The organism is Bacillus sp. EB106-04-02-XG92, from assembly GCF_058791995.1.
The window spans coordinates 366,587-424,257 of the sequence record NZ_JBYTEA010000004.1; the positions used below are offsets into that span (position 1 = coordinate 366,587).

The 57,671-nt window shown below is 33.0% G+C and carries 56 protein-coding genes and 4 pseudogenes (2 of these 60 running past the window's edge); 14 read left to right on the forward strand and 46 right to left on the reverse strand.

The annotated features are described in order from the left end of the window. Positions 1-706 carry the 5' portion of an undecaprenyl-diphosphate phosphatase gene (locus tag AC3WVA_RS13365; protein ID WP_098520665.1) on the reverse strand. It extends 74 nt beyond the left edge of the window, so the window shows 706 of its 780 coding nt (coding positions 1-706); it begins with the start codon at positions 704-706; its stop codon lies beyond the left edge, outside the window. A 130-nt stretch (positions 707-836) separates the two neighbouring features. Here AC3WVA_RS13365 and AC3WVA_RS13370 point away from each other — a divergent pair, with 130 nt between their 5' ends. Further along, positions 837-1,043 carry a hypothetical protein gene (locus tag AC3WVA_RS13370; protein ID WP_098520666.1) on the forward strand — a complete coding sequence of 69 codons (207 nt, stop codon included), beginning with the start codon at positions 837-839 and terminating at the stop codon, positions 1,041-1,043. A gap of 50 nt (positions 1,044-1,093) precedes the next feature. Here AC3WVA_RS13370 and AC3WVA_RS13375 read toward each other — a convergent pair whose 3' ends face one another. From AC3WVA_RS13375 to AC3WVA_RS13390, 4 genes are all read right to left on the reverse strand, one after another. Then, positions 1,094-1,474 (reverse strand): nucleotide excision repair endonuclease, encoded by a 381-nt coding sequence (locus AC3WVA_RS13375; protein WP_001048941.1) that lies wholly within the window; start codon positions 1,472-1,474, stop codon positions 1,094-1,096. 77 nt (positions 1,475-1,551) lie between these two features. Beyond that, entirely contained in the window at positions 1,552-2,115 is a 564-nt protein-coding gene (locus AC3WVA_RS13380; RefSeq protein ID WP_098520667.1) for a GNAT family N-acetyltransferase, read from the reverse strand. Positions 2,116-2,154: 39 nt separating this feature from the next. After that, positions 2,155-2,727, reverse strand: a complete 573-nt coding sequence (locus tag AC3WVA_RS13385; RefSeq protein WP_098520668.1) for a YybS family protein — start codon at positions 2,725-2,727, stop codon at positions 2,155-2,157. 74 nt (positions 2,728-2,801) lie between these two features. Further along, a complete protein-coding gene (locus tag AC3WVA_RS13390; RefSeq protein WP_492321993.1) occupies positions 2,802-4,232 on the reverse strand; it encodes a PQQ-dependent sugar dehydrogenase in 1,431 nt (476 codons plus the stop codon). Positions 4,233-4,435: 203 nt separating this feature from the next. Here AC3WVA_RS13390 and AC3WVA_RS13395 point away from each other — a divergent pair, with 203 nt between their 5' ends. Both AC3WVA_RS13395 and AC3WVA_RS13400 read left to right on the forward strand, forming a co-directional pair. After that, positions 4,436-4,693, forward strand: coding sequence for a hypothetical protein (locus tag AC3WVA_RS13395; RefSeq protein WP_098344411.1), 258 nt, complete (start codon positions 4,436-4,438; stop codon positions 4,691-4,693). Between the two features lie 48 nt (positions 4,694-4,741). Then, positions 4,742-5,191, forward strand: a complete 450-nt coding sequence (locus tag AC3WVA_RS13400) for an NUDIX hydrolase (RefSeq protein ID WP_195756383.1) — start codon at positions 4,742-4,744, stop codon at positions 5,189-5,191. 42 nt (positions 5,192-5,233) lie between these two features. Here AC3WVA_RS13400 and AC3WVA_RS13405 read toward each other — a convergent pair whose 3' ends face one another. The 6 genes from AC3WVA_RS13405 to AC3WVA_RS13430 form a co-directional block, all read right to left on the reverse strand. Further along, positions 5,234-6,349, reverse strand: coding sequence for an NAD(P)/FAD-dependent oxidoreductase (locus AC3WVA_RS13405; RefSeq protein WP_098344461.1), 1,116 nt, complete (start codon positions 6,347-6,349; stop codon positions 5,234-5,236). Positions 6,350-6,475: 126 nt separating this feature from the next. Further along, positions 6,476-7,129, reverse strand: a complete 654-nt coding sequence (locus AC3WVA_RS13410; protein ID WP_492321994.1) for a YdeI/OmpD-associated family protein — start codon at positions 7,127-7,129, stop codon at positions 6,476-6,478. A 138-nt stretch (positions 7,130-7,267) separates the two neighbouring features. Continuing rightward, positions 7,268-8,035 (reverse strand): arylamine N-acetyltransferase family protein, encoded by a 768-nt coding sequence (locus AC3WVA_RS13415; RefSeq protein ID WP_098520672.1) that lies wholly within the window; start codon positions 8,033-8,035, stop codon positions 7,268-7,270. Positions 8,036-8,173: 138 nt separating this feature from the next. Then, complete coding sequence (locus AC3WVA_RS13420; protein ID WP_048525772.1) at positions 8,174-8,677, reverse strand: MepB family protein; 504 nt, start codon at positions 8,675-8,677, stop codon at positions 8,174-8,176. 103 nt (positions 8,678-8,780) lie between these two features. Continuing rightward, positions 8,781-9,152 (reverse strand): DUF4180 domain-containing protein, encoded by a 372-nt coding sequence (locus AC3WVA_RS13425; protein ID WP_048525774.1) that lies wholly within the window; start codon positions 9,150-9,152, stop codon positions 8,781-8,783. A gap of 114 nt (positions 9,153-9,266) precedes the next feature. Then, entirely contained in the window at positions 9,267-9,959 is a 693-nt protein-coding gene (locus AC3WVA_RS13430; RefSeq protein ID WP_098880877.1) for an HAD family hydrolase, read from the reverse strand. A gap of 246 nt (positions 9,960-10,205) precedes the next feature. Between AC3WVA_RS13430 and AC3WVA_RS13435 the strand changes: the two genes are divergently transcribed. Further along, positions 10,206-10,742, forward strand: a complete 537-nt coding sequence (locus AC3WVA_RS13435; RefSeq protein WP_098344406.1) for a DinB family protein — start codon at positions 10,206-10,208, stop codon at positions 10,740-10,742. 148 nt (positions 10,743-10,890) lie between these two features. Next, positions 10,891-11,073 carry a hypothetical protein gene (locus AC3WVA_RS13440; protein WP_048525779.1) on the forward strand — a complete coding sequence of 61 codons (183 nt, stop codon included), beginning with the start codon at positions 10,891-10,893 and terminating at the stop codon, positions 11,071-11,073. A gap of 165 nt (positions 11,074-11,238) precedes the next feature. On the opposite strand, the gene AC3WVA_RS13445 is transcribed toward AC3WVA_RS13440, so the two are convergent. The 3 genes and pseudogenes from AC3WVA_RS13445 to AC3WVA_RS13455 all read right to left on the reverse strand — a co-directional run. Continuing rightward, the gene (locus AC3WVA_RS13445) at positions 11,239-12,249 is read right to left on the reverse strand and encodes an aminoglycoside phosphotransferase family protein (RefSeq protein ID WP_098344405.1); all 1,011 of its coding nucleotides are present in this window, start codon (positions 12,247-12,249) and stop codon (positions 11,239-11,241) included. A gap of 296 nt (positions 12,250-12,545) precedes the next feature. Then, complete coding sequence (locus AC3WVA_RS13450) at positions 12,546-13,145, reverse strand: undecaprenyl-diphosphatase (protein ID WP_492321995.1); 600 nt, start codon at positions 13,143-13,145, stop codon at positions 12,546-12,548. Positions 13,146-13,650: 505 nt separating this feature from the next. Continuing rightward, positions 13,651-13,806: pseudogene (locus tag AC3WVA_RS13455) on the reverse strand (ABC transporter permease); the annotation flags it as partial. Between the two features lie 264 nt (positions 13,807-14,070). Here AC3WVA_RS13455 and AC3WVA_RS13460 point away from each other — a divergent pair. Then, a complete protein-coding gene (locus AC3WVA_RS13460; RefSeq protein WP_098880873.1) occupies positions 14,071-15,027 on the forward strand; it encodes an alpha/beta hydrolase in 957 nt (318 codons plus the stop codon). A 116-nt stretch (positions 15,028-15,143) separates the two neighbouring features. Here the strand turns inward: AC3WVA_RS13460 and AC3WVA_RS13465 are convergent, their stop codons facing one another. The 6 genes from AC3WVA_RS13465 to AC3WVA_RS13490 form a co-directional block, all read right to left on the reverse strand. After that, on the reverse strand, positions 15,144-16,598 hold the full coding sequence (locus tag AC3WVA_RS13465) for an aromatic-L-amino-acid decarboxylase (protein ID WP_048525789.1): 1,455 nt from the start codon (positions 16,596-16,598) through the stop codon (positions 15,144-15,146). Between the two features lie 55 nt (positions 16,599-16,653). Continuing rightward, on the reverse strand, positions 16,654-23,664 hold the full coding sequence (locus tag AC3WVA_RS13470; protein WP_142342000.1) for a non-ribosomal peptide synthetase: 7,011 nt from the start codon (positions 23,662-23,664) through the stop codon (positions 16,654-16,656). Between the two features lie 32 nt (positions 23,665-23,696). Further along, positions 23,697-24,674, reverse strand: coding sequence for a SagB/ThcOx family dehydrogenase (locus tag AC3WVA_RS13475; protein ID WP_071759335.1), 978 nt, complete (start codon positions 24,672-24,674; stop codon positions 23,697-23,699). 817 nt (positions 24,675-25,491) lie between these two features. Next, the gene (gene pulA, locus AC3WVA_RS13480) at positions 25,492-28,062 is read right to left on the reverse strand and encodes a type I pullulanase (protein ID WP_098880871.1); all 2,571 of its coding nucleotides are present in this window, start codon (positions 28,060-28,062) and stop codon (positions 25,492-25,494) included. A gap of 483 nt (positions 28,063-28,545) precedes the next feature. Next, positions 28,546-30,249: a M4 family metallopeptidase gene (locus AC3WVA_RS13485; protein WP_098344398.1), complete on the reverse strand. Its 1,704-nt coding sequence runs from the start codon at positions 30,247-30,249 to the stop codon at positions 28,546-28,548. 300 nt (positions 30,250-30,549) lie between these two features. Beyond that, the gene (locus AC3WVA_RS13490) at positions 30,550-31,029 is read right to left on the reverse strand and encodes an AraC family transcriptional regulator (RefSeq protein WP_492321996.1); all 480 of its coding nucleotides are present in this window, start codon (positions 31,027-31,029) and stop codon (positions 30,550-30,552) included. Between the two features lie 221 nt (positions 31,030-31,250). Between AC3WVA_RS13490 and AC3WVA_RS13495 the strand changes: the two genes are divergently transcribed. Together AC3WVA_RS13495 and secY are read left to right on the forward strand one after the other, a co-directional pair. Further along, the gene (locus AC3WVA_RS13495) at positions 31,251-31,718 is read left to right on the forward strand and encodes a VOC family protein (RefSeq protein ID WP_098880869.1); all 468 of its coding nucleotides are present in this window, start codon (positions 31,251-31,253) and stop codon (positions 31,716-31,718) included. Positions 31,719-32,073: 355 nt separating this feature from the next. Next, a complete protein-coding gene (secY, locus tag AC3WVA_RS13500) occupies positions 32,074-33,378 on the forward strand; it encodes a preprotein translocase subunit SecY (RefSeq protein WP_048525803.1) in 1,305 nt (434 codons plus the stop codon). Positions 33,379-33,424: 46 nt separating this feature from the next. Here secY and AC3WVA_RS13505 read toward each other — a convergent pair whose 3' ends face one another. Further along, a complete protein-coding gene (locus AC3WVA_RS13505; protein WP_098344396.1) occupies positions 33,425-34,342 on the reverse strand; it encodes a DMT family transporter in 918 nt (305 codons plus the stop codon). A gap of 146 nt (positions 34,343-34,488) precedes the next feature. Between AC3WVA_RS13505 and pdxR the strand changes: the two genes are divergently transcribed. Continuing rightward, a complete protein-coding gene (gene pdxR, locus AC3WVA_RS13510; protein WP_098880868.1) occupies positions 34,489-35,922 on the forward strand; it encodes a MocR-like pyridoxine biosynthesis transcription factor PdxR in 1,434 nt (477 codons plus the stop codon). 169 nt (positions 35,923-36,091) lie between these two features. Here pdxR and AC3WVA_RS13515 read toward each other — a convergent pair. Next, positions 36,092-36,226: pseudogene (locus tag AC3WVA_RS13515) on the reverse strand (NADP-dependent oxidoreductase); the annotation flags it as partial. 196 nt (positions 36,227-36,422) lie between these two features. On the opposite strand from AC3WVA_RS13515, the gene mleBCA reads away from it, so the two are divergent. Next, entirely contained in the window at positions 36,423-37,277 is an 855-nt protein-coding gene (mleBCA, locus tag AC3WVA_RS13520; RefSeq protein ID WP_098344394.1) for a BCA family alpha/beta fold macrolide esterase, read from the forward strand. Between the two features lie 115 nt (positions 37,278-37,392). Here mleBCA and AC3WVA_RS13525 read toward each other — a convergent pair whose 3' ends face one another. Both AC3WVA_RS13525 and AC3WVA_RS13530 read right to left on the reverse strand, forming a co-directional pair. Further along, a complete protein-coding gene (locus AC3WVA_RS13525; protein WP_061679806.1) occupies positions 37,393-37,728 on the reverse strand; it encodes a hypothetical protein in 336 nt (111 codons plus the stop codon). An 11-nt stretch (positions 37,729-37,739) separates the two neighbouring features. Continuing rightward, entirely contained in the window at positions 37,740-38,909 is a 1,170-nt protein-coding gene (locus AC3WVA_RS13530) for a ParM/StbA family protein (protein ID WP_071759329.1), read from the reverse strand. 209 nt (positions 38,910-39,118) lie between these two features. Here AC3WVA_RS13530 and AC3WVA_RS13535 point away from each other — a divergent pair, with 209 nt between their 5' ends. Further along, positions 39,119-39,520, forward strand: coding sequence for a hypothetical protein (locus AC3WVA_RS13535; protein WP_098880867.1), 402 nt, complete (start codon positions 39,119-39,121; stop codon positions 39,518-39,520). Between the two features lie 210 nt (positions 39,521-39,730). On the opposite strand, the gene AC3WVA_RS13540 is transcribed toward AC3WVA_RS13535, so the two are convergent. The 8 genes from AC3WVA_RS13540 to sleB form a co-directional block, all read right to left on the reverse strand. After that, complete coding sequence (locus AC3WVA_RS13540; RefSeq protein WP_048525817.1) at positions 39,731-40,312, reverse strand: SMI1/KNR4 family protein; 582 nt, start codon at positions 40,310-40,312, stop codon at positions 39,731-39,733. Positions 40,313-40,403: 91 nt separating this feature from the next. Further along, a complete protein-coding gene (locus AC3WVA_RS13545) occupies positions 40,404-40,832 on the reverse strand; it encodes a hypothetical protein (protein ID WP_098344391.1) in 429 nt (142 codons plus the stop codon). Positions 40,833-40,921: 89 nt separating this feature from the next. Further along, the gene (locus tag AC3WVA_RS13550; RefSeq protein ID WP_098880866.1) at positions 40,922-41,458 is read right to left on the reverse strand and encodes a DUF1697 domain-containing protein; all 537 of its coding nucleotides are present in this window, start codon (positions 41,456-41,458) and stop codon (positions 40,922-40,924) included. Between the two features lie 80 nt (positions 41,459-41,538). After that, positions 41,539-42,036, reverse strand: a complete 498-nt coding sequence (locus AC3WVA_RS13555) for a GNAT family N-acetyltransferase (RefSeq protein ID WP_048525822.1) — start codon at positions 42,034-42,036, stop codon at positions 41,539-41,541. 24 nt (positions 42,037-42,060) lie between these two features. Beyond that, on the reverse strand, positions 42,061-42,417 hold the full coding sequence (locus tag AC3WVA_RS13560) for a hypothetical protein (protein ID WP_098344389.1): 357 nt from the start codon (positions 42,415-42,417) through the stop codon (positions 42,061-42,063). 112 nt (positions 42,418-42,529) lie between these two features. Beyond that, positions 42,530-43,126 carry a YhcN/YlaJ family sporulation lipoprotein gene (locus AC3WVA_RS13565; protein WP_098344388.1) on the reverse strand — a complete coding sequence of 199 codons (597 nt, stop codon included), beginning with the start codon at positions 43,124-43,126 and terminating at the stop codon, positions 42,530-42,532. A gap of 26 nt (positions 43,127-43,152) precedes the next feature. Continuing rightward, entirely contained in the window at positions 43,153-44,493 is a 1,341-nt protein-coding gene (ypeB, locus tag AC3WVA_RS13570; protein WP_098344387.1) for a germination protein YpeB, read from the reverse strand. Between the two features lie 15 nt (positions 44,494-44,508). Continuing rightward, the gene (sleB, locus tag AC3WVA_RS13575) at positions 44,509-45,270 is read right to left on the reverse strand and encodes a spore cortex-lytic enzyme (RefSeq protein WP_048525831.1); all 762 of its coding nucleotides are present in this window, start codon (positions 45,268-45,270) and stop codon (positions 44,509-44,511) included. 144 nt (positions 45,271-45,414) lie between these two features. Between sleB and AC3WVA_RS13580 the strand changes: the two genes are divergently transcribed. Further along, on the forward strand, positions 45,415-45,747 hold the full coding sequence (locus AC3WVA_RS13580; RefSeq protein ID WP_098344386.1) for a DUF3889 domain-containing protein: 333 nt from the start codon (positions 45,415-45,417) through the stop codon (positions 45,745-45,747). A gap of 97 nt (positions 45,748-45,844) precedes the next feature. Here the strand turns inward: AC3WVA_RS13580 and AC3WVA_RS13585 are convergent, their stop codons facing one another. The 4 genes from AC3WVA_RS13585 to kynU all read right to left on the reverse strand — a co-directional run bounded on the left by AC3WVA_RS13585 (position 45,845) and on the right by kynU (position 49,671). Continuing rightward, complete coding sequence (locus AC3WVA_RS13585) at positions 45,845-46,762, reverse strand: serine hydrolase domain-containing protein (RefSeq protein WP_098344385.1); 918 nt, start codon at positions 46,760-46,762, stop codon at positions 45,845-45,847. Between the two features lie 119 nt (positions 46,763-46,881). After that, positions 46,882-47,721: a tryptophan 2,3-dioxygenase gene (gene kynA / locus AC3WVA_RS13590; RefSeq protein ID WP_048554739.1), complete on the reverse strand. Its 840-nt coding sequence runs from the start codon at positions 47,719-47,721 to the stop codon at positions 46,882-46,884. A gap of 31 nt (positions 47,722-47,752) precedes the next feature. Further along, on the reverse strand, positions 47,753-48,382 hold the full coding sequence (gene kynB, locus AC3WVA_RS13595) for an arylformamidase (protein WP_098880864.1): 630 nt from the start codon (positions 48,380-48,382) through the stop codon (positions 47,753-47,755). 2 nt (positions 48,383-48,384) lie between these two features. Continuing rightward, a complete protein-coding gene (gene kynU, locus AC3WVA_RS13600; RefSeq protein WP_098344383.1) occupies positions 48,385-49,671 on the reverse strand; it encodes a kynureninase in 1,287 nt (428 codons plus the stop codon). 159 nt (positions 49,672-49,830) lie between these two features. Here kynU and AC3WVA_RS13605 point away from each other — a divergent pair, with 159 nt between their 5' ends. Further along, a complete protein-coding gene (locus AC3WVA_RS13605) occupies positions 49,831-50,442 on the forward strand; it encodes a TetR/AcrR family transcriptional regulator (protein ID WP_098880863.1) in 612 nt (203 codons plus the stop codon). Between the two features lie 35 nt (positions 50,443-50,477). On the opposite strand, the pseudogene AC3WVA_RS13610 reads toward AC3WVA_RS13605, so the two are convergent. Further along, positions 50,478-50,904: pseudogene (locus AC3WVA_RS13610) on the reverse strand (NUDIX domain-containing protein). A gap of 96 nt (positions 50,905-51,000) precedes the next feature. Between AC3WVA_RS13610 and AC3WVA_RS13615 the strand changes: the two are divergent. Further along, positions 51,001-51,770, forward strand: a pseudogene (locus AC3WVA_RS13615) (arylamine N-acetyltransferase). 60 nt (positions 51,771-51,830) lie between these two features. On the opposite strand, the gene AC3WVA_RS13620 reads toward AC3WVA_RS13615, so the two are convergent. From AC3WVA_RS13620 to AC3WVA_RS13660, 9 genes are all read right to left on the reverse strand, one after another. Then, the gene (locus tag AC3WVA_RS13620; protein ID WP_098344380.1) at positions 51,831-52,289 is read right to left on the reverse strand and encodes an SRPBCC domain-containing protein; all 459 of its coding nucleotides are present in this window, start codon (positions 52,287-52,289) and stop codon (positions 51,831-51,833) included. 125 nt (positions 52,290-52,414) lie between these two features. Continuing rightward, on the reverse strand, positions 52,415-52,654 hold the full coding sequence (locus tag AC3WVA_RS13625) for a DUF3953 domain-containing protein (protein ID WP_098344379.1): 240 nt from the start codon (positions 52,652-52,654) through the stop codon (positions 52,415-52,417). Positions 52,655-52,786: 132 nt separating this feature from the next. After that, positions 52,787-53,044: a DUF3977 family protein gene (locus AC3WVA_RS13630; protein ID WP_098344378.1), complete on the reverse strand. Its 258-nt coding sequence runs from the start codon at positions 53,042-53,044 to the stop codon at positions 52,787-52,789. Between the two features lie 112 nt (positions 53,045-53,156). Next, a complete protein-coding gene (locus tag AC3WVA_RS13635) occupies positions 53,157-55,007 on the reverse strand; it encodes a sigma-54-dependent Fis family transcriptional regulator (RefSeq protein ID WP_098880862.1) in 1,851 nt (616 codons plus the stop codon). 123 nt (positions 55,008-55,130) lie between these two features. Then, on the reverse strand, positions 55,131-55,304 hold the full coding sequence (locus tag AC3WVA_RS13640) for a hypothetical protein (protein WP_098344376.1): 174 nt from the start codon (positions 55,302-55,304) through the stop codon (positions 55,131-55,133). Between the two features lie 17 nt (positions 55,305-55,321). Further along, positions 55,322-55,660, reverse strand: coding sequence for an NIPSNAP family protein (locus AC3WVA_RS13645; RefSeq protein WP_098344375.1), 339 nt, complete (start codon positions 55,658-55,660; stop codon positions 55,322-55,324). A gap of 27 nt (positions 55,661-55,687) precedes the next feature. Further along, positions 55,688-56,230, reverse strand: coding sequence for a GNAT family N-acetyltransferase (locus AC3WVA_RS13650; protein WP_098344374.1), 543 nt, complete (start codon positions 56,228-56,230; stop codon positions 55,688-55,690). Between the two features lie 12 nt (positions 56,231-56,242). Beyond that, positions 56,243-57,013 carry a DeoR/GlpR family DNA-binding transcription regulator gene (locus AC3WVA_RS13655; RefSeq protein ID WP_098344373.1) on the reverse strand — a complete coding sequence of 257 codons (771 nt, stop codon included), beginning with the start codon at positions 57,011-57,013 and terminating at the stop codon, positions 56,243-56,245. A 284-nt stretch (positions 57,014-57,297) separates the two neighbouring features. Further along, positions 57,298-57,671 carry the final stretch of an acyltransferase family protein gene (locus AC3WVA_RS13660; protein ID WP_098344372.1) on the reverse strand. It continues 796 nt past the right edge of the window, so 374 of the gene's 1,170 nt are visible here — the last part of the coding sequence; its start codon lies beyond the right edge, outside the window; the stop codon is at positions 57,298-57,300.

Below are 57,671 nucleotides of genomic sequence, written 5' to 3' on the forward strand. Positions count from 1 at the left end.
AAGAGTGCCGTTTTAAGTATTGAATCATCCATGAAACAGCTATGTAACCGAAAAATGCTGCTGATAACGTCCCGACAATTAAAGATGTATTAGAAATAGATTCTGCTTTTCCTTGAAAAACATCTGCAAACTGCAAAATAATTGCTCCTACTATAGCTGGTGTTGATAATAAAAAAGAAAAGTAAGCAGCAGTTTCGCGGTCTAACTTCCTCCATAATGCAGCGACGATTGTCATACCAGAACGAGAAATTGCCGGAAAAATAGCAGCCGCTTGAAAGGAACCGATAATAAATGCATCTTTATATGTAATGTCGTCCATTTTTTTACGACCATTCTTTTGTTTATCCGCCATATAGAGAAAGAATCCTGTCACTAAAAACTCCCAACCAATCGTAATACCTGTTTTTGAAATATCCTCAAAGAAGTCTTTAAATAATAAACCGATTACGACTGCAGGTATCGTCCCGACAATAAGTAGTAGCATGAGTTTTGAAAATGGATTATTAATTAAATATAAAAATTCTTTCTTGTAATAAATAAACACTGCAAGTAAAGTTCCAATATGAAGCATCGTATCTAAAAATAATCCCGCTTCATCTAATTGGAACAAATGCCTTCCTAAATAAAGATGACCTGTACTACTTATCGGTAAAAACTCTGTTAAACCTTGTATGATCCCTAATATAAAAGCTTCTAACCAATTCATGATGGTCCCCTTTCTTGTTTGCTTGTACCAATATATGAAGGTTAATTTTTCGATATGAAAAAAACTATATTTCTCTATGAATTCACTTTCATTTTATGGATATATATGTAAAAATAGTGAGGGGGTTATTATGTGGCAACATACGAAATTCGGCAATGTATTACTATGGATAGGACCTATCCTTGTGTTTATAGGGTTATGTATGACAAATGTTATTTCTGATATTCCTATCTTTGAAGGAAAACATAAAACGATTGGAATTGTACTTATATGTATAGGGGTATGCTGTTTTATTGTGGCTAATCATTTAAAAATAGGAAAAAAATATGAGGACTAAATTTAAATAAAAAACAATCCCAGTCTATGTACTGGGATTGTTTTTTGTACTTATTTATAGAATACTTTATCAACGTTATATTTTGCTTTATATTCATTAATGATATATGTTTCGTAAATTTCTCTTTCTGTTGGATCTTCTACGATACATGCATCAATGCGGTATACTTCATCACGATGATTTTTAATTGGTGAAACATTGTCTTCAAAATGCTTCTTAATACGTTGTCTAATTTTACGAGCTTTACCTACGAAAAGAAGTTCGTCATTAATATTGTAAAACATAAAAATGCCGCCTTTATCTCTAGGGAACAAGTGGAAATCAATAAAACCATTAATTGGAGTGATTATTGGCTCGTCTCCTTTAATAACTTGTTTACGTTCAGTAATTGAAACATCAGCTTCAGGAATATTAATTTTAATCAAGTTCATTCACGTCCTCTTTTATTATAAAGATAAATAATAGCATACATATGTAAGAAAAGCTACGTTCAGAGGCATATTTCATTTTATAATTCAAATATTATAGGAGTATCATGTAAACTCTTCTTCCAAATCATATGATCACTTGATTCTCCCCAATAATCCTTCAGTACATAACTAGGTTCTCCAAACTTCTTCGCCCATATACTTTGCGCTTTTTTGTATCCACTATCTAAACAGTATTCTGTTATCCCTCTGCTAAGTAACGTAATATACATTGCGTTTAGCAATACATTGCCTATGCCATTTCGTTGATATTCAGGTAATACAAATACTGTTCCTATTTCATGTAAATCTTTAAGAACACCACCTGTACAACTATGAATCAATGTACTTGCTGGACCGATTTCAATTGTTCCAATGATTTTATCGTTACTTGTATCAATTGCTAATAAAAAGTAACGACTTTCTCCGTTACTCTCCACATCATTTTCCAAATACTGTTTTTTCGTATGTATTTCATTTTCTATGTCATCCAATAATTGTGATAACCCCTCATTTTTAAATGTATGAGTAATAACAAGACGAAAAAACAAATTTAATTCATCTACATCATCTTTATTTGGTCTTCTAATTTTAACGTTATACACGAATTAAATCTCCAATCTTTGAAAATATATGAGAAATTGTTAAGTCCATACTTTATATACTCTATTCAACATTATTCTACAAAAGCCTGCATAAATCCAACAGTATAGAAAGCTCATAATAAATATCGAAAATATAATTTTTATCTCCAAAGTTGTATGAACGGTAGGACCTAATACAGGAAAGCGAAAAATATCAAGAACGATCATAATACCTATAAGTAGACATATCGCTGAAAAGGCAACCACCAAAATCCTCCTCTTGAATTGTATAAAGGATACTCCTAACGCTATACCTAATAAACCAGTAGTAAAGGGAAAAACAATGAGTTCACTTGGCTCAATAATAAATAACAGGAAAATAGTTAAAATATAAGAGAATATTCCCTCGCGAATAGAATAACAAATAGCTAGAAAGATTGGTAGCGTCGCAAATGGACTAATAAATAACCCAATACCGGGAATTAAGTTGCCTGCAGATTGAAAAATAGCAGCAAGTGAACCGAGTAATGCTGTAATCACTAACCTCTTTGCTGGCGTCATCTTTCTATTATGAACAAAATTGGTATCATACGCGATCATCGGTTGATACCAATAGTTTCTAAAGTGATTCATCAAAATCCCCCTAAAGATATCTAATTATACAGTGGACGATTATATAATGAATAATTCCGAGAGTGTCTATCATGTTAAGGAACGATTTCAAAAATAGTACCTTTGTTAAAATCAGTTACTTTCATAGAACCGTAAACTCCTAAATATAATCTAGTTTGATCCAAATTTGTTCCTAAACTCATATAATAAGCTTCCTGCTCACCGAAATCATAATGTGTTTCAATAATATGAAAGTCAGTATGTTTACCGTGCGTACCAGCTCTAGAATAAGCTAACGCACCTTTTACTGAAGACTGCGATTTTTCTTTTTTAGCAAGATCAGTAAACACAATACTACCAGTCAAACTAGAAATGGCAGTTCCCATATACGGCTGAACTCCAGTAAGGGAAGTTCCTTCAAATTTATCTGGTCTGGAATCTTTATGATAATAACTAATTAGAGACTGTATACGCTGCACTGATGTTTCTATAGTTTCATTATAATAAGCCATTATTCTCTCATCTAAAGTTGGATTCTCAGAACAGTGCCTTATAAAAGAAGTTGGTAATTCTCCTTCCCATCCTCTCCACCCAAAATTAATAAATCCATATTGATCAAGTGTACCTCTCATTAAATGAGTTTGAACGATTTCGGTAACTGGTATTGGTTTATATAGAACAAAAGAAAAAATAGACTCTACAATATCTTGTCCGACGTTACCGGCATATTTGATATGTTGATTATGAAACCTTTGAAATGAAATACCTGTAATATTACGAACGCCTTTTGCAATGACTGTAAGTGTTTCTTGTATAGATAAAGGAAGTTCATTAAAGCGTGTAACTACTGGAGGATTGGTTATGAATGTATCTCTACTTACATCGATTTCAATTATTTTACCCGCTATTTCTAAATCATCCTGGCTTAAATTAAACGGATCATAGCCAGAACCACCATCTCCATTTGTAAAAACAAGATTTCCAGTCTCAGGTGAAAAGTTTAAGCTGTTTACGCCGTTATGATTAAAAAATGGCCTTCTTATATTAAGTAAAGTTCTTCTTTTTTGAGGTTTACCGTTTGATTGTAAAATCCATTCTTCAATTGTATCGATATGATCATATTGAGTATCTCTATTTGTCCACTTTAAGTTTAAAGTTTTCTCGTCACAAGGATTCGGTTTAAATTGTTTTGAAAGCGCTCCTGGCCCTTGAGTCCCGGCTACTGAATAATGAAGATAAAATAAGGCATTGTGATTAAATTGCGGATGAAACGCTAGTCCTAGTAAGCCGCGTTCATCATACCCGCTACTAGAAACGCCTTCTTCAAATGTACCTAATTTAATAATTCGGTGACGTATATTTAAAAATGTCTTTATAGCATCGTCTCCTATGTAAAAAACCTCTCCTAATTGAGTTGCGATAAATAGCCTTTCGGTCGTTTCACCTGGAAGTATAGCTGTTTTTATTACAGTCGGTAAATTTAAGTTATGAACGATGGGCCGTAAACGAACCTTAATTTTTGTCAATTAACTTCCCCCCTTTTTTATTTCTTTTATATAGAAGAATATGATTAGAGTAGTTCAATTAGTATCAAAACTATAGACATGAAGTTGTAATATCTCTGTTCGTACAAGTCTGTTTTCTGTTTAACATCAATTAACTTATATACCTTTTTATTACATTTTTTTGGTATAATAAAAGTATAGAATAAAAATTAGGGGGACAATCCATGGCAATCCTACTACAAATCATCGTACCACTTACATGTGCAATATACTTATTTATCCTCTATCGCAATGGAACATATGGATCAACTTCATTCCTCTTAGCAGTCATGATAGGAATTTTCGGTTTAGAGAATATCTTTCAATATGCTAGTTTAACAGATCATGCTGTATATCCGTATTGGGGAAGTTTGAAGGCTGTAATCTTTATTTTATCCGTGGCGTTTATATTCAAAAGAACACCCACTCCATATAATAATTAACAATTATTCATATTTATTTAAAGTTTATTTTCAGGAAGAGGTTATACAATGAGAGCGCCATATCAAGTATTAATATTTCCTTATATAATAACTGAAGATACTATTCAATACGCTATTTTTAACCGAAGTGATTATGGTTATTGGCAAGGAATTGCTGGTGGTGGAGAAGATGGTGAGACTCCTATTGAATCAGCAAAACGGGAAGCGTTTGAAGAAGCTGGTATTTTAAGAGAATTTCCTTATATAGAATTAGATTCTGTGTCTTCACTACCAGTAGAAGATGTAGTTGGAGAATTTCTTTGGGGAGATGATGTTTATGTAATAAAAGAATTTTCTTTTGGAGTTCAAGTTTCTACAAAAAACATTTCATTATCCAAAGAACACTCCAATTATAAATGGTTATGCTTTGAGGAAGCAGTAACGCTTTTAAAGTGGGATAGTAGCAAAACAGCATTATGGGAATTAAATAAAAGGTTATTAAAGCAATTAAAGAGTTAGCTATAAATAAAAAAGATTAGGAGCGAATCCTAATCTTTTTTATTATTCAATTGCACCCGCAACGTCATAATCGTTTAAATCTAATTCAATTGTTTGACCAAGTGCTAGTTTAGCTAATTCTGATCCTAAATATGGGCCGGCAGTTAAACCTGAAGCACCTAATCCGTTCGCAACGAGAATACCTTCAAAGTTAGGAAGTGGCCCAATTACAGGTAAGAATCCTGGCGTAAATGGTCTAAATCCAACTCTCGTTTCAAGCATAGTACCATTTTCTAAACCAGGTGCAACTGTTAATGCTTTATGGAATACTTCATGTAAACCACCTGCTGTTACACGATGATCGAAGCCAGTTTCGTTTTCGTGGGTAGCTCCAATTACGACATGACCATCGTCAAATGTTAAAATGTATTGATCGTTTGGTGGCATAACAACTGGCATATGGCCTGTTGCTGTATTTTCCGTTTGCAGGTGAACAATTTGTCCTTTTTGGAACGTAACTAAGAAATTAACACCTAATGGATTCAATATTTCATTCGCCCATGCGCCTGCAGTTACAATTACCTTTTCCGCTACCATTGTTTCGTCATTTACTTTAACTCCAGTAATAAGATTACCTTCACTGACTAATTCTGCATCACCTTTAATAAAAGTTGCACCATGTTTTTTCGCAGCACTTATTAATGCATTACGCAATGATCTTCCGTTTACTCGTGCAGCGCCACTAATATGAACAGAACTGTATTCTTCTGATAATGCCGGGAATAATTTTTTCGTTTCTTCAGCAGATAAACGTGTAATTTCTCCAATCTCTGGTGCATCTTCACGTCGTTTATAAGCTCGTTCTTCCATTTTATCTAACTTTTTCTCATCAGTATGTAAACTAATTGCACCTACACGCTTATATCCTGTATCTGTTTCACCGTCTTCTTCTAATTGCTGAATTAAAGAAGAATAATAACGCGCACCGCCTTTAGCGATTTTATACCACGCTTTATTACGACGCTGTGAAAGCCAAGGACATACAATACCAGCTGCTGCATCAGTTGCTTGACCTAATTGTTGGCGATCCACGATAGTAACGTTCGCACCTGCTTTAGCTAGATGATAAGCAGTAGACGCTCCTAAAATACCAGCTCCAACTACAATATACGATTTCATTTCAAACACCTTTTCTCTTTTGCTAATTATTTAAATATAAGAACATACTTTAGTATACTGAAAGGAATCCTTTTTTCAATGTGCTAAGCATAATTAATTGTTGCATCATTGTGAATTTCCTAATCGTTATTTTTTATTCTTACGAAATAGTTCAATTGTTTTATAGCCTTGTGAAAGGATTTCAATCATTTTCTCAAGACGTTTATCGCGTGTTTTTTCTTGTTTTACAGAAAATAAATTACGTGCCCAATCTTTTTGATATCCAGGTGTTAAACTTTGATAAAACGTAAGTTCATTTGGATGATTAGCCAATAATGCTTCAACATCTTTAATACGATCTGCATAATCAGCGACACATTGACTCATAGCAGGCGTTTTCTTCTCTTTTTTCTTTTCACGCTTTAAGCCTACAACAGTAAAGACGTCGTCCATACTTACCATTCGTGCAAATTTAATATCACTCTGTCCTACATACCCATCTTCGCCAACGCTTAATGCAGGAAACATTTCATCACTGTGAATAAACGTACTGTAACGAGAATTACCTTTTTTCGGATACGCGAAGAATATGTAGCCTTTTTCAATTAGTAATTCTTCATTACTAATAATAAAATTCGTTTGTTTCACCATTTCATCAAGTGTTTCTACAAAAATAAAAATGGCATCATGATCTTTGGAAAATGCAGTTTCTTTCCCTGTAAAAATGTCATAATCACTTGGTTCATTAATCACGACCATATTTGTATACTTATTAAGTTTCAATTTATCAATAATTGACATAAAAATCTTCCTTTACATTCAAAATTCATTGTTCATACCGTTCTAGTGTATTATATCTGTTAAGAAAATCAAACTTTAATAGTAGTTTTAAAATAAAATAGCCGATTCTGTATAAGAACCGGCTAGCTATTGGTTACATCACAACTCAATAGCAAATAAAGTATATAAAAACTCCCTATATTGATCTTCTGTAATTACACGTTTCGTTTTTTCCTCACGAATCATTTCAGTTAAACTAGTATTCGTTAAAGAGACATGGCCATAGTCCGTCAATTTCACCGCAATTGGTCCCTTATTAAAAACAGATTTCTCATCTTCTATTACTCTTTTTTGAACATCGTTCACTACTACTTCATCAATGATACGATTATAAAAAGCATGACAAACTTTCCAATCTCCATTCGTATCTTTTCTTTCTAAAATGTAATTTCCTTTACTTGTGTCTCGTTTTCTCACTCGATACGAACCATTTTTAGAGGAAACAGATTCTCCAGTAAAAGGTACGGGGGTTAAAGGTACTAATGAAGCAATACCTACATCAATTAAGTATCGTTTGTTATCATAATTTAAAATAATCGTTATATGCCCATCCTCAAGTGCCCATGCGTTTATATCATTTTTATATACGGTTCCAAGGGCAAGTTGTACATCATAACCACATTCTTTTAAAAAGTAGTAAAAAAGAGTATTTAATTCATAACAAAGTCCGCCGCGGGATGTAGTTAAAATTTTATTCTGTAAATTTTCCATAGTAATTGTATTCGCATTACGTGTTATCACATCTAAATTCTCAAATGGTATAGTGTGTGCAAATGCAAAGAGAATTGTATTTAATTCTTCAAACTTCACTTCAGTACGGTTTGCAAGATTCAATCTTGTAAAAAGCTTATGTTGTAGACCTGTCATAGTCAGCACCCCTTAACATGTATAAGTTAAAATAGTATATGCTGATTGTAAATTTGATGGGGTACTGAAACAATGTACATTTCGTTTAACTGTACCGGTACAAAAAGTCCAACTCACAAGATTACATAAGAAAAGAAGCTACAAATACAAATTTAATAATTTATCTATAGGTAAATTATTAGGATCACTTAAATCAACAAAATATTGAAGTTGCCACATTTGGCTCTTTTTCGCTTGATTGCTAACAGGAGTATCCCAAAGTGGATAAATTCTCATAGCCATCTTGCCTTTTTGACTTTGTGTTTTCAATATTTTTTCTTTAAGAATAATTTCTTTAGGGAAAATAAATTGTCCTAGTTTATTATCATCAATACAAGTGATAACTAATAAGTCAGGAGCAGCGTCATAAGAAAAAGCTTGATTTTGCATATTGTCATCTTTCTCCCAAAAAGAAACAAATTGCCCAATTTTATTAGGGGTAATTTTTGATATTCTAAAACGAATGCTTTTATGATTTAAGTAAAATAAACATCCCGCATATTCTGCGTTTTGTTGTTCTTCTTTTAGATTCGTGATTATTAATTCGTTAGGTTTGTAAATTATATTGTTTAAATTTACGATTACATCATTAAATTTGTTCAAGTAAAATCCCCCTTTATTCACCTCTTAGTTTATCACAAACATCAGTTCTTATATGTTGTAAATAATAAGCGACGTGAAAAAAAGAGATTTTACTGGGGTATTATTAAAACTTCAATGTACTTAGTTTTTCAATTGCCTGTTGTTCAGTTGCTAAGAAAAAAATGTCTTTTCCTTTATTACATTCATAAATAAAATCCTTTAAGCTTTTACTAGTATACATAGAGAAATCTCCAATGATAGCAATCTTAACCTTGTAGTTTATATACTTTTGAAGAATATCGCCCGCAAGACGTGTCTTTAGATCAAAGAAGTCTTTGCTTATTAAAGATTTTGGGATAATAATATGTTTCGCATCTACCTCATATTGAACTGTTGCCATAGTATCTAATGCAGACTGAACATCCGATATTAATACCTTATCGTTTCTAATGACCGCAATATTGATTCCATCGATTACTACTTTCTTTATCTCCATAGTCCCACCTCTTTATAATGTACACAGTATGAGTAAAATTGTTTTACAAAACTTCGTATTAATCATAGATAGTTTCTCTTTTTTATATTTTTGAATATATATATGAAATTGCTTTTACTTGTTATAAAAATATTGTGGAGTAACATAACTTAACAAACTATCCAAAGTGTTAATCTCGGCATATGGTTGTATTTGGGTAGTATTCTTGATTTTCTGAGGGTTAAACCACACACCTTTTATATTTACATTTTGAGGACCAGCAATATCCTTTTGTAAGTCATCCCCAACAAATAAAGTATTTTCCGGCTGTGCATTTAGCTTATTTAATGCTAGTTCGAATATACGTTTATCAGGTTTACTAAATCCCACTTCTTCAGAAATAATGATTGTTTCAAAATACCTATTTAAATTCGTGTTAAATATTTTAGCTTTTTGCCTCTGAGTTGAGCCATTTGTTATAATGCCAACTTTAAATTGCTTCTTTATTTGATTTAAGAAATGAATAGTATTTTGGTCTATTGAAAAACATTTAGGGAAATTTTCATTCCAAAAATCTTGGATGTAATTGTGTGGCAATCTATATTTCGGCGCGAATTCATCAAATAATGATTCTAAAACTATCGTTTTATCGCTAATACCGTATTCCCTTTTATCGTATTCTTTGAATGTCTGTAACATAGTGTTTTTAACTGTATCACTAACATCCTCATAACACTTTTCTAAAACTAATAAAAAAAAGTTATCTACTGCCTTATCCCTATCAAGTAACGTATCATCTAAATCAAATAGCATCGCTTTATAACTCATTAAATAATTTCACAACCTTTCGTTATTTCCTAGATATTATCAAAAGTAATCAAAAAACTCGTAATAGAACGATATTCGAAGAGTTAAATCAAAAATCCTTTTTCTGTTTGTTAATTGATGTGAAAGTACACTATTTCGACTAAGGTAATAGATGAATTTTTTAATTGTAATTTCGAACTTTCAGATTAATTCAAAACTCTTTTGTGATAATCTGTACTTAAAGATTAAAAACAAAGGAGGATTCGTATGCAAATAAGACCAAAGTCAAGTGAATATAACCCATATTATGCAACGTATATTAACTTGATATCAGACGGAAATATCATACATATTCTAGAACAACAGATACAGGACACGAACTGTTTATTAAAGGAGATTTCTGATAGTGAGGGACTTTTCCGATATGCTCCTAGTAAATGGAGTATAAAAGAAGTAATTGGTCATATAGCGGACACAGAACGTATTACGGCGTATCGATTGCTATCTATCGCTCGAGGAGAGACAGCAGAACTTCCAGGCTATAACGATGATATGTATGTTCTTAAAGCTGATTTCAACAAGCAATCTATGCAAGATCTTCTTGAGAATTTAATGATTGTTCGCCAATCTACCGTACATTTACTTAAAAGTTTAGATAAAGACGCTTGGTTACAAAGAGGAAATGCGAACAAATCTGCAGTTACAGTTCGTGCATTAGCATACATCATTGCTGGTCATGAGCTTCATCATCTACAAATTATAAAAGAACGTTATCTTGGTTCTAATGCATATCCAGTAAGTTAATAATTGAAGAAAAAAAGCCCTATTTATGTAGGACTTTTTTTTCGATATTTATAAAATCCACCACATAAGATGCAAACTAGCCCTTATACATAATTTTCTTCAGACTGATATACTATAAACACTATAGTTCTAGAAAGGTGATGATATTATGTATGAACAACAAAATAATAGGGATAGAGATCAAAAAATGATGTTTTCAATGCAGGGAGTTCCCACAAAAAAAGTTAACATGAATCAATTACCAAAATGGATTAGAATTTTCGGTTATTGTGCGTTTGGTTGGTTGATACTATTTAGTTTAATTATGACTGTAGGTTTAATTCTGCAATAACAATACTTATAAAATGTTTACGGGAAATTATTTAGATTATACGTCTAAGTAATAAAATAGTTTATTACCTAGACGTACTATCTATTCCTTTTCGTCTTCATGGGTAACCTCAAATCCTTCATTGTTTTATTAAAGTCACGATTGCGTAATAAGGGGATTTCTATTTTACTCAATAATACTTGCTACTGAATTCGTGTACGATTCTACCCATTCATAAAATGGAAGTTCATTATCCCAGGTGACCATATGCATTGCTTTTGCACAACCCCAATCTAGAAGTCTTTGATGAAGCATATGTACTTTAATACGTTTTTTTATATCCTCTTTCCCTTCTAAATTTCTACAATACAAATTAACTAAATGTTTTGCGATATTGCCTTCATTGTTATCTATATAGTATGTAATCATCTTTATTAGATCAGAAACGGGATCTGCAAAATATGAATTTGTAAAATCAAAAACACCACCTAATTCCCATCCATTATCACCTAAATATATTAAGAAGTTTCCAGGCTTAAAATCACCCATTACAAAAGTTGGAGTAGATAAATTCTCAAAAGCCCCCTTGGAATCGTCTAATAAAGCTTTCACCCATTTGAAATCCTTATCCGTAATTTTCGAGTATTTTTTGGCATCCTCTAACCAAAATAGTATTCTATTGAAAAGCCATTGTGTGTATGAATTTTTAAAGGGAAGTATCTCAAGTTTGTCCGTATTAAGTTCACCAAATTCGCTGACTTTCCAATTATGTAATTCAAATAATGTTTTAACAATTAATTCGGCTATTTTAAACTTGTCATTTAATTTGAGAGTAGCTTTCAAATATTTTGAGTTTAGATGTTCGCCTTGAAGACAAGGCATGAGTGAATAACTCCAACCAAAAATTTCATCCGAATCATCAATTATATATGGCATAGGGACAATAACGTTTGTTCTTTTATGGATATTTTCTACAAAGAACTTTTCCTCAACCAATTGACCAGCATAAAGTGGGTTTCCTTTAAAAACATACTCGCCTTCTGTTGACGAGACAAACATAGTTTGGCCCATCGCTCCATTTGCTGTTTTTTTCGATGAAATGAGTTTACCCAAATTAAATTTATTGAGCATCGATTGTAATTGATCATCATTTATTATTCCTAATTTATTGGATGCAAAGATTATTTCGGCAGTCATATGAAGCCCACCAACTCCTCTTTATCTTTAAATAAACTTCCATATAATAATGATTTCATTAACCATTTAAAAATCCCCTTTAGCAGAATAAAGATTAGCTAATTGTTCATTTCTATTAACTTTCTGTATAAGATGCGCTAGACACATTTGTAATTGTACAAATTTGATTTACAGTCATGTTTAAATCAAATAAGATATTATGTTACTTGGACGTACACCAACTCCTTATCACCGTTGTGGATATAAATAAGTTGCATCTTGCGGAAAATCGTAATGAGGATGAGACAGGAGTATACTCACAATCCCTTTGATTTGTTTTTGGATAATAAAACATGTTTTTCTACTCTTTCATATAGAGTAAGTAATTTCTTGATAAAAGAAAATTTCGGTACTAACCAATAAGTAAACACTGCTGAAACACATCCTATTAAAGCCCCTATAGCAATATCAAATGGATAATGAACCCCTACCCAAATACGAGAGATCGCTACACAAAATGCAAGTATAAGCCATAACCATCCAGTTTTTTTACGAACAAGCCAAAACGAAAAGCAAATTGAAAAAAAGAGAATTGTATGGTCACTAGGAAATGAATTATCTACAGCATGGTCGACAAGTTTATTCACATCAGGCAATACTGCAAACGGTTGATAATTCAGATGAAATTTCCCCACTATTTTTCCAATCGCCTCAGCAATTACAAAAGCAACTATCGCTTGAATAATCATCATCCTACTTTTTCTAGGTCCAGTAAACCAATAAGCTAAAATAATTAAAGCTAAAATATATACCATATACTCTGCCAAAAATATCATGGTTGAGTTTAGGAATGAATATTGTTTACCTAAATCATTAATTGCTCGAAAACTATCAATATTGAATTGAGAAAAAGACATTTTCAAACCCCTCCTTTATAATAAGGTATTTAACTAATTGCCATATACCTTCATTACATGAATAGTTTTGATTATTGTACTAATCTAAAAATACAAACCTTCTTGTACGCTTATAATTTTATTATGGGAAAAAAGGTTTAAATGGGACTTAACTACTTCTTAACTATGTGAGTGTACTGTTTTCTTCCTCTAACATGACGTTTTCACTTAAAAAATAGGCGGCATACCTTCGTAAATTTCGACTAACGTTTATAAACACGAGTTGAGAAGACGTCATCTTCCTGCCCCTCCCACGTTTTTTAAAATTTCATAAAAATAAGTATCACCATGAGCATGACATCTCCTTCTTCTTTTTCACTATAATAAAAAAAGAAAAAGGAAAACATCGAACTTTCTTACAAACATTCGGGCATTCTTACAGTTTTGTCATTTTTCATGTTTACTGAAGAATCTAAAGCGGCGTTTAATCCTGATACTTATTATACTGGTAAGAGCCCTTATACAGCGGTGTATGGTGTTTTACAGGAACATGCACAGTTTCGTAAATACCGATAATTTCAACTTCAAGGGTTTCCTTCTTATCCTCTGATTGCACTTTAACTTTGTCTCCTACTTTCAAATTGTTTAATTCCGCTAATCTTTTTTCCATTAAAATGTCATTAAAATAAAAAAGATCATCACTTGGTTTAGTTAGAAAACTAAGTGTACATAAGTACAACGACACGAAAAACACTTTGTTTCTAAATCCACTACTTATATTATTAGTTGCGTGAAATTCCTTCTTGAGAAAGGTTTTAATTTCTGAATATTCTGTTGACTACGATAACATATTCAATTTACAATTTAATTGTGGTGTTCTTTCACAATTAAACTACTTAGAATACACTTCATTTATTTGAAAACAATTACAAATAGAGGTGCTAAAATGAAAAATAGAGTAAATCCAGAATTATTACAAGGGTTAGAGATGTTTCCGGATCTCGATTTACGCCCGGAAAACTTGCAATCAATCAGAGAAGGAATAGCTCAAATGAGACCACCTACCGTTGTTGATGACTCTCTTTCTTTAACAGATAAAGTCATTGTTGGGCCTGATGATAATCCGTTACCATTACGAATTTATCGTCCAAAATCAAATCATGAATCTTTACCTGTCTTATTATGGATACATGGTGGAGGTTATATCTTAGGGTCTATAGATGATAACGATGATACTTGTATGAGGTTTGCAAAAGAAGCTAGCTGTGTGGTCGTGTCTGTAGACTACCGCTTAGCACCTGAACACCCTTACCCAGCACCAATTGAGGATTGTTATGCAGCTTTAAAATGGATTGCTGATAATGCAAAGTCATTAAACATTGATTCGAATCGAATTGGGGTTGCAGGAGTAAGCGCTGGCGGTGGACTAACAGCAGCATTATCATTATTAGCCCGAGATCGAAAATATCCTTCAATTTGTTTACAAATGCCACTATATCCAATGATTGATGACAGAAATGATACACCTTCAGCGAATGAAATTAAAGAGGGATTTGTTTGGAACCAAAAGGCAAATGAAGCTGGTTGGAAAATGTATTTAGGAGAAATGTATGGAACGGATCAAATCCCTGCCTATGCAGCACCTTCTCGAGCTGAAGATTATAGTGACTTACCGTATACTTACACATTTGTTGGTCAATTAGATCCATTCCGCAGCGAAACATTAACCTATGTAAGCAAACTAGCACAAGCTGGTGTTGATGTGGAGTTTCATTTATATCCAAATGCCTATCACTGGTTTGAAGGGTTAAATCCAAATGCCGATGTATCTATTTATGCTGTGAACGAAATCGTACAAGCAATAAAGACTGGTTTCAAACGAGTATCCAAGGTTGAGGCTTAATATCTTTACAAGAGAAACACTCATAAATAGCATACATTCGTGAGTGTTATTATCTATTAGCAATAGCCGATTCTTATTTAGAATCGGCTATTGCTATGTAAAATCCACCTAATATATCAAGGCTGAGAAACAGATATAAGATGTTTAGACGAAGTGTTTATTTCCTCTGCTACTGCTTTTATGTTCATCATAATTTGAAGCATTTCTTCTATTGTTGTCCTTGGATTGATAGAGCAAAGTCGAATTACTACTTTTTCTTTTAATTTAGTCGTACTTAGCATAGCAAATCCTCTTTGATTAATTTCTTCCACCAATTTTTTGTTTATTTCATGAATTGTATCTGTAGATGTTAGCTCACATGGAATATAACGAAAAGTAACAATTCCTAATTGGGCAGGTGTTACTACTTCCCAATCTTTTTCTTTCCTTAAAAACTTTTCAACTTGTTCAGCTAGCATAATGCCATGATCAATTGCCTCACGAAAAGCTGTAACTCCGAATGCTTTAAAAGAAAGCCATACCTTTAATGCTCTAAATCTACGAGAAAGTTCAATTCCACGCTCCCCAAAATTCACTTTTTCTTCTATATTGGTTTCCGTATCCCTAATATACTCTGGGATCATTCGAAACGTCTCACTTAAATATTGACTATTTCGAATGAGTACACAACCAACATCATAAGGCTGAAAAAGCCATTTATGCGGATCTAACGTCAAAGAATCAACACGATGAATTCCTCGTAACAACTCTCTTCCTTTTTCGCTGAGAATTGCTGCAGCCCCATAAGCCCCATCCGCGTGTAGCCATATATCTTCATCACCACATACATCAGCCAATTCATCGAGGGAGTCCACCGCTCCGCAATTCGTTGTCCCTGCATTCGCAATAACACAGAATGGTTTTTTACCTTTTAATCGATCTTCTTTTATTTTCTTTCTTAAAGTACTAACTGAAATTTTTAAATCTTCATCTGTCTCAATTCGGCAAATTTGATGCTGTTTAAAACCTAATACTTTAAGTGCTCGATCTACAGAAAAATGAGTTTGATTAGAAAAATAAACAATCGCATTTTCTATGTCATTATTCAACTTAATCTGTCTCGCTACAGTAAGTGCAGTCAAATTAGCCATGGAACCGCCACTGACAAATAGCCCTTCAGCTGAATCAGGGAATCCTAGCATTGATTTTAACCAGTTAATTGTCGTTAATTCAATTTGTTCAGCACCTGCACCTACTATCCAAGCTGTAGGAAATACATTAAACCCACTTGCTAAAAAATCTGCTAATACACCAACATAATTATTAGGACCTGGCACAAAAGCCATAAAATGAGGATGATCCACATGAGTAATTTGATTAAACACATTGTTATTAAGAAAATGAAGTAACTCATTTGGATTAGATCCTTTTTCTGGAATCGTTTCAATTAGCTTGTCTCTAAAAATATTACTATCAATTGTTTCCGAAACTGGTTTACTTTTTAAATGATTCATATGATCAACAATCAAGTCAACCGCTTGATATCCTAACTGACGCATCTCTTCGGTTGATAACTGCAAGTTTTTTGTCATATAGTTTACTCCTATTCTATTTAAAAAGGCGAGTTCTTGCTCGCCTTTTCATTTTTTATAATTTGTAATCACCGATTGCTTGTATTGGATTTTGAAGAATCATATTGATTAACTGATGCATGTGATTCAATATTTCTTGTATTTTTGCTTCTTCATATACGGTTTGATCATATCCAAACTTTATTGTAAGTTTCTCTTCAGGGAAGCACATAATTCCATACTTTACATGCGGTTCATCAACAACTTCGTAATCTGTGATAGCAAAATTTCTGTTTTCATTTGAAGAGAAGATAGCTTGGTTAGTTGGATAGTTTTCAAAAACCCAAAGATGGTCAGTTAACTGATTTTTTAATTCACTTTGCTTTTGTATATCAACAAATGAATAGTATGCATACTCATTACATTTCAATGTTTCTAGTTGTACTTTTTGCAGGAAATCTACAAAAGTTTGCGTTTCGGTCCATGCTAGTCGGATAGGTAAAACATTTGTGAACAGACCGAACATATTTTCAATTCCTTCTACTTCAGGAGGTCTGATTGATACGAGATTAGGTAATACTACTTCTCTCGTTCCATTGTATTTGCCAAGCAATATTCCCCATACAGCTAGTAATGCCGTATTCATAGTTATATTGTTTTTAGTTACAAATGTCTGTAACTGACTAGTTAAATCCTTATCTAATGTTAAATCCATAAAAGTGAAGTTTAACCCTTCACTTTTAGTTGGCACTTTCCTTTTAGGAATACTAGTTTTTCGATTGTATCCTGCTAAATAATCTCGCCAAAAATGACGTGCTTTCTTATAATCTTGTGCTAAAGTCCAATTTATGAATGTTTCAAAAGGTTTTACCATAGGTAACTCCGCCGTAGTTCCGGCATTTTTTGTTTCATAGAGCTGGAATAATTCGTCTATTAAAATGCTGACGCTCCAACCATCACATAATAGATGATGCGAACTCCAAACCACCTTATGCTCGTTATTACCTAGTTGGAATATACAGAGACGGTTCATGAGTTCATCATTTTTGAATCCTTGACTTAAATTTTCACTCATCCACTGGTCTAGGAATTCTTGCTGTTCTTGTTTCGTCATCTTAATCAAGTTTTTTATCTCTGAAATCATTTGAACATCATGTAGAACTGCTTGCCAAGGTTTTGCTTGTTCATCTTGCACAATTATCGTTCTTAAAGAATCATGACGATTAACTAATTGTTGGAAACACTGAATAAAGAGATCAATATCCAGTTCCCCCTCAAGTGACCAAATTATTTGTTCAAAATATGCATTTGTATCAGGTTCAGTCGCGGCATGTTCATAAATAACCTCCTGGAAAGGTGCTAATGGGTAAATACGTTCTATTTTTATATCCGGCATTTTTTCTTGTATTTTGGTAAGTGTATGTTGATTAAGTTGCTTATCTTTAACATTTAGTAATGTAGCTTTATTATCGTTCATGTTGTTTACATCATTTATTTGTGAACTTGAAAGATGGTCTAGCTTTTTAACAAATTGAACCATGTCTCCTAATATAGGAAATGAAAATAGATTTTTTGGCTCTAGCTCAAATCCTTGTCTATACAGTCTAACGGACACTTGAATTGCTTTTATCGAATCTCCACCTAAGGCAAAGAAATGATCATTTACCCCAACTCGATCTACTTTGAGTACTTCTTGCCAAACACTAGTTAATATTTTTTCCATTTCAGTTTTTGGAGCAATAAATACTTCATTTTTTTGTTTCTCTGGAGTAGGGAGCGCTTTTCTATCTAATTTCCCGTTTGGAGTCAAGGGTAATTGTCCCAAATAAACAAAATAAGAAGGAATCATGTAATCTGGCAAGTGATCTCGCAAATGCTTTCGTAGTTCTGTTGTACTAATATTTTGCTCAGTTACCACATATGCAACTAAAAATTTTATTCCATTCTCATCTGTTTGATCAATTACGACAGCATGTTCGACTTGTTTGTAAGTTAGAAGACAATGGGCAATTTCTTCTAACTCTACTCGATATCCTTGAATTTTCACTTGATAATCTTGGCGGCCTAAAAATTCAATATATCCCTCAGGATGCATTTTCCCACAATCTCCTGTCTTGTATAAAAGACCAAAATCAGGATGTGATACAAATGCGTCATTCGTTTTCTGTTCATCATTTAAATATCCTTTAGCAAGGCCCACTCCCCCAATATATAAATCCCCAATTACACCAACAGGGCACATTTTCTTTTCATAGTTCAACACATAATACGTTTGATTTGCCAAAGGCATCCCATATGGAATACTATTCCAATGTGATTCCACCTGTTTGACCGGATAATAAATTGACCAAATCGATGCTTCTGTTGCTCCTCCTAGTGAAACTACTTCCGCAATCGGAAAATGTCGTTTTATTTTTTCTGGTAAAGAAAGTGGAATCCAATCTCCACTATGTAAAACTAAACGCAAAGAAGAATGTTCAAAATGAGAACCTACTTGATCCAATGCCAAATCCATGATTGCAGGCACTGTATTCCAAATTGTAATTCCTCTACGCTCGACGGTACGGATTAATTCTTGCATGTCTCTTGGATCACGAATCATTACTAACATCGCACCTGTGCTTAACGTTCCGAAAATATCGTATACAGATAGGTCAAAACACATGGAAGAGATACCAATAATACGATCATCTTCATTTAACTGATATTTTTGATTAATGTCTTGAATGGTATTTGCAACCGCTTGATGAGTAATAATTACTCCTTTTGGTTTCCCTGTACTTCCTGAAGTGTATATAATATAGGCAAGATCTTCTGGACCAGCAATAGCGGGCATATCTTCTGTTGTATATAATGACAAATGTTTTTCTTCATAAAGACTAGGTTCTAATAAAAGTTTGCATGAGCTATTTTTTAAAATATATGTTTGGCGATCTAAAGGATGATCGGGATCAATCGGAACATAAGCGGCACCTGCTTTTAAAATACCTATCATATTAGCAATTGTGTCAACTCGTCTTTTTGCTAAAAGACCCACTTTGTCACCTTGACCAATGCCTTGCTCTTTTAAGAAATGCGCAATTTGATTGGAGCGTTTATGAAGTTCCGAGTATGTTAACCATTCTTGCTCAAATACCACTGCTACTTCATCCGGTGTACGTTTTACTTGGTCTGTAAATAATTGATACAGAGTAGTTAAAGGTATTTTTTCTGTTGTTTCATTGTATTGCTCAATTAAAGTTTGATCCGATTCTTTCATCTGCAAAGATGTTACGTCGCTTTGTTTCACCAATTGTTCCAATAAGTCAATAAATTGGGAAAACATTGCTTCTATTACATCAACATCAAACAACTCTTCAACATAGTTCCAGCTAATTAATAACTCTCCATTTTTTTCAATTACTACATTATCCAAATACACTTGTGGAGTCCGAGCATGAATATGGCGAAGAGAACCAAGCTGTTCCCAAGCAAACGCACCCGCACCTGCTAGCATCGAAGTGAAAACAATTGGCATAACTGCTTTTGGCGTCATTTGGTGGTATCGAGTAAAATCTCGAATAAAGTTAACTCCATCGTAATGACGGTGTTCAAGGCCATCTAATAAAGTAGATTGCGTTTCTTTTACTCTAGTAAAGAAAGATTGCTCTGGTTTTACATCAACATCCAACAAAATAAGAGATGTGAAATCTCCCACAATCTGTTCTACTTCTTCATGAACAGGATAACGGTTAAATACAGTCAAATTAATTGCCAATTTACGTTGATTACTCCAATATGCCAACACATCACCATATATTGTACAAAGCAGAGCGGAAGGAGTTACTTCTTTCTCTTGTGCTAACTTTCGTAGCTTTGTCCACTTTTCATTGTCCAGGATCTTAGTAAGTGATTGGAATTTAGGAGTAGCAATCTCTGCCGGATCCTTTTTTAACAGCAAAGAAGGTGCAAATGGAAAGTCAGGAAGCTTACTTGTCCAATAATCTTTTGCTGTTTTATATTCTTCGCTTTGTTCCATTTCATCATAGATAAACATGTAATCTTGAAAATCAAAAGATAGAGATTCTAATTTTTGATTTGGTTTATAATAATAATGTAACAAATCCTGTCCAACTATGTTCATGCTTGCTCCGTCCATTAATAAGGCATCGTATCGAAAACATAATAAATACGTTTCTTCTTTTAAAAGAAAGGCTTTTAATTCAAACAAAGGCCATTGCCCCAAAGGGAATACATGGTTAGTCATTCGAGAACGTTCTTCTTGTAAGCGAGCATTTTGATTCCTATCATCTAAGTCTATGAGACTAACTATTTCAATCTCGTAATCAGGAACGCTTTGTAATATTTGCTGTTCTCCCTCTGGTAAAATTACAGCTCGCAACATTGGATGACGATGAATTACCTTTTGAAAACTTTTTGAAAGACGATTAATATCCAATTTTGTTTCATATTCAAAATATGTTTGAGGTGAAATACCACTTAATTCAAACTGTGAATTCCTCCCTAACATGTACGCTGTCTGAACCTCTGTTAATGGAAATGACTTAGACAAATCTTTAACATGAGTTGGTCTATTTTCAAAGTTTTTCTCTTTATGCTCTACCTCTACACAAGAACTAAGTTGAGCAATCGTAGGATGCTTAAAAAAATCTGTTGTACTTATTTTTAAGCATTCTTTTCTTAATAAATTAATTACCTGAAGCGCTTTAATCGATTCTCCTTTTAAAGCAAAAAAATTATCTTGAATACCGATTCCCTCAATCTCCATAACTTTTTCCCATGCATGCACCAATTTTTGTTCAATTTCATTGCGCGGGGCAACGTATGGAATTGATACATAATCCGTTTGTGTTATATCTAATAATTTTTTCCTATCTACTTTCCCATTTGGATTCAGCGGAATCTCTTCCACCTGAATCATTTTTTCAGGAATCATAAACTCAGGTAATTTATCACTTAAATATTTTCTGATTTCATCAAAAGAGACCTTATTATCGGATACATAGTACGCAGCCAATAATTTCCTATTTCCGTATACTTGATCAACAACAATAGCTTGGTTTATTTCTGGATGTTCCCTTAACTGACTTTCGATTTCTCTTAATTCAATCCGATATCCCCGAATTTTTACTTGATGATCAATTCGACCTAGATATTCAAGTTCTCCATTAGGCAACCAACGAACGAGATCACCCGTATGATACATCATTTCTCCTGCCGTAAAAGGACTCGGTACAAACTTTTCATCTGTCAGTTTAGATTTCCCAAGATACCCTCGTGCTACCGCTACTCCAGCAATGCAGAGTTCACCGGGAATTCCAAATGGTTTTAATTGGCCATACTTATTCAATATATAGGAATGATAATTCGGATTTGGTTTGCCGATCGTAACTTCTTTGGAAGTGCTCAAGTCTTTTACTGTTGCGCAAATGGTTGTTTCTGTGGGACCATAAATATTTAAAATTGTTGCTTCACTGATACAACGAATTTTTTCAACCAAATCAATGGAAAATGCTTCTCCTGCTAACAAAATAGATTTTAAATCTTTCAGAAAATTCGCCCCTTCTGGATCACTTAAAATCACTTCCATTCGCGATGGCGTTGATTCCCATAAATCCACCTTATGTACTTTAACCAAATGAGCCAATTCTTTTGTTGCAAACTGGTCCTCTGTAGCAATGACTACTTTCGAGCCTTGTGTTAAAGGAAGACATATTTCTAACAAGGAAATATCAAAAGAAACACTAGCAAGAAACAAGAATGATTGATTATCTTTTACTTTTTCTCTCATTGCACTTAAAAAATGAACAAGAGATTTCTGTTCCACCATTACTCCTTTTGGATTTCCTGTTGATCCTGATGTGTAAATGACATAAGCCAAATCATTAGGATCGCCTTTCCGAATCAAATTACTTTCTTCACCTTGGAAGAGATGTTCCTCATCAAGATACAGCACTTCACCAGCAAATTGCGGTAAATCTGCTTCCGTTCGCTTACTCAATAAACATTTTGCTTGACTATCTTGTAACATATATTCAATTCGTTCATTTGGATAGTTAGGATCAATTGGTAAATATGCTGCACCTGCTTTAAAAATGCCCATCATGCCAATGATCATTTCTAATGACCGGTCTACCATAACCCCAATAATACTTTCATTGGATACACCTTTACTTTGAAGAATAGAAGCCAATTGATTTGCTTTCTGATTCAATTCTTTATATGTTAAATATTGATCATTACAAACAACAGCGATTTGATCTGGGGTTTTTAACACTTGTTCTTCAAACAAATCTTGAAATGTTAGAGACAAGTCTATGCTTGTCTGACTGTTATTCCATCCCTCTAACAACTCTTTTTCTTCTTCTGCAATAATACAAATATCTTTCACTGCCAAATTCGGATTTTTTAATACTTGCTTTAAAATATAAAGATACGAATTTGCAAACTGTTGCAAAGAAGAAAACGAATGAGATTTGAAAGAAATTTGGAATTCAAATTCATTATGTATTTCATTCCATTTTCTTCTTATCCAAACCGCTAAATTATTTTCTGCATATTCTTCTATCAAATCTTTATTATGTAACCCTTCCATCCCAATAACAATTTGAAAAGGAGTTAAAGGATGTTCCACTAATAATTCAGAGAGTGGATACCCCTGATTGTCATACCCGAATAAAGTCGTTTCTTCAATCTGATTCACTACTTGTTTAAAGCTATGATGCGGATAGATTTCACTTCCTATAGGAATCCATTTATTAAGATTCTCGCTTTGTTCAAGATTTTTTTCGATTACAGGAATACCAATCGTAATTCTTCCTTGATCTGTATAGTGTGCCAAACAAATCCTTAACGCGGCCTGTAACCAGCTAAATAATAATAAATCTTGAGACTTACTTTCTTTTTGTATACCTTTACTCAACTCTACATTCATTATGATTTGAACGTGCTCACAAGAATTTTCTGTATTTAATTGGTAATTACTATTAAATACAGAAAAATCAAGAACCTCGGAAGATAATTGCTCCTTCCAAAACGCTCCTACCCCTTTATTTCCATGAATAGAACTTCGATCTTTAATGTGCATGTTTATCTTTATCCCCCTAATATTCATTTCTTCTATTCGTTAATTTTCAGGCCAACTTCAAGCCCATGGAGAAATACTTGATGGTTATCCAAACATAAAAATTGCTGAATCTCTTCAATTTTCATATGACCAACTGAACAAACGCCTAAATTTAATGTCTCAGCAACCATATTTAAGGTAGCAGTGATAATGCCTGATTCAATACAAGCAAATAAATATCCATCTGAACCGTATTTCGGGATGGAAGCGTTCGCATTATAAACCAAATAAACTGAGAAAGCAGATTGAGTAAATAAATCCTGGTTAATTAATTCATGATCACTTTTGATTACTTGATCAATGTTATTTACAATCACAAGACTATTTTTTGATGGGTTATAATAATAAAACCCACCTTTTATACCTTCTATACGTTTTGGTTTTATATAAACAAAGATATCAATGGGATAGAGCCCGCCTGCACTTGCGTAATGATAGTATATTTTTTCTTTCCTAACCTGTTTTAAAGTTGATATGAATTGGGAAAATTCTAAAAAACTAATGTGTTTTTCCATATCAAATTGACGACAAGACCTACGTTCCTTGATTATAGTAGGTACCTCATCTGTTGTTTCAAGTTGAATTTCAGTTGACCGTGCAGCAACGTGCATGCGATTTAATTGTTCATTCATATACTTATCTAACTCTTCTTTAGAAAAGCGAATCTGGTCGCTATATGGATTTGTAAAAATCTTTTCTTGTGTAGAAAATACTTCTCTTGGGTGTAATATGTTACTTACTAACACACGATTTTTTATCATAAGCTCTATTGTTTTTTGTGTCTCTTCTATATTTCCTAACGAAAAGCGCTCTACTAGTTCACTAATTTTTACACCTTTTTGAGCCATAAAATAAAACTCAGGAAAACACTCAGACAGAATGCCTGTAAATCTCATTTCCCCTATCAAAACTTCATTATGCAACTTCTCCCAATGTTTAATAGGAGACCAGTAATAAATTTGCTCGCTCATATAACCCTCCATAAACGTTTAACTTATTTTTGAAATGCAATTTTTAAATCTACAAAAAATATTTTTTAGATGCTGCTCCTTGTCTCATAGTGATTATAAATACATGAACTTCAACGAAACTTGAAAATAATGAAATAACTTTTTCTCCATTAAAATTTTTTATTTCATCATAAAAAATGATTTTTTATTAGATATTTCACATCCTTTCCCATAGTAATCCTATAAGGTATAAACCATTTAGAACATTGAGAATACTCACGCATTTCCGATGTGAAATTATTGTAATGGATTGGAGAGCGGTTGAATATAGTTATTAAATCAAATAATGTTGAGAAAGTTTTATTTATTATATCGATAAAATTTTCTGATGCGATTTATTACAAATAGGTTAAGAAAAGAGTTTTAAATTTTTCTTTAAAAGTTAGTGTAAAAATATAACATACTATTACATACAAGTGAGTTACTTACATATCGTATTTAAAATAAAGAAAAGACACCTTGAATGGTGTCTTTTCTTTATTTTAATTCGATATACTTTTTACGCCTTTGCTATCTTTAAACGAGTTGTAGGAATTAATACAACTCGAACCTCTAGTCCGTTATATGTTCGAATATGTAATAAAAATTATAGAAATTAAGAATGTATTTCAGATAATTTTATAAGTAAACGCAAAGACATCTTCTCCCCCACTGTTACAATAACAATAATCTCTTGTCTATTTCTTGTATTAAATTGTAATATAATTACAGTATGTGAAATTATATTACATTAACTTTAAAAGCGAAGTGAAAACAACTTTCACTTCGCTTTTGGTATTTATTTAATCGGTTTCTCTGTTTTTAAAACTAATGAACTTAACGCAGGAACTTTAATTTTATTATCATGGACAACATAAAGTGTTTTACTACCTGCCTGTTTACCGTCTACTAACACTTTCCAAGGACCTTTCGATGGAAGTGTTATGTCAACGGATTCCCTATTTGCATTATGGGCCACCATAAAGTATTCGTTTTTATTTCCATTGCTCTTTCCATCTATTGAATAAGCCACAACATTTTTTGGAACATCAATAAATGATACTTGTTTATTAATTTGTTCTGCAGATGTCATTCGAAAAGCTGAGTACTTTTTGCGTAATTCTATTAAGCCCTTCATATAATCTACTTCATTATTAAATGCTGCACGGCGCAACCAGTCCATTTGGTTAATTGAATCCGGAGATTTGTAACTGTTATGATCACCATATTTCGTACGCATAAACTCTTGTCCTGCATGTAAGAATGGAATACCTTGTGATGTTAATAAAATCGAAGAAGACAATTTGTGCATTTGTTTTCTCACTTCTTCACTGTCATCTGGATTAGTCAACTCAAGTTTGTCCCATAATGTATGATTATCATGTGCTTCCACATAAGTTAATACCTGCTCCGGATCTTTATAAGTAGACGAATTTGTATCGTAGTTAATGCCTGCCGTAATGCCTTTTTTAATACGGTCTTCCATGTTTTCCTTTCCATTTACAAAGCCATTTTCTTTCTCCTCAAATACACTACCTTTTAATCCATCACGTATATTATCGTTAAAATGAGCAATCCCTTTCATTTTCTCAGCATTTTTTTGATTTGCTTTCAACTCAGCTGCAAGAGGTGTATTTAAATCCCAGCCTTCTCCATGCAATATAATAGAAGGATCAATTTGATTAACAGCTTTACGTATTTCATTCATCGTTTCATAATCATGAATGCCCATTAAATCAAAGCGGAATCCATCTAAGTTATATTCTTTCGCCCAATATGTGACCGAATCCACCATAAATTTTCTCATCATTTTTCGTTCTGAAGCTGTATCATTTCCTACTCCAGTTCCATTTGCAAATGTTCCATCTTCATTGTAACGGTAATAATAGCCTGGAACTAACTTATGAAAATTAGATTCAGCAGCATTGTACATATGGTTATATACTACATCCATTACAACACGAAGATTATTATCATGCAGCGTTTGAATCATTTGCTTTAATTCGGTTATTCGAACAGTTGGCTCATATGGATTTGTAGAATAGGATCCCTCTGGAACGTTGAAATTTTTCGGGTCATATCCCCAGTTATATTGTGGTTCTTTTAAATTCTCTTCATTTACTGATGCATAATCGAATATCGGTAACAACTGTACATGCGTAATACCAAGATCTTTCATATGATTAAGTCCTGTTTTCACACCTTCAGGCCCTCTTGTTCCTGTTTCTGTTACCCCTAAATACTTTCCTTTCTGTTTAATACCACTTTCGGGCTGAATAGAAAGATCACGTACATGTAATTCATAAATAATAGCATCTTCCGGATTTTTAAATTTTGGCTTTTTGTTTGCTTTCCATTTTTTCGGATTTGTTTCTTCTAAATCAACAACTGCCCCTTTATCTCCATTTACAGAAGCAGCACGTGCATACGGATCAACTGCTTCTGTCCACTTATCCCCAATTTTCACCTTATACGTATAAAGGAGGCCTTTTTGGTTCCCTCTAAGTTCTGCTTTCCAAGTTCCTTTTTCACCTTGTTGCATGTTTATTTCAGTACCTATTTTATCGTTCCATTTTTTATATGTAACTAACTTCGCTTCACTCGCAGTAGGAGCCCATAAACGGAACTTCGTATGTTGTGGCGTATATATATTACCTAAATCGTTACCACCATAGTAAAATGAATGATCAAATTCCTCACTACGAATGACTTTACCGATTTCAGTATTCGCATCATCTGCGTTTTCGATTTTAACTTTGTATGTCTGTTTTAAATCAATTTTCTGCTCCGTAATTATTTTAACCTTATTCGTAACATTCCCACTGTTTCTATCATAAGGACTAATATCCTTAATTTTAATGCCTTCAATTTCAATATTCCGTTCCTTAATATGAAACGGGACATTAGTCGTTACAGTAATTTCATTGAAACTATCAATAGATGCTTTTTGAATTGATAGTTCCGCAGAAGGCTTAGAGTTATATACTTTATCATCACCAGAAAGAATCCATACTTCAGCACGACCGTCCTTTATATTTTCAATCCAACGATCGCCACCATCTTTTTCCCACTCATTCGTACGAATGATAAATCCTACACGATTATAGTCACCATCTAAATTAATTTTTGCGTACTTTCCAAATTCATCTTCACCAGTAAATTCATATGAGTTACCATTCGCATTTTCTCCCCATATCCAAAGGTTCCAGTCTTTTGTATTCCCAGACTGTTCTTTGTAATGAATGATAACTTCAGTTGTTTTCGAATTTGAAACTGCCTTTACACTTTGAAAAGAGAAAACAGATGATAACATTACGAATATAGTAAGTAATAAAACTGATTTGTTAATTAATCTTTTTATCATTTGCACCACATACACCCTTTCTTTAAATAGTTAGCACAATTTATTATGCTCGTACTAAAATATACAACTTAAATTAATCTAGAAACCTCTTTTACTTCACCCCCATATTGACTATTTTCCCATATGGATTTCAATGATCTTTTGCAACGAAAACGTTTGCATTAATGTTTAAAAAAATAGATTTGATCATGTTTTCATATATTTGTAATTACTAAAAGATCAGGGAAATCATTATAAAGCAATCGCTTGTTATCGCTTTCATTCTATAGTACTTCCCATCAAGAGGTCAATATATTATTAATTTTCAGTTTTTAAACATTAATCCTTATATATTTATCGCAACTTATTGAAGATAGACAGCTTTATTATCGCTTACTAAGTTTATTTTCACTCATACATTGCTGCATAAAAAACAGCTACTATCTTTAAAATGAAAGTAGCTGTTTTTTCATAATGTAATAATATATGAATGAAAACTATATTTCTAACTTACTTAATTTTTGCTGCATCAAATGCTTTTTGAACTGCTTGAACTTCAGCTGTATTTGCTCCATATTTATTTGTTGCCACTCGAATACATGCTGATCTCAATTCTTTGAAATTAGAAGTCATATTTAACTCATCTGTATTTGCATAATAGAAGATATCAAACATTTTATCTTCACCAATCCCTTTAACAGTTACTCCGTTATGAGTTCCACCTTTTGCAATGAGATACGCAACTTTATTAATAATGCTTGAATTAAAATGAACCCCACCTTGATCCCATCCATTAAAATCATTAAATTCACTGTAATCATCAGGATAAGGTACTCCTAGTGAAGATGGAACAGAAGCCGGATTTTCCATATCACGGAAAACAGATCCAGTTTGTTCTCCCATCGTCCAGTTAAAGCTTCCATTATTTACGTATTTCTCAATAGATGTTCCCATAATATCAGATAGCGCCTCATTAATCGCACCAGATTCACCGTAATATTCAAGATTAGATTCGCTAGAAGTAACAGCATGTGTAAATTCATGGCCAGCTACGTCATACGCTTTGACGATTGGATCTCCATATACAAGCATACTTCCATTATTTGCGCTTAATGCATTCTGCCAATTTTTCGGGTCATTCGTATCTCCAGAATCCCAAGCATGTACAACTGAAACCACCTTTTGCCCCTTATTATCAAAGCTATTACGCTTGTATTTATCTTTATAAAAATCAAATACTTTTGTTGCTAAGTAATGAGCACTTACTGCTTTTGGATCGTTAAATGTTGTCGAAGTACTAGTTGCCAATGTACCAGGATAATAGCTTTCCTCTTTAGTAATGTCTCTATAATTTACATCATATGTTTCAATTCCTTGCCCTCTTGTATAATCGGCAAGAGCATATTTGCCATTACTTTGTTTAGAGATACCAAATGTACGTGATATACCTAAATCATCTTTTCCTGTTCCAGTTAATGATGTAAGATTGCTGTTTTTACTTTTCTTTAATGCTCCAACTAGTTTTTCACTTGCTTTTAAGTTAGATTCTTGTACCATATTTTTTAACATATCACCATTTTGTGCATTTATTAAATAAGTTCCGGAAACATAGTTTGGTGTTGCAGCTTCAAATGTAACCTGGTATGCATTGCTAGCTTGTCCATTATTTTCATCAACAAAAATAACTTCTTTAACTTCTGGCTCAGAAATAAAGTTGATATCGTTTCCGTACTTCGTATAAATATATTGTGTTGCTTCATCTTTTGATAGATTGATAGGTTTTTTCAATTCTTCTTGTTTTAAATTTTGCGCGCTATCACCTGAAACACTTTTAATAACACCGTTATTATCTACGTGTGCAGTTAATTGATGGCCATATATTTCTTTTCCTTCGTATGTTTGCTGAATACGTACAAGTGTAGTCCCATCATATGAACCACGTTTTTGAAGAACTTTATAATCTACTCCTGTTTCTCCATTGACTTGCTTTGGAGAAAGAGCTTGTTCTGTTTTCTCCTTCAGAGCATCTTTTACTACATTCTCTGGTGCCTTTTGTGACGGTTGTGTAAGTTCACCGGAACGGAACGATTCTTCCTGAATTTGGACTTGCAGTTGATCTGTTTCCTCTGCATGACCTACTCCGTATGGTGCTACAGCTGTTAAAGCTAAACCTGTTGTTAAAGCTACCTTAGTTAACGTCTTTTTGTTTTTCATTTTTTCACCTCGTATAATTTTTGAAATAGAAAGCTTGTACAAAGTATACTTGCTGTTTCTGTCGAAAAAAAGGGAAAATACACAATTTATGTAACATTATGCAAAATTACATAATATAAGGACGATGATATAAATAAAGAACAACTCATATAAGCGCATTAATTTCAATAAAAAAAGAGCTCCCTAAGGTGCTCTTTACATACGATTATAAATCATAAATGCATTGTGTCATTTATTAGTATATGCTCGTCTCATTTAATTGTTTACTTGGTGAATACCGCTTATAATTTATACTACTTATTATTTGTTCTTTTTTATCGGAACAAATAAATCAACCTTTAATTTTCCTTTTAGGTCTTCTGCAACATTGTTCATACAAAACTCTAAATTATCCCTATCATAATCTGAACTATACTCACTATTTGGCAACCACATTACGTACATATATTGATACACTTCACTTAATTTATGAGGTTCATCATAGAACTGATATAGAGCGTATTGACCCCCATCTACACATTTAAATTGCACATCCTGATGCGGTTCTTTTTCAAAGTTTTCAGGTACGGTAACGCACGCATCGTGTCGGCACTTATGACTTGCAACAAATTCAGGATTATCTAATGAAATTCCGATAAATGATTGCTCTGGTGGATGTAGATTATTTTCATTTGCCCATTGTAGTAACTTTTCCCAATGATCTTGTGGTTCAAAGTAACTACCAGTTCGTCTTATATATGCTACTTCTAGTGGTGGTAATTTTTTTATAACAACTTTCATTTACATCTTCTCCCCTATAAATATGTACACTGTTTATTTAGCTTTCTTTAATATTTATTCCTTCTTAAATAAAAAGAATTCTCTAATCACATAAATTTCAATTGAAATATAATTGATTACTACTACTAAAGTAGTATGTACATTCATACTTTTATTTGATTTTAAATTCTTTTTAAATCGATATATTAATTGTAAGAAAATAAAAAGGTGGAGGGTTTTAATTGATTAAAGGAATATACGAAGCGCATTTACCAGTGAGTAATTTACAAAAATCTATCGAATTTTATGAAAAACTAGGATTGAAGTTAGCCTGGAGTGATGAATCAACAGCATTCTTTTGGATTGAGGAAGGGAAAAGTTGGCTAGGATTATGGGCGGGCTCTGAATACGAAACAAAATATCATCCTTCTTTACGTCATATTGCATTTAGAGTCTCATATGAGGATTTAAAAGAATCATTAAATTGGTTACACTCGCTTCAAATTAAAGCTGTTCCGTTTGGGAGTAATGAATCTATTGAACCCTTTGTCCGTCCACATCAAGGTAATGCATCTGTTTATTTTATTGATCCAGATGGTAATAGCTTAGAACTTATTTGTCATATTGTTGTACCTAATGCACTAAAACATATAACTGATAAATTATCCTTTAAAGATTGGGAGACACTATTAGCTGACACATTTGAATGAATATTAACTATAAATCATAATGGATCACCCTTATTTTATAACATGTATAACAATCCCGACTAATAATGTCCTATCAATTTATCATTAAATAAATGTAAAAAATGCCCCCATTCATTCATTTTTCATGCGTATGTATGTACATTTGTTAATTTATTCGATATATTATGTGTATTGAATGATTACGAAAAGCTTATTGGTCGCTTATACAACACCTTATATTTTTATATCCGTGAAAACTACAAAATGTATGTAAATCCATTTGTCAAATGAATTTAATGCGGAAGGAGGTTTGTGGTTACTTCATCGGGATATAATAATCAGTTTTTTAACTGATACAAATATAGGAGGCGACATAATGTTTCGTACGATTTCAAATTTCATGAGAGTAGCTGAGATAAGAAGGAAAATCCTTTTTACATTAGCGATGTTAATCGTTTTTCGAATTGGCACGTTTATTCCAGTTCCTCATACTAACGCAGAGGTATTAAAAGTACAAGATCAAGCTAACGTTTTAGGTATGCTAAACGTATTTGGCGGAGGAGCACTGCAACACTTCTCAATCTTTGCTGTAGGTATTACACCTTATATTACAGCTTCCATCATAGTACAATTACTACAAATGGACGTTATACCTAAATTTTCGGAATGGGCAAAGCAAGGAGAAATGGGCCGTAAAAAATCAGCTCAATTCACTCGATACTTTACAATCATTCTCGCATTCATACAAGCCATTGGGATGTCTTATGGCTTTAATAATATAGCAGGTGGACAATTAATAACAGATCAAAGCTGGACTACATACTTATTTATTGCGACAGTTTTAACTGCAGGTACTGCATTTTTACTTTGGTTAGGTGAACAAATTACTGCTAATGGCGTAGGTAATGGTATTTCGATGATTATCTTCGCAGGACTTGTTGCAGCGATTCCAAATGTTGCGAACCAAATTTATTTACAACAATTTCAAAATGCAGGCGATCAATTATTCATGCACATCATAAAGATGGCTTTAATTGGTCTCGTAATTTTAGCGATAGTTGTCGGTGTTATTTACATACAACAAGCCGTTCGTAAAATACCGATTCAATATGCGAAAGCTGTTTCAGGCAACAATCAATATCAAGGAGCAAAAAACACTCATTTACCTCTTAAAGTAAATAGTGCTGGTGTAATTCCAGTAATCTTTGCTTCTGCATTTTTAATGACGCCGCGTACAATTGCGCAGCTTTTCCCTGATTCAAGCGTATCAAAATGGTTAGTTGCTAATCTAGATTTTGCACATCCAATTGGAATGACACTTTATGTCGGTCTTATCGTTGCTTTTACATACTTCTATGCATTTATTCAAGTAAATCCTGAACAAATGGCTGAGAATTTGAAAAAGCAAAATGGATATGTGCCTGGTATTCGCCCTGGTAAATCAACAGAACAATATGTAACGAAAATTTTATATCGATTAACATTTATCGGCGCAATATTCTTAGGTGCCATTTCAATTTTACCGCTCGTATTCACAAAAATTGCTACATTACCACCTTCTGCACAAATTGGTGGTACAAGCTTACTTATCATTGTCGGTGTAGCACTTGAAACAATGAAGACGTTAGAAAGTCAGCTTGTGAAACGTCATTATAAAGGGTTTATAAAAAAAGTAAATTAAGTAAAAAACACAGTTGGTTATTTTTCCAACTGTGTTTTTAATTTTACTACATTTCTTTCTCAAATAATCTCCCTTGTTTGAAATAAGACCGGAGTGTGGATCGATTAGCTAAAAATACACCAACTAAAATGAAACAAGCACCTATCCCCATTGTAGGGTTTAAAGGTTCTCCTAATATGATATAACCTACAATAATAGCAATTAGTGGTGATACGTATAACCACGTTGACGGGAATACAGGATTTGTTTTTGATAAGAGCCAATAATATAATCCGTGCCCACCAATTGATCCGATAAAGATAAGATATAAAATAGGCCACTGTACACTCCATGAAGCTAATACAGTTACATTCGGTTGTTCTACAATGAAAGATACGATTAGTAACAAAACTCCTCCATAAAGCATTTGAATACCATTTATGAGAAATGGTGATACATTTTGTAAATCGGAAAGTATTTCTTTCGAGTGAATAGATCCTATTCCGTAAAATAACTCTCCTATTATTAAAACAAAACAAGCGATACTCCATATGATACTTATTTCTTGGTGCATTCCTGGTAAAGAAACAAAAACAACACCTATTAGTGCAATAATTAAAGCTAGCAGTTGCTCCTTTTGTAATTTTGTCTTATTTCTCTTTGCCTGTAATAACAAAATCATCATCGGTCCCGTAGCAGATAGTACAGCAGCTAGCCCTGAAGAAATATATTGTTCTGCCCAGTACAAAGTTGCGAATGTCATAAACGTTAAGCAAAAACCAGCATATATAATACGTTTTGAAAATACATGTGGCATTATTTCTTTTCGCTTTAACTTAAATATAATCATCAAGATTACTCCTGCTAAAAAGAAACGAATTCCCGCTGAAAATAACGGGGGCGTTCCTGCTTCAATTCCAATTTTTATCGTTAAAAATGTTGTTCCGAAAATAATACATACTAAAATATAATTGAAAATGACCATTTTTCTTCCTCCTTTTTACTCTTAACATGAGTATAGAAGGTATGGTGTATAACAGTGTAACTATGTATATAACAGTTACCTAAAATCATAGTTGATTCTATTTATATTTTTCGCTTTAATTAAATAAAAACGAAAAAGGTGAAACCATGAAGATTGTCCTTCGTAAAGAATCCAACATACCGTATTACAGGCAAATATATATGCAAATCGTTGAAAGAGTACAAAGTGGCATGCTTTCACATGGTGACTCACTTCCATCTTTACGCTCTATGGCCGAAGATTTACAGATTAGCCTATTAACTGTTCGTAAAGCATATAAGCAGTTAGAAAAGAAAGAATATATACGAATCCAGCAAGGAAAAGGTGCCTATATACATAAACATGTAAAGAAAGATTTCAAACCAATTCGGTATCAGTGGCAACAAACGAAAACAATTAATGTTATGCGTTCTCAATACGCAATGAATCAGCACCGGAAATATTATGATTTTTCTCAAGCGATTTTATATCCCCGTTTATTGCCAAATCCATTCTTGGCAGACGAAATGCATAAAATACTTCATAAAGACCAGATGATTCTAGCAACTTACGGGCCAATTCAAGGAGATTATGAACTGCGAGTTGAAATAGCAAATTACTTACATGAACACCAGCAATTAGTGACAGATCCATCCCGATTATTAATTACAAGCGGTGCTCAACAAGGAATTGATTTAATTGCTCAAACATTATTAAAACCTGGTGATATTGTATTAGTGGAAAGTCCGTGTTATAGTGCTGCACTTGATATTTTCATCAATAAAGGTGCTCAAATTATACCTATATCTCTTGATCATTATGGCGTTCGCTCCGACTTAATCGATGATATTTGTCAAAGTAAAAATCCCGTTTTATTGTATACGAATCCAACGTTCCAAAACCCAACAGGTACAGTAATGAGTAAAGAACGGAGAATGGAACTTATAGAACTAGCAGAGCTATATGAATTTTTTATAATTGAAGATGATTCTTTCGGAGAAATATATTTTGAGGGCGCGACTGTTCCCCCTCCGATTAAAAATTTTGATACAAACGGTCACGTAATATATATAAAAGGATTTAGTAAAACATTAGCACCAGGACTACGTATCGCATCACTTATTGCTGATGGACCTATTTTCGAATGGTTATATGCTGTAAAAGGTTCAATGGATATCGGTAGCCCTTTATTAACGCAAAAAGCACTTTTACCTTTTTTACGTGCAGAACGTATGAAAAACCATTTAGAAAAATTACGTACAGCTTTACAAATTAGACGTGATATTACGATTGATATATTATCACTACTTAAAGAAATAAGCTTTGAAATACCAAATGGTGGATTTAATTTATGGATTACACTTCCTGATTCGATAGACCCCTTTACCTTATTACAAAAAGCAAATGAAGTGGATGTCTCTTTTTTACCAGGAACAGCTTGTCTATTAAATAACGATATACATAATAACCAATTAAGGATTAGCTATTCTATGTTAAATGAAAAAGATATGTTGATTGGTTTAGAAAAATTACATGATACAATACGAAACTATAAGCTATAAAAGCATATTCACAATATCTTTAAGCTGAAAAGTAAATACCCCAAAATATTTTTGTTTTGGGGTATAATGAATTTTCGAAAAATACTTAATCATTTTCATTCTACTCTTATTACAATCTTACCTCTAACATGTTGACCTTCACTCAAAATATGAGCTTCTCTAACCCCTGCTTCATTTCAACAGGATTAACAGATGTTGCGAGAATACGTATTAATACCTCGTTATCTTTAACAACCGGTTTTAAAACTTGTATTACTTTTAATTCTTCAACACTACCATATTGATCTATAACAATTGCTTTCATTCCCTCTCCCCCTTGCTGTTTATTTTAATAACATACAAATATTTCTCAAAATTTTTCCCCTTGAATTATCATAAACTTATTTTTGGAGGTAAATTGCGTAAGAAGCGTTGCAAGTTCCAAAACGAAACTTACAAACACCTTAGAATCTTTCAAAACTATATTTTAAATATAATTCAAAAGAAATGGGGAGAACGCTATGGCTGAAAAGATATTTAAAATAAACGGGATCGATATATGTACAGAAAGCTTTGGGAACCCTAAAAACCCAGCAGTTTTATTAATTATGGGTGCTACGTGTTCAATGATTTATTGGGATGAAGAGTTTTGTGAACAGTTGGCTAACACGGGGAAATTTGTTATACGTTTTGATAACCGTGATGTAGGACGATCTGTTGCATATGAACCTGGTACTTCCAATTATACAGTTACAAATATGTCTGAAGATGCGATTGGTGTACTTGATGCTTATCATATTAATAAAGCGCATCTATTTGGTATGTCTTTAGGTGGTATGATCGCTCAAATTGCTGCTGTAAAACATCCCGAAAGAATTTTATCATTAACATTACTAGCTACAAGTGTAATAGGATCTGACGATAACACGCGTGATTTACCTCCAATGGATGAAAGAATTTTAACACATCACGCAATTGGCACGCATTTAGATTGGACAAATGATAAAGTTGTAGCAGAATATTTAGTTTCCGGATCTCGCCTATTATGTGGGCCAAAACGAACATTTGATGAAAAAAGAGTCTATAAACAAGTAATACAAGAAATAGAACGAGCTAACAATTTATTAAGCATGTTTAATCACGCTTTACTTCAAGGAGATGATGCATATGAAGGTGTACTTCACTCCATACAGGCACCTACATTAGTTATTCATGGAACAGACGACACTGCGCTTCCTTTCGAACATGGTCTCGCACTAATTGATGAAATTCCTAACTCTGTTCTATTAACCCTTGAAGGCACTGGACATGAAATTCATCCAGATGACTGGGAGGACATAATCCATGCTGTCACTGAACATACAGCTAAAATATAAATAACGAATAGAAGGGGCACAAATTATGGTGTGCCCCTTCTATTCGTTACATGTAAAAAAGCCCATCACTGTATCCGTATGTATAGTGATGGGCAATACTTATATTTTTATATGTTTAAAAAAATGGACAATCTAATTGATCAACAGATTCCCATGATTTTTTTTTTATATTTTCAGTGGATTTATTAGCTTCTAGTGGTACGTTTTTAAAAGGGTTTACTTCAACCTTTAATATGGAAGATGGCTCCACGTATAATGAGAAAACATGGCTACTAGGTATAGCTTTTGACACATCAATATCTCCTACTTGTTTAAAGAGTTGCTGCGCTGCAAAGAAAAAGAAATTAGTTGGGTTTGATTGTTTATTTAGCCATGCAAGCATTTCAGGTGATACTGACTTATGAATATTGATTTTCACTCGATCACCACGTTTATATCGCCTAGATCGCATACTTCCACCAACTAACTTATCGTCAAGTTTGTAAATCCTAACTCTTTTTGCTTATGCTCTCTATATTTTGGTGAACAAGTGTAGACTAATAATCCACGTGCATTTGTAAATAAAGGATTATCTACAAAGATTACATTTGTTAGTCGTCCTTTTTGTTTTAAAATCATTTTTAAACTATTTTTAATAATTACTGCGCCCCCACCATAAATAAATACGTATGGATCGTCCTTCATATCATCAATTTTATTTATGATATCCGTTGCGACACGCGCTGCTAATCCTAATAATGCTGGTTGTGATTCCTCAACTAATAACGCATTTCTTGGGTGCTTTTCATTTAAATAAATTTGGTTAAACTCTGTAATGCTATCAATCGTCTTTGTTGGATATTTCCGGTTCCATCTTGTAATAATTTGTAGTAACGTTTCTTTCACACCATATGATAAACCCTTACTTAATTGTGGTCTAAAATTAACACCTAATGAAACTACTTCTTCTGTCGTCCCAGCGCCTATATCAAAAGATAAGAGTGTTTTATCAACAAAATCAATTTCTGATACTTGATTTTGTTCACATTCTATTTTATGTTTCACAACATTTCCTTCTTCATCATATACAATGCCCCACGTCCCAGAAGCGCCCTCAGGTAGGCATTTACAATATTCAATTGAAATGTTAATTGTCACATCACGTCCGTTAGGATAATGGAATACAACCTTATGATTACCCATATAACGTTTTGCATTTTCCGCAGCTATTTCTTGTGTAATAAGCTGCATAGGAAGAGCAACAGATAAATCATATCGAATATTAATATGACTAGAAGTTGGACTTTGACGCATAGCACTTACCGCTAAACCAGATAGAATTGTAATAACCATTAACTCATCAGTTGACTTATTTGATTTCTTCTCAACCTCAGTACCTTTTAATTGATCTTGAATGACTTTTTCTCCAACGATATACCGCACATTATTTAACATTAGCGATGGAGAACTAATGGTCACGTCAATGTGATTTTCTAATTCAGATAATGAAACATCTCCCTCATCTAACAATCCAGTAGGCTCTCCTATATATAAAGCATAAATACTCGGAATAAAAATAGGATCTTGCCCTTTCACCATTAACTTCAAACCGTTATTTCCTGCATCAGCACCAGCTTTTAATAGAATAGACATAACTACCCCCTAAATTAATCTGACATCCCTTCCAAATATATGCGAGCCCATTCTTTTACATTCAAATGTAATGTAATTTTTTATAAAAGACAAAAACAAAATATTATATTATTCCTTTATCATGTAAAAAGTATTTGACATAAAACTTTTCCAATTTTATACTATGTATGTAAAGAGTTTTTTACATTATAGGAGGTGTCATTTCTACATTGAAGCATAAAAAAATCATTTTCATAATTATCGTTATATCATTACTCGGAATCCTCTTACATGGCGCATATAAATATATAACGGAAGGTTCAATTTTAGGCGGAACAATATTCGCTTTTTCGTTAATACTTGGTAATTTAATTAATCAAATTACGTGGGGAGATCCGAACGGAGTATCGGAAGAAAGCCAAGATGAAATGGGACAGCAAATTACATATAAAAGCTTTAAAATTGCTTATTTTGTACTTATATGCCTGATGTTTTTTATTTTAATATTATCAGAAGGAATCTCCTTCCTATTACTCGATGAAATAAAGAATCTTCCTCTTTTTATCGCCCTTTGCTCTTCATTCTTTATTCATCCTATTGTCGAACTTATAGTCGCAAAACAATACAAATAAAAAGATGAGATTTTGTAAAGTGATAATAATGTTATTTCATTTTGATTTAAAAATATAAGAGCCTTACTACAAATTATATTGTAGTAAGGCTCTTTAAAGTTGTTTGATTTCTAGCCTTTTAAATGAGTTTGTAGACAAATATAAATAATAAATTTGTTTGAATCTTATTCAACCAAAGCTCCCATTAGTTGAAGTGTAATTGTTCAAAAATTATTGAGATTCTTCTAGAAAATTAAAATCACCATCAATAAGATCCTGTAAATACTCATCAAAGCTGTTTGCAATCACTTCATATTCATCAGGGTCGTGTAAAAAACGAATGATTTGACCACATACCCCTTTGTCAGAAGGATTAAAATCAATATACAGCTTTGATGTTCCACCGTTGTTCATACAATCTGAAAAGTGAATATACGTGCCAGGGAGAAGCCCCTCTGGATTTATTTTAGAGTCAACAGCATCCTCTTCATCTTGGTATTCTAAAAGATAGGAGACGTCTTCTCCTTCTTTTGAACTCTCGATCATCTCCTGTGTAGAGAGCAAATAATATGGATACTCTTCAACATCTGAACCTAAAATACATACCGTGACTTCGGTTTCTCCATATTTCCGCCAATATGTACCATCGATATTTTCAAGTAAACAGATTAATGATTCTGGACAATTCGGATATTTCAATCTTAATATATCAATATCCTCTTTTGTAGCACCGTATGCTTTATTTAGTGCTTCGAGATCATCTGTTGATAATGCTGCTTTCAAACCATTTAAAAATTTGTTTACCAAATCCATTATTTTACCCTCCCAATAATCAAATATAAATTTTTTAGTCTATATAGCTAACATAAATAAGATTTGGCCTTTAACTGTTTTCGCATCTAATTTAATTAGTACCATTAGGCTCTAGCTCTTCTCGATTAAAGTATTGTTCTAGTAACTCTTTACCTGTTTTGATTGTAGTATAGTACTCTCCACCATACAGTTTCCCTTCTGATGGATTGTGAAAATCTTCGTATTTCTTGAAGTCTTCATTTTCTTCAAATGATTTCTTTGCAAGGTCCATGTCTTCTGCTTCTATTTTAGCAAACAATCTACCTATACCGAATAACCCTTCATCATCAATACTTTCTTCTACAAGATAGTATTCCTCTTCCTCTATAGGTGTCATTTTACTTTTTCTAACAGAATATAGATGACCAGTTTCTTCTTCTCTTACCGTAATAAAAATCCAACCAACTCTTACAACTGTACAAGGTTCTAATCCTAATAGTGTATAGGCAACTACCTTTTGATCTTTCACATATTTCCCCATCTTACCTACCCCTTAATTCGTTTAATTTATACTATAACAATAGTCTCTTAAACATTTATCTGATCTAAGTGAATCTCATCTTTTTATATTTACATTCCTTCAACTATCGTTTTTAATTTACTCACAGTCCGCCAATTCCTAACTGTAGCTGGTGTATGTAACCTCTGAAATTGATTCATTAATTTAGAGTTTCGAGTGCTATTTTTGAAAAACACGTACACTACATTTTCATCTATATAACAATCTTCAGTCTCATTTTTTTGCATAAGTAGCTGATCCTTTTCTTTTTCAGAAAGTTCATTTGCTAAAAAGGCAATATGTATACTTTCTCCTTCAAGCAATGAATCGACTTCATAAGGACACCTTTTTATCAAATTTATAAATTCATCACGTGTTCTCAACATGACCGGAACATCAAACCCAAAAACGTTTTTAATTTCTGATTGTATTTGTTTATTTAAAAAATCAATATCTTTTTCAGATTCGAACACGATATTACCGCTTTGAATATATGTTTTTACTTGTTTTAACTCTATTGATTCAAACATTTGTTTTAAATCAGCCATTTTGATTATCTTATGCCCGCCTACATTAATTCCTCTTAGAAGCGCAATATAAATGGTCATATCATTTCTCCTTATTCAAATATCGTTCTAAATAAAAAAACTTACTACTGTGTTACGCGAGGAGTAAGTTTTTCTTCTCATTATTTTATGATAGGTAAATGCATTATGATTTGTTGACCAATTGGTCCCATTCTTCTAAAACCTTTATCTTGGAAGCCGACTTTTTTGTATAAATTTTGTGCAGGAATATTTTTTTCATTTACAGCAAGTACAACTTCATTTTTTATCGAAAAATAACGTTGTACAAAGTCTTGTAATAGTACCAATGACTTTTTAGCATATCCTTTCCTTTGTCTATCGTAATTTATAGAAAATGATGTTAAAAGTAATGCATCTGGATTGTCTGTGAACTCCTGTACTCTATCTCCCGTTTGCAATGCAAAAAGACCGACAGGTATCCCGTTATAATCTAAAATAACAATCACATTTTTTGTACGATCACTCTTTGCTTTCTCCAATAATTCGCTCGGATCTGATGTGAATTGAACTTGTTCACTTGGTAAAGTAAATGTTTGTATAACTTCTTTATATTTTTCTTTATACGGAACTAATTGTATTTCCCCAGTATGTATGTTCATGTTAAACTCTCCCATTTTTACTTATTAGCTTAAACCTTGCTGCATTTTAGAATGTACTTTTCCATCTAAAAAGGTAATTTCAACTAATGCAGTTGGATTGCTTCCCTTCCAAGCAAAAATTTGTTTAATTTGTGTAGAATCTTCTACACCTTCTTCTATAAGTAAATTACCATCAAAACCAATTAATTCTTTCACTTCTGTATAAGTCATTCCTTCATTTATATTCGAGAAATGATTTATATTAATAGTTTCTTTCTTCTTACTTTCCATCACAGTTGAAGAAGTCGCTGTTTGTTTTTTCACTTCTTTCTTCTGTTCACACGCTGTCATACTGAAACCTAAGCATAAACTACATACTATTAATGCGCTTTTTTTCATCATAACAGTTGTCCCTCCCATAATAATTAAACCATATTTTCCCTTAAAAATAAACTGAATATTTAATATTATATTAGAAAACCCTGCACAATTTAGTACAGGGTTAAGGTTAATTTTATTTATTCAAATGATTATTTGATTGGTCATCCTGTTCTTTTCTGAGTTCTTGTTCTTCCTCTTTTGGTAATTGTTTATCATTATCTTTAATTGGGTTCGTTTCTCGATTTTCAATCATGTCATTTGGAACTTGTGGCATGACTCGGCCAACAATTGCAGCTAACTCATCTAGTATACCTTCGCCTGTTTTTCCTTTTTTAATTTGCTTTCCAATTTGTTTTAGTCTTTCATACGTATCAACATCTGCTACAACGACTGCATTAGCACCATCAGGATCGTTTTTTAAACTTTCTGCAACAGAGTATTTAATGGACTCAACGCGAGTTCGATCAAGTTTCGCTTTTACATCAATACCTACAATAGCATATTTACCGACTACTACGGCAGTTGCATCATTCACACCTGGTACACTTGCAGCTAAAGATGCTAAATGGTCCGCTGCTTTTTCATTTGGCTTATTTGGTTTATTCGTGTAATTAACATTTTTTGTCGAAACATTTTTTTGCTCTGGTTTTTTGTTTGAATTGTCCTTTTTTCCTATACTACAGCCAGTTATAAATAAGCAAAGCATCAACATATATATTAGAATCTTCATTATTCTCACCACTTTACTATTAAAGTTTAATCATAAATTTTTTCAACAGCTTGCATTTTCTTCACTTTTTCCTCTGCGCCGCTATTTGCATTAATGAAAATTTGATACGTATCTTTTCCTAATGTACCTACAAATTCATAGCAAAGTACTTCGTTATGCAAATCATTTACTACGACAGCTTTACGTTCTTCCATAACTTTAACATCTGGATTGATTTTCTTTCTTGCTTCTGCTGCAGTTAGTTTAGCTGATGGAACTGTTCGTTTTTGATGTGATGCTAAATATTCTTTGGCAGAGAAACCAACGATAGAACCGTCATCTAAAGCAATTTTCATTTGGATTGCTTCTGGATAAATACGTACCCCATTCTCATTTACTACATACGTAAATACACCAACATTATCATATTGGGAGCTATCATAAAGCTCCATATTATTAAACTTGTGGTCCTTTAAAAATGTCAAACCTTTACTTCCTGCATCGTTTAAACTGATTTTCTGTTCTTTAATTTCTCGGTTATTCATAACCCAAATTGGATATCCACCTTTTCCAGTAATATCCATATAAAACTCATTATTCGTTGCTGAATCTTTAATTTTCACACTATAGAAAGATTCTTTCGCGCCTTTTCCGCTTTTCTCAACATCTACTTTTTCATTTCCTTTTAAATTTAAAAATGATTTTGCAATTTTCGCTGCTTCATCTTTAGATATTGCTTTTCCTTCTGCTTCAAATCCACCTTTTTTATTTTTTTGTGCACTTGTAAAGGTAGGCCCGAAGTTTGTAGATGAATACGATGTTACATTTTTCTCTACGGTCTTTAATCCATCAATAATTGTATTGTCCGCAGGATCACGATTTGATGCGAGTGCCATCTCAACATCCATCCAACGTAAATTATTTTTCAAAACTAGATGTTGCACCTTTCGTAACTCATCTTGAATATTTCCTGCATTTGAATATAAAGTTTCTAACGTCTTGTATTCTTGATCATTTAACGGCTCTTTTTCTAAATCACGAATAGCCGCACGATAACTAAAATCACCGATATTTGCTAAAAATTCTTCCGTTTTATTAAAAGGCATTAACGTTAAAGGAAGTTGCCCTACATCCGAACGAGCTTCAGATGTTATTCTCCATACGTCTGCTAATGCAGGTGATAAAGATGCACGTGAATTCATTGCAAGCGTTGTTCCGATTTTGTCGTGCAACAAATCAACCTCGTATGCTAAATCGTGAAACGCACGTTGATAGCTATTTTCCGCTCGAATTAATACTGCATTTTTCTCTTGATGCTCTTTATAACCCCAGTAACCTGTTCCAACTACACCGACTGTTAATAATACGATTATAATACCTCGTAACATAGTTCCACCTCCGCTCTATTTACAGAAAATATGTTTCCCAATCTTTTTAATTTGTGGACGAGTCCAGATCCATTTACTTGTTGCGGTATCAGGATTGAAGTAGTACAATGCATTTCCTGTTGGATCCCATCCATTAATTGCATCTAATACAGCTTTTTTTGCTGTTTCATTTGGCGTTAAATAGATTTGTCCGTCTGCTACCGCTGTAAATGCTCTTGGCTCAAAGATGACACCCGAAACGGTATTTGGGAAAGATGCACTTGTAACACGATTTAAAATAACTGCAGCTACTGCAACTTGTCCTAAGTACGGTTCGCCACGAGATTCTCCATATACTGCGTTTGCCATAAGCTGAATGTCATTTTGAGAATAACCATTTGGAACATTTGTCCCTTTATTTTGAGATGGTTTATTCTCTTGTGCAGTACCACCACTATTTCCTTTATTAGAAGTTGACTTATCATACTTCGTTGCCTTTACGAGCATTTGCTTCGTTTTAGCTCCAGCTAAACCATCAACAGGTAATCCGAATTTTTCTTGAAAATTTCGAAGTGCCCAGTATGTACCCCATCCGAAAACACCATCTACTTTTCCCGTATAAAATCCGTTATATTTCAAACGAGATTGCAGTTCAATGACATCTTCGCCAGATGCTCCTCTTTGAATGACTTGGTTAGAAAAGGCTTCTACATTTTTCAGTTGTATACTACTGACCATCAAAGATAGTCCTATGAACGCAAGTAAAACTGCTATTTTAAAAATAGCTTTTTGGCGCATAATTTTCCCTCCTTAATTATGTAAATGATTTCTTGGTTATGTTTTGTAAAAGCCTCGCTTTTATGTAAAGAAGACAAAAAAATCCAAACTCATATCGTTAAAAAAATATGTAAACAATATAAAAAAATATAAAAGGAGTTCATCATGAAAAAATTGTTAAAGCGTGTCGCACTCGTCATTTTGTTCATAACTACATGTTCAAATATATATACTGTCCCATCAATGGTTTACGCGCAGCCACCGTATGCCAAATGGGGGAAACTTGCTGTAGAAAAGACGAAAGAACAATATCCAAAAGCGGAGATTATTGATTACCTTCATATAGGTAGAAAACCAAAAACCGTTCAAATAACAGTTGAAAAATTTAAATTGTGGCTACGTGAGGATGGAAAAGAATATGGCGTTTTTGTTGATGTTGAATTTGAAACGAAGACGGAGAAATTTATAAAGATGACGTTTCAGAAGACGAGTAGATAAAATGAAAGAACCCGCACTGTTTATATTTTAAACAGTGCGGGTTCTTTCATTTCTAAACTTCATTCCTATATTTACACCTTTCATACATCCTCTCTTCTTATATAAACTTATAATGCTCCTGTACATGCTCAATAAACAATTTCAATGGAACAAGTCCACGTTTTGGCATATGACTACTTATTACAGCAGCAAGTTCTAGCTGCGGAATGATAACGATGTATTGCCCGCCATATCCCATAGCAAAATACATACAATACGGTATGTGAAATCTTTTGTTTTTCAAAACCCACCAGTGATATCCATAAGCCCCGACATGTTCATACGTTTCAAATAGAGCTTTACTAGATTCTTCTAACCATTTCGATGATACAATTTCATTCCCTTGCCAATATCCATTCTGCAAACATAATATTCCGAGCTTTAATAAATCTTTAGATTTCATTTTCATACCGAAACCGCCGACATATATGCCTTGCGGATCTTGTTGCCACTCATATTCGGTAATTTCTAATGGATCAAATAAATATCTTTTCGCAAACTGCTCTGTCGACATTCCAGTAGCTTCTTGAATAATATAGCTCAGCAAGTGAGAAGACCCTGAGTTATAATTCATTTTTGTAGCGGGTTCTTCAATTATTGGTTTCTCTATTATGTACTGCACCCAGTTTTCCGATTCTACAAAATCATTTGGGAAAACTACTCCATTTCCGAACTCTTTCCAATCCTCACCTGTAGTCATCGTTAATAGATGATAAAGAGTCAAATCCCGCTTTTCATTAGATTCATTTTCAATCCACTCTATAATCGGTGTATGTATATCATTTATATATCCTTTATCAATTGCAATACCAATTAATATAGATACGATACTTTTTGTAATCGAATTTATTTTATATAAGTTATTTGCACATTCGGGTGTTTTATAATACTCAGTTGTTAATTCCCCTTTTTGATAAACAAGAAATGTATTCACTTTTTTCTTTTCGAATTTATTTTCTAGTTGCTTGAAATCCAAAAACTTTACCTCCATTTAAATAGTTACTCCATTTATTATATCTTGTTCCTTCATTTTAAACATAATTGTGCTCAAATAAAAATAAACCTGTCAGCCATAATGAGCTGACAGGTTTATTTTTATAATTTCGTACGAACATTCCAAAGCTCTGGGAAGAATTGTTGATCAAGTACTCGCTTTAAATAAGAAACACCGGAGGATCCACCTGTACCCATTTTATGTCCAATAATTCTTTCTACTGTTTTCATATGACGGAAACGCCATTGTTGTAGCCAGTCTTCAATATCAATCAATTTTTCAGCAAGCTGATATAAGTTCCAATATTTTTTCACATCGGCATACACTTCTAACCATGCTGCTTCTACTGTTGCATCTTCTTCATAAGGCTGTGTAATATCACGATTTAACACATCTTTATGAATAGGGAATCCTTCTTTTACAAGTGCTTGAATTGCCACATCATACAAACTTGGTGCGTGTAGCGCTGTATGAAGTCGAGCGTGTAATTCTGGATCTTTTTCATAAATTTTTAATGCATGTGGCGTTTTATAGCCAAGCGCATATTCAATCATACGATATTGATACGATTGAAAACCTGAAGCTTGACCGAGCGAGTCACGAAACTCAATGTACTCTGATGGCGTTAATGTCGCAAGAATATCCCAAGATTGAATAATTTGAGACTGAATTTTTGATACACGTGCTAACATTTTAAAAGCTGGTTGTAATTTATCTTGTTTAATAGATTCAATTGCTGCGTTTAACTCATGTAAAATAAGTTTCATCCAAAGTTCACTTGCTTGGTGAATTACGATAAATAACATTTCATCATGATGGTCTGATAATCTCTTTTGAGAAGATAGTAAACTATCTAATTGTAAATACTCCCCATACGTCATATTCTCTTTAAAGTCTGTATGAATCCCTTTTTCCATAATTACCTTTTCATTTTCTTTCATATTAGCCAAACGCCCCTTTATATATTTCTACTTATATTGGTCTAATAACTGCTCGAACTGGACTGCCATCTGCCTCTGTTAAGGCAAGTGGTAATGCGATCAATTCATAATCGCCATCTGCTACGTGATCTAGTACGACATTTTCTAAAATGTGTATGCCATGTTTAAATAATTGATGATGCGCTGCTAATTCTTTATCATCTAATGGATCAACTGATGGTACATCCACTCCGATTAAACGGATACCTTTTTCTGAAAGAAATGGTGCTATATCCGCACGTAAATGCGGGATTACATCTGGGAATTCATTCGCTTTACCATGTGAAGATGTGCGTAACAACAATCTTTCTACGCCTTCTAAATGAAAGTTTTCCAATTCCTTTTTCCCGATGCTTTCAAGATTCGAAACATCTATGATACGCGCTGGTCCGACATAAACTTGAACATCTAAGTCTATTACTTTCTTTCCTTCATTATCAAAATGAAACGGTGCATCAATATGAGTGCCTGTATGAATACTCATCGTTAACTTTCCGACATTTACTGAACCACTCTCTTCTTTTGACCATGAAACTTCATACGAGAATGGTGTATCCCCTGGCCAAGTAGCAATATCATTATTTAGCGGTTGTGAAATATCAATCCACTCTGATGTTTTCATACTTAGGCCACAACCTCTCGCTTATTTTCAAACTGCTTATACTCTTCATTTTTCATTATTTTCTTTAATATTTGTACAGATTTCCATACTTCTTCGTAAGTGTTATATAAAGCGACCGGTGCAAGTCTAACTCCATTAGGTGCACGGAAATCAGGGATAACTCCATTTGCTTTTAACGCTTTACAAATGCGTGCTGCTTCTGCATGCTCTAAATAAATGTGCCCGCCTCGTTTTTCATCCTCAAATGGATTTCCAATTGTAAATCCGAAATCTTTTAATTCATGATCAATCAAATTAAGCATGTATCTTGTAATATGTAGTGATTTTTCGCGTAAACGTTCTATACCAGCATCTTTAAACATTTCAAGAGAACCGATTAAAGGTGCAGTACTTAATACGTGTGGTGTACCAATTTGATAAGCACCTGCATGATCAGCAGCTGTTAATGTATGTTCCATATCAAACTGCTTATCTTTTCTAGAACTAAACCAACCTGATAAACCTGGAATTCTATTAAAATGCTTGTTATTTACATAAAGTCCTGCAACTCCACCAGGTCCTGCATTTAAATATTTATAATTACACCAAATCGCGAAATCAACATCCCATTCTTTGAAATAATGCGGAATAGAACCGATTGAATGACATAAATCGAATCCGATATGAATATCACGCTCATGTGCTTCTGCTGTTAGACGTTTCATATCAAGAATTTGGCCACTTCTATATAGTACAGAAGGCAATAAAATTAACGCGATATCATCTGTCATTGCGTGAATAATATCATCCTCTGAAAGTGTTCTACCATCTCGGCTCTTCACTCGTACTAAATGCTCATCTGGATCTAATCCTTTTAAACGAATTTGACTTTGAAGTGCATATATATCTGACGGGAATGTTAATTCATCCGCAAGAATTTTTGTACGTATTCCTTTCGGTTCATAAAATGTCGCAATCACTTGATGTATATTCGTCGTCGTGGAACCGGTTACAATAGTTTCTTCTGGTAAAGCTCCAATAAGAGGCGCAGTCAATTCACCTAATTTCTCCGAGAGGAAAAACCACGGATGCTCACCCTCTGTCCAGCCGTCAATGCCATACTCTTTCCATGAATCTAGCAAAGTAAGTAACGATTTCTCTGCTCTTTTTGAAAGTAGTCCTAATGAGTTTCCATCTAAATATATCGTTTCTTCTTTTTTATAGAATTCAGTTTGAAAATCTTTCAGTTCATCATGTTTATCACATTCAAGCGCATATTCATAAGTTGGTTGAAATGGTTCTTTATACATGGTGTCACCTTCTTTTAATTTTCTTTTTATTCTAACTAATTGAAATATATCACCTTAGTTGATATAACGTCAATGATATTATGTCAGTTGACTTTATATATGAATTTCTTTTACAATACAGTTACATTTTCAGATATTTCAGTATAAAGAGGTGATTCTTTGAAAAACAATACTCTTTCATCAAGAAAACACCGCTCCTTAGAAACAAAGAAGAAACTATTACACGCTGGTTACACTATTTTTATACGTAACGGATTTCAAAAAACGACAGTTACACAAATTATTAAACATGCAGAAACCGGTTATGGCACCGCATATGTATACTTTAAAAACAAAGATGACCTCCTCATCGTTTTAATGGAAGATGTCATGAATCAATTTTATGATATTGCCGAGCGCTCCTTTTCGCCTCAAACGAAAGAGGAAGCACATAAAATGATCCAAAATCAAGTTAGAGCATTTCTACAACTAGCAAAGAAAGAGCGAGCTATTTTACTAGTTGTAGAAGAAGCGATCGGATTATCAAAAGAGATACGTCAAAAATGGGACGAGATACGGGAACGCTTTATAAACAATATTACGCAGGATATTACATACTCTCAAGAAAGTGGATTAGCACAGCCTGAATTAAATAAAGAAATTGTAGCACGTGCTTGGTTCGCAATGAATGAGATGTTTCTTTGGACGATTGTGAAAAATGATAAAAAATTAGAGTTGGAAGAGATAGTACGTACATTGACGGAAATGTATACGAAGGGGTTATATAAATAGCACACCTTCAATAAATAAGGTGTGCTATTTTACATTTATAAAAATATTTTATCTGGGTATGGTAATGCTAATGGTGGCTTTTCAGATAAAGAGAAATATTGTAATTTTAAAGATTCACCATCTATTGATCTTAGCTCGCCACTAGTAACTTCCAACAACAATATATTCTACTTCATCGCCATTTGGATATGTATGACGATACTCTTCACCTCCAAATACGCCTTTTTGTTTTATTACTTGTACTTTCAATCCTGTTTCTTCCCAAACTTCCCGAATTACCGCTTCTTCTGGAGTTTCACCAAGTTCAATTGCTCCAGCTGGCAAACTCCAGTATTCCCCGCCAGGATATTGAAATAAAATATCCCCCTGTTCATTTTTTATAATAGCAGCTACACTCGGCATGAATATTAGTTCATCTCCTAATTGCTCCCGGATTTTTTTATAATATAGCGACATAGACATAAAATTCTCTCCCACTCCATTAATAAATACCTTTAATTCCTGATATCTATTGTATAATAATACCAATAATAATTCCTTTATAGAAAGGATAAGAAAATGTCTCAAGAACAACTAGTAAATAGCTTTCTATCATTTTTAGGTGCTACAAAACAGCCTACTAGCTTAAAATTTTTAAATGAGCTTATTAAAGCTCATCAAGAAAAAGTAAAGTGGGAAACTCTTACTAAAATAATTGACTGGGAAAAAGGTAATGAAACAGGGGATTATTTTCCTTCCATTGAGACATACATAAACCGTATTACAACAAAAGGTCTGGGCGGTACTTGTTGGACGCACTCGATTGGATTCCATTGGTTATTATCAAATCTTGGTTTTGATGTTCATTATATGTATATGGACCCCGGACATTTATGCTTACAAGTTAACTTTGACAAACCTTATTATGTCGATGTTGGTTACTGCGCGCCTTTATTCCAAGCTTACCCACTTTATGAATCATTTCAAGTAAGTAATGTAAGAGAAACTTTCACTTATGAAGTCTCAAATAATAAGATTGAAATTACTAGAAATCCAGGTCCCACAAAAACCTTACACACAGAACCAATACACTTATCAAGTATGAAAGAACTTATTTCAAGGTCTAACGATTGGCGTACATCTCCTGTATTAAAGAAAATTCAAATTTTCGGTTATATCGATGGCATTCCAACTTCTATAAATGATAATGTTTTAAAACAATATTTCCAAGGTAAGAAAAAAAACATAACCTTACCTCTTTTGAACTTACTTATTGGATAACAGAAAGATTTCGTATTGATCAAGAAATATTTGAACGAGCTATTAAAATTTTCAATGAAAAATCTTAAAATAATAAAAACGTTACTCAATCCTTTGAGTAACGTTTTTCCCTTAATATGTCTTTAATATTAATTTTCTTTATTATAAGCAGTTTCTACACACTCTGCTAGACGCTCTATTTGTTCCATGGTCAAACCTTGTGAAATCCAACCTGTTAACTTATACATAATTTTATAATAAAAATTACTAGGTTCATATTCTGAAATTAATGTTAGTGCTGTACCTTCCTCATCTTCTTCTAACATATAAGTCATCGCTGAATAACCTTGCTTCATTTCACTTCCTAGTGAAATAATATGTGGTGCATCGTATTCAATGATTTCTACTTCTGCCTCAATTATTTTCTTACCGACTTTTTGAACAGAGATATATGTATCTCCTACACATGGATTCTCTTTATCCATATTTGAAGGATAACGATTTTCTATTATAAACGTATTCCATTCTTTTATTTTTTCATCTTCTACAATATAATCACAAACTACATCAATTGGTGCCTTTATTACTATTTCAAGTGCGAAACTCATTAAACTGCCCCTCTCAAATACCCTATCCAATCTATATTAACTCAATCATTATGCCATATTTTATATAGTGAAATACAAGTAGAATTTTAATTTTTATTGTGAGAATACTTATTGTAATAAGAAAATCATTTAAAATATTTTATAAACGATACAATAATTAAAAATAAAGCTACAAGTAATAAAGCCATTCCTATACCTCTATTTTCCTTTTCTTTATTTTTTAAATTTTGCACCCCCATACTAACTAACATACATCCTAAAATCGTTTGTAAAATTAGTACACTTTGTTTCGAAGCATCATCCCAACTATAAATGGAATACCCCATTATTATAATTGCAAGTAAAATTGTTAAGATTCTATTCATACGTAAATCCCTCCTATAAAAGAAGCCACTAAGTTTCCTTAGCGGCTTTATTAACAATTTATATTTACAAAATTACTTTTTATGAATTTGATATAAGTCCAAAGAATTTCCTAGCCAATATAACTGCGTATGTTAGCACACCTTTTCTTTATTCATTCTACTTACAATTCCAACAATAAACTTATACTCATCTCTACTTTTTCTTACTTTCTTAAACCCTTCTTTCGTATCAAAAATAAAACACGTTTTCTGAAACCAAATTCGTACATATAAAGACTCAAAGTAAATTGGTTTTATAATTCCGCGTTCCTCAAATTCAGTTCCATCTTTATTTTCAGTTTCCGTTCGAACTAACCACCTATTTCCGATGCCAATTTCAATATACTTCACATAAATCCTCCTTCCGGAAATTAATTTCTAACTATTCTATTATTTCCCCGGTAAGCGCACATTCCGACAGAACGTGAGCCCACAAAGAAAAAGTAGATTACAAAAATCTACTTTATAGTTTATATTTTTGCATTCGTTTATAAAATGTACTTCGTGGTACATCTAACAGTTTTGCAGCTAACGAAACATTTCCGTTCGTCTTTTCTAGCGCTTCAATCATGCTATCACGCTGTATTTTTTCACGGAAATTGAATGTATGCTCTGTTTTATTTTCTGCTTGTAATGCCAATTGTTGTTGATTTCCCATCATAGTTTGTAATAAAAAAGAGATTTGTTTTTCGCATATTTCCCGTCCTTGCGACAAAATGTAAATACGTTCTAACACATTTAATAACTCTCGAATATTTCCGGGCCATGTATGTTGTGAAAGTTTATTACAAATACTCGTCGGAAATACAACATTCCAATTCTTTCGTTCACAAAAATCTTGTATGAAGTACGAAATATCCTCTTTTCTTTCTAGTAATGATGGAACATATAACGGATACACATGTAAACGATAATATAAATCTTGACGGAACTCGCCTTCTTCAACTAATCGCAGCAAATCTTTATGTGTCGCAGTAATAATACGAATATTTACTGGTATCTCTTTTGAACTGCCAATTGGAGTTACTGTTCGTTCTTGTAAAACACGCAATAATGCGATTTGCATCTCTGGCGGTACTTCACCAATTTCATCTAAAAATATTGTCCCTCCGTCTGCTTGTTCGAATTTCCCTTTATATCCGTGGCGCCGCGCACCTGTAAATGCACCTTCAGCATAACCGAATAATTCACTCTCCATTAATTCTTTTGGCAATGAACCGCAGTTAACCGCTATAAAAGGACCATTTTTTCTTGGACTATTTTCATGAATCGCTCTCGCTACATATTCTTTCCCTACACCTGTTTCACCACAAACATATACACTAGCGTCAGTTGGAGATACAAGCTTAATTTCTTCTAAAGTATGTTGAAATGCATTGCTTGTCCCAATAACTCCGGGGAAAGTAATCTCGTTTATAAACGGGGAAGTAGAAAATAAATTTCTTTGTTTATTTTCCTTTACATAAATACATTTCCCTATCATCCTATCATTACTATATACTGGTACTTCTAATTTAGATTTCAATCCATTTTGCATTAAATCTTCAAGTTTCATTCGTGACCAATTAGAAACTCGTTCTCGAACCTTTTTGCTTGCAGAAACGATAACATCACGATGATTACAAATGACAACTTGTTCATCACTGTCAATTACATCTAAAAAACGATGGATTAAATGTAGTTCATTTTGATGCACTCGAATACTACATTCACGTTCAATCGCATGTGCAATTGAAGTTACCATCCCGAGCATATACGGATGTGAAAATTCAATTGGACAGGAGAAATCTAGAACACCAATTAATTTCCCATCATCATTATGAATGGGAGCGGCCGCACAACTCCAGCTATGAGATGCGACAGAATAATGCTCTGTACCACTTATCATAATAGCCTCTTCAATCTGTAACGCGGTTCCTATCGCATTTGTACCAACAGCTGCTTCCGTCCATTTCACACCCTCAATGAAGTTAATATGTTTCGCACGTTTTAACGTTTGTTGATTTCCACTTAACGATAGAACGTAACCGTCTGGATCAATTAATAATGCCATCATTTGCAGTTCATCAATGGTTTTTCTCATTTTTTGTATTTGAGGTATTGCTATATCTAGGAAGATTTCACTCTTTTTCTTTTGATCCTGAAAAATATTAGAAGACAAAATTTTCTGACCTTTATTCATATGAGGATTCACATTTGCTTGTTTACATCGATGCCATGAATCTGAAATTCTTTCGTTCATACGGTTCGAATCAAGGACCCCTTCATCAACAAACTTTTTCCATGTATGTAAGTAAAACGGTGAAGCTAACATTGTATCATCTCCCTATTCATTATTTTGGAGATTAATAAAAACATACTTTTATTATAAAACTGAATAAAAGCGTTTTCAATAAAACTAGAAAGACGACACAAATATGTTAATAATTTGAATATCTTAATGCGCTTCTTTATTCTTTTTTAGTAAAACTATATTTTGTATAATGGACGCAAAGAAAATACATAACCAAAACCACTTTTGTGGATTGCCGTTTATAAAGAAAATTATCACCGCTATTGCAAATAAAATGGTAGATGCTAAACTAAAATATACTTTTGTTTTCATTCTCATTATTACTCACTCCTCTATCACTTTACAGTACATACTAACTCTTCATTTTTTAACTTTAGTATGTACTTCTGTAAAACATATTCTCTTCCGCCATGTTTTTCATACCAATCATGTATTCTTTTCACATGCATCTCGTCTCTTCTAATTTTCGATTCAATTTCTTTATACTGTTCATAACTATCATATTCCCATATGGCGAATATTTCAGTTGTACCATCATTATTATCTTTCATCCAGCGTCCTATTAACCTGGAACCATGCTTTAATTGGTTAGGTAAGTTCGTGGTATTAAAATGCTCATTAAATATTTCTATAAATTCATTCTTTACTATATAGTACTTTCTTCTATAAAACATACATTTCCACCTCTTTTATGAACAGATTCAAATACACCTTCCCATTACTACCGTATTATAATACTTTCCATCCGACAGTCTTTTATCATTTTTTAGTATACCTTCTACTTCAAAACCTAATTTTTTATAAAGCTGAATGGCTTTTTCATTTGTCTCTAACACTTGTAATGATATCTTTTTCACTTCATTTTCATCAGCCCACTGAATAGATTGTTGCAAGAGACTCTTCCCGATTCCATATCCCCAAAACTCTCTTAAAATACAAACGCCAAACTCTACTTTATGGGATAATCTTTTCAAATTTGATCCTTCACATCTTGAAAAACCTACGATTTGGTTGTGCACTTCTGCAACTAAAAAGAGATTCTTCACCTCTTCACTATCTGCTTTTATTATTTTTTGAAAACCTATCTTATCTATAAATCCCTCTCCAGCTTCTCTATCCATATTTTCAGTTTCGCCATCAATCTGAACTCTAATTTTTGATAACTGCTCCGCATCCGTTTCAGCTGCTGAACGAATTGTGTAAGTTAATCCATTTATATGAAACGCTTGTTCTTTTATAATCATTTTAAACTCCTTTTAAATGCATTCTATTGATACTATCAAAATTTCTTTGCCTTGTTTCTCAAATTGTTGAATCGTTTCTTTACTAGCCTCTTCATCTGTTATAATAAGGTCAATTTCTCTCAGTGACTCTCCTTTAATAAAGCAATCTCTTCCAAGTTTAGTATGCGGAGCTAAACAAATATTTCTTCTAGCAATTTTACTTACTGTTTTTCCAAAATAAGCAACTTCTGGCGTTCCAGTACTTATACCATTCAATGAAATGCCGCCACCTGTAGAGAAATATAGATCAATAGATAATCTATTGATCATTTCAGAGGCAAGTGTATCTGTCATATTTCCTGATGATTTCACTTTTCCACCAATTAAATACGTTTCTACATTCTTATACTCCCTTAACTTACTAGCAATTTCTAAAGCATTTGTAATCACTGTAAATGATGTTTCAGGTAAATACTTTAACATCGCATAATGAATAGATGCCCCACCAATAAAAACAGAATCTCCTTCTTGTATGTATGATGCAGCAACTTTCGCAATTGCTTCTTCACCTAGTGAACTATCACGATAACGTTTCGATGGTTCAGCAGTTAAATTTCTTACTCTAGTAAGTTCGATTGCACCTCCATGCGTTCTTTTTAACAAGCCATCCTTCTCCATAATAGATAAATCTCTTCTTATAGAATCAATAGACATATCGAAACTTTCCGCAAGATCTTTAGCAATTACCCTTCCGTTTTTCTTAAGTAACCCTAAAATTTTCTCTCTACGCTCTTCAGTAAACATGTTCACACCACCATTATTGAAGATTCAGAAACTTAGTCTTTATTTTAATTATATGCATGCTTTTTTCTTTCACAATAAAAGATTCTTTTACTTTCCGTGTTTATTCCATGTTTGACATCAGGGATTTTCCAAATAATATCAAAAGAATTATTAAAAAATAGAACTTAAGAATACATCTAAAAGTTCTATTTTTAATTAAAGTCATTTTTTCATATTCAAAATTAATCTTACCCAATATGGATTTTTTATATCATATTAATCAAATCAATCCATAGTTACATGTCTCACTTTTTTAATTTAATTGATAAATCATTTTTTATAGCGGGTGAACTATATTTTCTAACTAATATTTTACCTAACCTAATAGATGGTTTTTCAATACAATAATATGATATAGTCGCTAATATCATTGCACATACAAAACTTAGTACTAATATAAAAAGATAACCTATTTTATATTGTAGCCAATGACAAAAAGTTAATAATGTAACACAGTGATATAAATACAAACTATATGAAATTTTACCAATAAAATTTATAGGTTTCATTAAAAGAATATTTTTAATACGCTTACTGCCTATAGAAATAACTATCATTATAGTAGATCCAAACATAGTTAAAAAATCCGTTATGATAATGTTGTGCATTAATTGAAAGC

What these genes read in the sequence shown, in the direction of transcription:
- AC3WVA_RS13430 (WP_098880877.1), bottom strand. Translation starts at nt 9,959, where the DNA reads ATGAGTTATAAAGCGATGCTATTTGATTTAGATGATACGTTACTTGAT.
- AC3WVA_RS13400 (WP_195756383.1), top strand. Translation starts at nt 4,742, where the DNA reads ATGAGAGCGCCATATCAAGTATTAATATTTCCTTATATAATAACTGAA.
- AC3WVA_RS13645 (WP_098344375.1), bottom strand. Translation starts at nt 55,660, where the DNA reads ATGTTTTATAGAAGAAAGTACTATATAGTAAAGAATGAATTTATAGAA.
- AC3WVA_RS13410 (WP_492321994.1), bottom strand. Translation starts at nt 7,129, where the DNA reads ATGTCAATTATTGATAAATTGAAACTTAATAAGTATACAAATATGGTC.
- AC3WVA_RS13485 (WP_098344398.1), bottom strand. Translation starts at nt 30,249, where the DNA reads ATGAAAAACAAAAAGACGTTAACTAAGGTAGCTTTAACAACAGGTTTA.
- AC3WVA_RS13415 (WP_098520672.1), bottom strand. Translation starts at nt 8,035, where the DNA reads ATGACAGGTCTACAACATAAGCTTTTTACAAGATTGAATCTTGCAAAC.
- AC3WVA_RS13580 (WP_098344386.1), top strand. Translation starts at nt 45,415, where the DNA reads ATGAAAAAATTGTTAAAGCGTGTCGCACTCGTCATTTTGTTCATAACT.
- AC3WVA_RS13625 (WP_098344379.1), bottom strand. Translation starts at nt 52,654, where the DNA reads ATGAATAGAATCTTAACAATTTTACTTGCAATTATAATAATGGGGTAT.
- AC3WVA_RS13655 (WP_098344373.1), bottom strand. Translation starts at nt 57,013, where the DNA reads ATGTTTACTGAAGAGCGTAGAGAGAAAATTTTAGGGTTACTTAAGAAA.
- AC3WVA_RS13440 (WP_048525779.1), top strand. Translation starts at nt 10,891, where the DNA reads ATGTATGAACAACAAAATAATAGGGATAGAGATCAAAAAATGATGTTT.
- AC3WVA_RS13530 (WP_071759329.1), bottom strand. Translation starts at nt 38,909, where the DNA reads ATGTCTATTCTATTAAAAGCTGGTGCTGATGCAGGAAATAACGGTTTG.
- AC3WVA_RS13385 (WP_098520668.1), bottom strand. Translation starts at nt 2,727, where the DNA reads ATGAATCACTTTAGAAACTATTGGTATCAACCGATGATCGCGTATGAT.
- AC3WVA_RS13470 (WP_142342000.1), bottom strand. Translation starts at nt 23,664, where the DNA reads ATGCACATTAAAGATCGAAGTTCTATTCATGGAAATAAAGGGGTAGGA.
- AC3WVA_RS13525 (WP_061679806.1), bottom strand. Translation starts at nt 37,728, where the DNA reads ATGCGATCTAGGCGATATAAACGTGGTGATCGAGTGAAAATCAATATT.
- AC3WVA_RS13370 (WP_098520666.1), top strand. Translation starts at nt 837, where the DNA reads ATGTGGCAACATACGAAATTCGGCAATGTATTACTATGGATAGGACCT.
- AC3WVA_RS13460 (WP_098880873.1), top strand. Translation starts at nt 14,071, where the DNA reads ATGAAAAATAGAGTAAATCCAGAATTATTACAAGGGTTAGAGATGTTT.
- AC3WVA_RS13375 (WP_001048941.1), bottom strand. Translation starts at nt 1,474, where the DNA reads ATGAACTTGATTAAAATTAATATTCCTGAAGCTGATGTTTCAATTACT.
- AC3WVA_RS13395 (WP_098344411.1), top strand. Translation starts at nt 4,436, where the DNA reads ATGGCAATCCTACTACAAATCATCGTACCACTTACATGTGCAATATAC.
- AC3WVA_RS13545 (WP_098344391.1), bottom strand. Translation starts at nt 40,832, where the DNA reads ATGGGGAAATATGTGAAAGATCAAAAGGTAGTTGCCTATACACTATTA.
- AC3WVA_RS13435 (WP_098344406.1), top strand. Translation starts at nt 10,206, where the DNA reads ATGCAAATAAGACCAAAGTCAAGTGAATATAACCCATATTATGCAACG.
- AC3WVA_RS13465 (WP_048525789.1), bottom strand. Translation starts at nt 16,598, where the DNA reads ATGACAAAAAACTTGCAGTTATCAACCGAAGAGATGCGTCAGTTAGGA.
- AC3WVA_RS13540 (WP_048525817.1), bottom strand. Translation starts at nt 40,312, where the DNA reads ATGGATTTGGTAAACAAATTTTTAAATGGTTTGAAAGCAGCATTATCA.
- mleBCA (WP_098344394.1), top strand. Translation starts at nt 36,423, where the DNA reads ATGGCTGAAAAGATATTTAAAATAAACGGGATCGATATATGTACAGAA.
- AC3WVA_RS13445 (WP_098344405.1), bottom strand. Translation starts at nt 12,249, where the DNA reads ATGACTGCCGAAATAATCTTTGCATCCAATAAATTAGGAATAATAAAT.
- sleB (WP_048525831.1), bottom strand. Translation starts at nt 45,270, where the DNA reads ATGCGCCAAAAAGCTATTTTTAAAATAGCAGTTTTACTTGCGTTCATA.
- AC3WVA_RS13635 (WP_098880862.1), bottom strand. Translation starts at nt 55,007, where the DNA reads ATGTTAGCTTCACCGTTTTACTTACATACATGGAAAAAGTTTGTTGAT.
- AC3WVA_RS13490 (WP_492321996.1), bottom strand. Translation starts at nt 31,029, where the DNA reads ATGAAAGTTGTTATAAAAAAATTACCACCACTAGAAGTAGCATATATA.
- AC3WVA_RS13560 (WP_098344389.1), bottom strand. Translation starts at nt 42,417, where the DNA reads ATGATGAAAAAAAGCGCATTAATAGTATGTAGTTTATGCTTAGGTTTC.
- kynB (WP_098880864.1), bottom strand. Translation starts at nt 48,382, where the DNA reads ATGAAAACATCAGAGTGGATTGATATTTCACAACCGCTAAATAATGAT.
- AC3WVA_RS13425 (WP_048525774.1), bottom strand. Translation starts at nt 9,152, where the DNA reads ATGGAGATAAAGAAAGTAGTAATCGATGGAATCAATATTGCGGTCATT.
- ypeB (WP_098344387.1), bottom strand. Translation starts at nt 44,493, where the DNA reads ATGTTACGAGGTATTATAATCGTATTATTAACAGTCGGTGTAGTTGGA.
- AC3WVA_RS13550 (WP_098880866.1), bottom strand. Translation starts at nt 41,458, where the DNA reads ATGACCATTTATATTGCGCTTCTAAGAGGAATTAATGTAGGCGGGCAT.
- AC3WVA_RS13475 (WP_071759335.1), bottom strand. Translation starts at nt 24,674, where the DNA reads ATGAGCGAGCAAATTTATTACTGGTCTCCTATTAAACATTGGGAGAAG.
- AC3WVA_RS13450 (WP_492321995.1), bottom strand. Translation starts at nt 13,145, where the DNA reads ATGTCTTTTTCTCAATTCAATATTGATAGTTTTCGAGCAATTAATGAT.
- kynU (WP_098344383.1), bottom strand. Translation starts at nt 49,671, where the DNA reads ATGTATAAAGAACCATTTCAACCAACTTATGAATATGCGCTTGAATGT.
- AC3WVA_RS13650 (WP_098344374.1), bottom strand. Translation starts at nt 56,230, where the DNA reads ATGATTATAAAAGAACAAGCGTTTCATATAAATGGATTAACTTACACA.
- AC3WVA_RS13640 (WP_098344376.1), bottom strand. Translation starts at nt 55,304, where the DNA reads ATGAGAATGAAAACAAAAGTATATTTTAGTTTAGCATCTACCATTTTA.
- secY (WP_048525803.1), top strand. Translation starts at nt 32,074, where the DNA reads ATGTTTCGTACGATTTCAAATTTCATGAGAGTAGCTGAGATAAGAAGG.
- AC3WVA_RS13565 (WP_098344388.1), bottom strand. Translation starts at nt 43,126, where the DNA reads ATGAAGATTCTAATATATATGTTGATGCTTTGCTTATTTATAACTGGC.
- AC3WVA_RS13505 (WP_098344396.1), bottom strand. Translation starts at nt 34,342, where the DNA reads ATGGTCATTTTCAATTATATTTTAGTATGTATTATTTTCGGAACAACA.
- AC3WVA_RS13620 (WP_098344380.1), bottom strand. Translation starts at nt 52,289, where the DNA reads ATGAGTTTCGCACTTGAAATAGTAATAAAGGCACCAATTGATGTAGTT.
- kynA (WP_048554739.1), bottom strand. Translation starts at nt 47,721, where the DNA reads ATGAAAGAAAATGAAAAGGTAATTATGGAAAAAGGGATTCATACAGAC.
- AC3WVA_RS13555 (WP_048525822.1), bottom strand. Translation starts at nt 42,036, where the DNA reads ATGAACATACATACTGGGGAAATACAATTAGTTCCGTATAAAGAAAAA.
- pdxR (WP_098880868.1), top strand. Translation starts at nt 34,489, where the DNA reads ATGAAGATTGTCCTTCGTAAAGAATCCAACATACCGTATTACAGGCAA.
- AC3WVA_RS13405 (WP_098344461.1), bottom strand. Translation starts at nt 6,349, where the DNA reads ATGAAATCGTATATTGTAGTTGGAGCTGGTATTTTAGGAGCGTCTACT.